The organism is Pseudoduganella rivuli (assembly GCF_009674485.1).
In the GTDB taxonomy this organism is placed as follows: domain Bacteria; phylum Pseudomonadota; class Gammaproteobacteria; order Burkholderiales; family Burkholderiaceae_D; genus Rugamonas; species Rugamonas rivuli_B.
The window spans coordinates 1-40,412 of record NZ_WKJJ01000038.1; the positions used below are offsets into that span (position 1 = coordinate 1).

The 40,412-nt window shown below is 64.3% G+C and carries 24 protein-coding genes and 1 riboswitch; of the genes, 16 read left to right on the plus strand and 8 right to left on the minus strand.

The window, feature by feature from the left end; translation table 11 throughout:
- Nucleotides 1–205: 205 nt before the first annotated feature.
- Genes GJ700_RS33630 through GJ700_RS33640 form a run of 3 tightly spaced genes read right to left on the minus strand, consistent with a single transcriptional unit; the run spans nucleotide 206 to nucleotide 3,737 of the window.
- A complete protein-coding gene (locus GJ700_RS33630) occupies nucleotides 206–2,020 on the minus strand; it encodes a DUF885 domain-containing protein (protein WP_154382393.1) in 1,815 nt (604 codons plus the stop codon).
- A 47-nt stretch (nucleotides 2,021–2,067) separates the two neighbouring features.
- The gene (locus GJ700_RS33635) at nucleotides 2,068–3,252 is read right to left on the minus strand and encodes an HPP family protein (RefSeq protein WP_154382395.1); all 1,185 of its coding nucleotides are present in this window, start codon (nucleotides 3,250–3,252) and stop codon (nucleotides 2,068–2,070) included.
- Nucleotides 3,252–3,737 (minus strand): Lrp/AsnC family transcriptional regulator, encoded by a 486-nt coding sequence (locus tag GJ700_RS33640; protein ID WP_154382397.1) that lies wholly within the window; start codon nucleotides 3,735–3,737, stop codon nucleotides 3,252–3,254. The genes GJ700_RS33635 and GJ700_RS33640 overlap by 1 nt, the downstream gene beginning before the upstream one ends.
- Before the next feature lie 128 nt (nucleotides 3,738–3,865).
- On the opposite strand from GJ700_RS33640, the gene GJ700_RS33645 reads away from it, so the two are divergent.
- Nucleotides 3,866–5,890, plus strand: coding sequence for an aminotransferase class V-fold PLP-dependent enzyme (locus tag GJ700_RS33645; protein ID WP_154382399.1), 2,025 nt, complete (start codon nucleotides 3,866–3,868; stop codon nucleotides 5,888–5,890).
- Nucleotides 5,891–6,033: 143 nt separating this feature from the next.
- On the plus strand, nucleotides 6,034–14,856 hold the full coding sequence (locus GJ700_RS33650; protein WP_371868246.1) for a GH36-type glycosyl hydrolase domain-containing protein: 8,823 nt from the start codon (nucleotides 6,034–6,036) through the stop codon (nucleotides 14,854–14,856).
- 39 nt (nucleotides 14,857–14,895) lie between these two features.
- On the opposite strand, the gene GJ700_RS33655 is transcribed toward GJ700_RS33650, so the two are convergent.
- The gene (locus tag GJ700_RS33655; protein ID WP_154382401.1) at nucleotides 14,896–15,471 is read right to left on the minus strand and encodes a TMEM165/GDT1 family protein; all 576 of its coding nucleotides are present in this window, start codon (nucleotides 15,469–15,471) and stop codon (nucleotides 14,896–14,898) included.
- Nucleotides 15,472–15,567: 96 nt separating this feature from the next.
- Nucleotides 15,568–15,673: riboswitch (yybP-ykoY riboswitch) on the minus strand.
- 103 nt (nucleotides 15,674–15,776) lie between these two features.
- On the opposite strand from GJ700_RS33655, the gene GJ700_RS33660 reads away from it, so the two are divergent.
- Nucleotides 15,777–17,630, plus strand: a complete 1,854-nt coding sequence (locus tag GJ700_RS33660) for a M1 family metallopeptidase (protein ID WP_154382403.1) — start codon at nucleotides 15,777–15,779, stop codon at nucleotides 17,628–17,630.
- Nucleotide 17,631: 1 nt separating this feature from the next.
- On the plus strand, nucleotides 17,632–19,230 hold the full coding sequence (locus GJ700_RS33665) for a serine hydrolase (RefSeq protein WP_154382405.1): 1,599 nt from the start codon (nucleotides 17,632–17,634) through the stop codon (nucleotides 19,228–19,230).
- 113 nt (nucleotides 19,231–19,343) lie between these two features.
- Here GJ700_RS33665 and GJ700_RS33670 read toward each other — a convergent pair whose 3' ends face one another.
- From GJ700_RS33670 to GJ700_RS33685, 4 genes are all read right to left on the minus strand, one after another.
- Nucleotides 19,344–20,072, minus strand: coding sequence for a transporter substrate-binding domain-containing protein (locus GJ700_RS33670; RefSeq protein ID WP_154382408.1), 729 nt, complete (start codon nucleotides 20,070–20,072; stop codon nucleotides 19,344–19,346).
- 206 nt (nucleotides 20,073–20,278) lie between these two features.
- On the minus strand, nucleotides 20,279–22,300 hold the full coding sequence (locus tag GJ700_RS33675; protein ID WP_229507394.1) for a S9 family peptidase: 2,022 nt from the start codon (nucleotides 22,298–22,300) through the stop codon (nucleotides 20,279–20,281).
- 130 nt (nucleotides 22,301–22,430) lie between these two features.
- Entirely contained in the window at nucleotides 22,431–24,026 is a 1,596-nt protein-coding gene (locus tag GJ700_RS33680) for a methyl-accepting chemotaxis protein (RefSeq protein WP_154382410.1), read from the minus strand.
- Between the two features lie 239 nt (nucleotides 24,027–24,265).
- The gene (locus tag GJ700_RS33685; protein ID WP_154382412.1) at nucleotides 24,266–25,069 is read right to left on the minus strand and encodes a class I SAM-dependent methyltransferase; all 804 of its coding nucleotides are present in this window, start codon (nucleotides 25,067–25,069) and stop codon (nucleotides 24,266–24,268) included.
- A 323-nt stretch (nucleotides 25,070–25,392) separates the two neighbouring features.
- Between GJ700_RS33685 and GJ700_RS33690 the strand changes: the two genes are divergently transcribed.
- The 12 genes from GJ700_RS33690 (at nucleotide 25,393) to GJ700_RS33745 (ending at nucleotide 40,213) form a co-directional block, all read left to right on the plus strand.
- A complete protein-coding gene (locus GJ700_RS33690; protein WP_154382414.1) occupies nucleotides 25,393–27,030 on the plus strand; it encodes a TldD/PmbA family protein in 1,638 nt (545 codons plus the stop codon).
- A gap of 11 nt (nucleotides 27,031–27,041) precedes the next feature.
- Entirely contained in the window at nucleotides 27,042–28,379 is a 1,338-nt protein-coding gene (locus tag GJ700_RS33695; protein ID WP_154382416.1) for a TldD/PmbA family protein, read from the plus strand.
- 78 nt (nucleotides 28,380–28,457) lie between these two features.
- Nucleotides 28,458–30,095 carry a TldD/PmbA family protein gene (locus GJ700_RS33700; RefSeq protein ID WP_371868247.1) on the plus strand — a complete coding sequence of 546 codons (1,638 nt, stop codon included), beginning with the start codon at nucleotides 28,458–28,460 and terminating at the stop codon, nucleotides 30,093–30,095.
- 8 nt (nucleotides 30,096–30,103) lie between these two features.
- A complete protein-coding gene (locus tag GJ700_RS33705) occupies nucleotides 30,104–31,441 on the plus strand; it encodes a TldD/PmbA family protein (RefSeq protein WP_154382420.1) in 1,338 nt (445 codons plus the stop codon).
- 9 nt (nucleotides 31,442–31,450) lie between these two features.
- Entirely contained in the window at nucleotides 31,451–32,071 is a 621-nt protein-coding gene (locus GJ700_RS33710; RefSeq protein WP_154382422.1) for a DUF4159 domain-containing protein, read from the plus strand.
- On the plus strand, nucleotides 32,068–33,060 hold the full coding sequence (locus tag GJ700_RS33715; RefSeq protein ID WP_154382424.1) for an AAA family ATPase: 993 nt from the start codon (nucleotides 32,068–32,070) through the stop codon (nucleotides 33,058–33,060). Before GJ700_RS33710 ends, GJ700_RS33715 begins: the two co-directional genes overlap by 4 nt.
- A gap of 22 nt (nucleotides 33,061–33,082) precedes the next feature.
- On the plus strand, nucleotides 33,083–33,973 hold the full coding sequence (locus GJ700_RS33720) for a DUF58 domain-containing protein (protein WP_154382426.1): 891 nt from the start codon (nucleotides 33,083–33,085) through the stop codon (nucleotides 33,971–33,973).
- A complete protein-coding gene (locus tag GJ700_RS33725) occupies nucleotides 33,970–35,031 on the plus strand; it encodes a BatA domain-containing protein (protein WP_154382428.1) in 1,062 nt (353 codons plus the stop codon). Before GJ700_RS33720 ends, GJ700_RS33725 begins: the two co-directional genes overlap by 4 nt.
- Nucleotides 35,015–37,063: a DUF4175 family protein gene (locus GJ700_RS33730; protein WP_154382429.1), complete on the plus strand. Its 2,049-nt coding sequence runs from the start codon at nucleotides 35,015–35,017 to the stop codon at nucleotides 37,061–37,063. Before GJ700_RS33725 ends, GJ700_RS33730 begins: the two co-directional genes overlap by 17 nt.
- Nucleotides 37,060–38,733 carry a hypothetical protein gene (locus GJ700_RS33735; protein WP_154382432.1) on the plus strand — a complete coding sequence of 558 codons (1,674 nt, stop codon included), beginning with the start codon at nucleotides 37,060–37,062 and terminating at the stop codon, nucleotides 38,731–38,733. The genes GJ700_RS33730 and GJ700_RS33735 overlap by 4 nt, the downstream gene beginning before the upstream one ends.
- A gap of 87 nt (nucleotides 38,734–38,820) precedes the next feature.
- The gene (locus GJ700_RS33740) at nucleotides 38,821–39,426 is read left to right on the plus strand and encodes a TetR/AcrR family transcriptional regulator (RefSeq protein ID WP_154382434.1); all 606 of its coding nucleotides are present in this window, start codon (nucleotides 38,821–38,823) and stop codon (nucleotides 39,424–39,426) included.
- Nucleotides 39,427–39,526: 100 nt separating this feature from the next.
- Complete coding sequence (locus tag GJ700_RS33745; RefSeq protein WP_154382436.1) at nucleotides 39,527–40,213, plus strand: type 1 glutamine amidotransferase domain-containing protein; 687 nt, start codon at nucleotides 39,527–39,529, stop codon at nucleotides 40,211–40,213.
- Nucleotides 40,214–40,412: the final 199 nt, after the last annotated feature.

Here is a 40,412-nt window from a genome sequence, read left to right on the forward strand (position 1 = left end):
CCCCGGCGTCAAGGAAGATACACCCTTGACCCCGGGCCAGTCGGCGAATAGGCGGAGCACAGTTTGGAAAGAATTTGCTGACGTACCTGGACAAACTTCATAGAAGGGCGGCTTTTACAAAGCCGCCTGCATGCGTCAACGCGCCGCATGCATGGCGGCTTCCGCTGCGCGGAAACCGCCCTACGCATTTCAGGTCACGTGTTTTTCACTTCGCCTCGGCGATCCACGCGTTGACTTTATCCTCCAGCAGCGACAGCGGCAACGTGCCATCGCCCAGCACCACCTCATGGAACTTCGGCAGGCTGAATTTGTCGCCCAGCGCCTGCTTCGCCTTTTCCCGCAACTGCATGATCTTCAGCGAACCGATCTTGTAGCCCAGCGCCTGGCCCGGCCACGCCATGTAGCGCTCGGTCTGGTTTTTCGCCACGTCCGCATCACCCAGCGTGTCGTACATGTAGGCGATGGTTTTTTCGCGGCTCCAGCCTTTCGCGTGCAGGCCCGTGTCCACCACCAGGCGCACGGCGCGCAGCAGTTCGTCGTTCAGGTGGCCGAAGTACTGTGCCGGATCGTCATACAGGCCCATGTCCTTGCCCAGCGTTTCCGCGTACAGCGCCCAGCCTTCCGTGAATGCATTGTTGCCGCCGAACTTGCGGAACTTCGGCTGATCCATCTCCTGCGTCAGCGCGATGTGGAAGTGGTGGCCAGGTTTGCCTTCGTGCAGGAACAGCGTGTTCATGCCGGTGCTGTTGTACTTGGCCGGGTCGTTGACGACGGACCAGAACACGCCGGGACGGGAACCGTCGGAAGCCGGCGCCGTGTAGTGGTCGGACGCCGTGGCGCGCGACAGTTCCGGTTCCAGGCGCAAGTCCAGCTTGGCCTTCGGCATCAAGGTGAACATTTGCGGCAGCTTGGTGTCCAGCACGGCGTTCAGCTGGCGGTACACGGCCTGCACTTCATCGTCCGTCTTGAACGGGTAAAACTTGGCCTGCTTGCCGACCCACACAGGCAGGCCGGCCGCCGGGCCGGTGTAGCCCAGCTTCGGTCCCAGCACGGCGAACTGGCGCTGGATGCGGGCCACTTCCTTCAGGCCGATTTCATGGATCTGTTCCGGCGTCAGGCTGGTCGTGGTCGATTCGGCCACGTTGGCCAGGTACCACGCGCGGCCATTGGGCAGCGCGCTCCAGCCGGACGAATCGCGGCAGGCCGGCAGGTATTCGGTTTCCAGGAACGTCGCCAGGCGCGCCAGCGCGGGATTGAGGCTGTTGGCGATGGTGTCGCGGTAGGCGGCGGTCAGGCGCGCCTTGTCGGCGTCGCTGAACGTGGCCGGCAGCTTGGTGATCGGGGTGTAGTAAATGCTGCTTTGCGCATCGGCCGCCACCAGTTTTTTGAATTGCGGCAGCGCCGACACCATCAGTGCTTTCGGCAGCACGATTTTCTTCGCCATGCCTTCGCGCATGTTGACGATGGCCTGGTCGATCCAGGCCGGCGTCTTGGCCAGGCGGGACAGGTACGCTTCGTATTCCTTGACGGTGCCGATCGGCTGCGATGCTTCGCCGCCGGCGAAATTGGCCAGGGTGACGGGGATGCTGTCCATCTGGTTCAGTGGCAGCAAGTGTTTCGGGAATGCCGCGGACGCCACCAGGGTTTTCAGTTCGAACGCCAGCACGTCGTAATTGATGCGGTCGCTGCGGCTCAGCTGCGCGCGGTCGATGGCTTTCAGGCGTTTCTGGTAGTCGCGGTACAGCGCGAACTGTTTGGCGCGTTCGGCGGGGACGATGTCCATCGTCAGCTGGTCGTCGAAGCGGTTGTCGCCGTTTTGCGTGGCGCCGACCGGGTCGAAGCGCGCGACCGCGTCATAGTATTCGTCGGCCAGCGTCAGTAATTGCTGCCGCACTTGCGGTGCGCTGGCGGCGGGCGCCGTGTCCACTTTGTGCGTGGTGGAAGGAGCGGCCTGGATGGCAGGCGTCCAGGCCAGCGCAACGGCGGTAGCCAGCGCGGCCAGGGTAATGCGATGTTTCATGAACGGTTCCTGGGTAAGGGTGAAGCTGCAAGCATACCCAGATGGGGTCAGGCGTGCAATCCTGCTCCCACCGGCGGCAAGCCGTCGGCCAGGCGGCTTTCGTACAGGGCGGCGACCACGTCGGACTGCGTGACGATGCCGGCGAAGCGCGCTTCGTGGTCGACCACGGGGATATGGTGGTGGCCGGAGTCGGCCATCAGCGCCACCAGTTCCACCACGGGCGTGTCGAGCTGCGCCACCACGGGTTTGGTGTGCATGATCTGTCCCACCACTTCGGCTTTTTCCGTGTGCGTGACACCGCTCTTGCGCAGGAAGCTGCGCAGCCGGTGGCGCACGCCCGCGTAATCATCGAGCCCGCTGCGGTCGAGGAAATCACCCTGCGTGACGATGCCGATCACGCGCCGCGCGCGGTTCAGCACCGGCAGCGCCGCCACGCGGTGGCCCCGCATTTCGTGCCACGCGGTTTCCAGCGCGGTGCCGAATTCCGCCGTCGCCACATCTTTCGACATGATGTCGGCGCAGCGGATCACGCCGAAACGGCGTTTATACGCCTGCAATTCCGTGCGCAGGAAGATGTCTTCCAGGTCGTCGCGCGACACGTCCAGCACCTGGTTGTATTGCTTCAGCACCGTGTCCAGGTCGGACGGCTGGAAGCCCAGGCGCATGGTCGGCACCGGGTCCTGCGTCGCATGGGGATTCGGATGGGGCGCCTGTTGCGTGTGCGGGTAGCGCCGCCCCGTCAGGTTGTTGTAGGCGATCGCGGCCAGCACCATCAGCACGGAATTGAGCAGCAGCGGTCCCAGTGCGAAGTCGATGCCCGTTGCATGCATCGCGGGACCGCCCATCGCCACCGACAGCGCCATGCCGCCGCCCGGTGGATGCAGGCAGCGCAGCGCGAACATGGCGGCAATCGCCAGCGCCACGGCCAGCGCCGCCACGGCCACGCCATCGCCCAGCCAGCGTATGCACAGCGCCGCGGTGAGCGCCGACACCACGTTGCCGCCGACCACGGACCACGGCTGCGCCAGCGGGCTGGCCGGCAGGCAAAACAGCAGGATCGCCGATGCGCCGATACCGCCCACCAGGAAGACATGGGACGGCCCGTGCGCCACCAGGAATTGCGAGATCAGCCCGGTCAGCAGCAGGGCAATAAAAGCGCCGGCGCCGGCCCGTGCGCGTTCACGGAAAGAGGTATGGCTTTGTGCGGGAAGGAGGGCTTGCAGAAAATTCATCAGATTGCAGTGCCATGCGCGACCAGATGCAGCGGCAGCGCCGTGGTGTACTTGATTTGTTCCATGGAGAACGCAGATGATACCCCGGACAGTTGCGCCACCTTGATCAGTTTTTTGTAAAACCGGTCATACCCTTCAATATCGGTGGTCACGACTTTTAACAGATAGTCGATATCGCCGCTCATGCGGTGAAATTCCTGCACTTCCGGCAGCGCTTCCACCGCCTGCGCAAAGCGTTCCAGCCACTTGTCGTCGTGCTGGCTGGTGCGCACGCTGACGAACACCGTCACCGGCAATCCCGCCTTGCGGCGGTTGATGATGGCGACGCGGCGCTCCAGGTAGCCCTCGTCTTCCAGCCGCTTCAGCCGCTTCCAGCATGGGGTGCTGGACAAGCCGACCTTTTGCGCCAGTTCCGCCACGGACAGCGTGCCGTCGACCTGCAACGCGCCCAGGATGGCGTAATCAAAATGGTCGAGAGTGTTCATTCTATAAAATGCGAAAAAATAGCATGTATATGCCAAGTTTAACGCATTTGGCAGTGAAACTTGGAACAAACCGTTTCGTTCCGCTGCGTAAACTGTTGAGTATCCAGAATTTGACCAATATCAATATCATGACGTCCGAAATCTACCTCGACGGTAACGCCACCAGCCCGGTCTTGCCGGCCGCCATTGATGCCGCCGTGCACGCAATGCAGGTTTGCTATGGCAATCCCAGCAGCACCCACACCACGGGGCTGCAGGCGCGTGCACTGCTCGACAGCGCCCGCGCCCGGGCCCGGCGCGTAATCGGCGCGGGCGGCGGACACGTGATGTTCAACAGCGGCGCCACCGAAGGTATCCAGACCGCCGTACTGTCGGCGCTGTGCGCCCTGCGTGCGCGGCGCGATTCGGGTGAACCCATCGGCACACTGCTGGTGTATGGCGCGACGGAACACAAGGCCGTGCCGCAAAGCCTGGCGCACTGGAATGCCGTGCTGGGACTGAACCTGCAACTGGTGGCGCTGCCGGTCGATGGCGACGGCTTGCACGACCTCGATGCGCTGCGCCGCCTGGCGCCGCAGGCGGCCATGGTGTGCACGATGGCGGCCAATAACGAAACCGGCGTGCTGTCCGATATCGCGGGCGTCGAAGCGGTGCTGGAAGAGACGGCGTGCAGCGCTTACTGGATGGTCGATTGCGTGCAGGCGCTGGGCAAATTCCGTTTGCAGCTGGCCAAGAGCCGCATCGATTACGCACCGTTTTCCGGTCACAAGCTGTATGCGCCGAAAGGCATCGGCATGCTGTACGTGCGCGACGGCGCGCCATACACGCCGCTGATCGTCGGTGGCGGACAGGAAGGCGCGCTGCGCTCGGGCACGGAAAACATGGCTGGCATCGCCGCGCTGGACGCCGTGCTGGCCGCGCTGGAGCAGGGCGGCGTGTTCCGCACCCATGACCAGCTGTACGACTTCCGCGACCGGCTGGCTGCCACGTTGCGCCGCGCCTGGCCCGGCATCGTGTTCAACGCACCGCTCGAACACGCGCTGCCGACCACGCTGAATTTCTCCGTGCCGGGACTGACCAGCCGCGAACTGATGGACGTGTTCGACGCTGCCGGCGTGCGCGTCAGCTCCGGCAGCGCCTGTTCGTCCAACAAGGCCGCGCCCAGCTACGTGCTGGAAGCGATGGGCATTCCCGCATGGCGCAGCGGCAGCGCGATCCGCATGTCGTTCGGTCCGCTGGTGGACGACGCCACGATCACCCGGGCGTGCGAGCGCATCGAACGTTGCGGCGCCATCCTCAATGCGGGGGGCAAGAGTCATGACGCCACCGCGCCCTATGTGCTGCAACTGGGCAGCGGCGCCGATTGCAGTTGGCTGGTGTTCGACGGCGCCAGCCACAGCTGCGTCGTCATCGATCCCCACCCGGAACATGAGGACCGCATTGCCGCGCACGTGGCGCAGCATGGCTGCCGCGTGCTGGCGTCGCTGACGACGGCGCCGCGCCCCGGCGCCGTGACCCTCGATACCGACAGCTATGGCTGGCCGCATGGCACCGACGTGCTGCTGTTTGGCGGCCAGCGCCTGCAGCGGGCCGATTGCGGCGGCGGCGCGCAAGCCTATCTGCTGGGAACGGACACGGGCGGCGAATTGTCCCGCGCCGCCGTGCACCACGCCTTCATCGGCAACGCCGCGCCGCAGCAACTGGCCGCCTTTGTGCACGACGACACGCTGCTGTGCGCCGCGCGCGACGAACACCTGCCGCTGTGCCATAGCCTGCGCGCCACGCGCCGGCAGCCGGGCGACATGGACAACGGCATGCACCTTGACCATGGTGCCCTGCGCGCGTTACTGGCGCTGCATCCAAACGCGCTGCTGGTCGACGTGCGCGAAGGCGGTGAACATGCGGCCAGCGGCATCGGCGCGCCCGCCGCGGGGCCGGATGGCCGCACGGTGGTGAACGTGCCGCTGGGCCGCCTGACCAGCCATATCGGCGCCTGGTTGCACAGCGGTGTGCCACTGGTGTTCTGTTGCCGCAGCGGCGCCCGCAGCGCCAGGGCGGCCGCCTGCCTGCGCCGCCTCGGCCATCCGCATGCATACGACCTGGCCGGCGGCATGGCGCTGACCATGTGGCCGGCGTTACCGCACGCCGCCTGATTTCCAAAGTTCAACACTGCCGGCAGGAAACCCGGTAGCCTCAACTATGTACGCCAGCGCACAGTGGCCTGTCGCGCGCCTCCGTACTATTGCTTGGACCATACTTTCACTTCCCATGGCAAGGGCAGACTGCGAGGTCCAAGTTGAACGAGCAACCGAATTTCTTGCGTCACTTCACGTTTGGTTTCCGCGAAGATGCGCCAAGCGCAGTACCAAGCAGCGCCGCCGATGATGACTCGCCGCTGCGTGCGGAATTGTTCAGTGCGCAGCAAATGGCGGCCCATGGCAAGGTGCTTGCCGCCAGCCATGAATTGAGCAAGCGGCAGGGACCGGACCGCCTGCTGGCGCGCCTGCGCGAAAATGCCGACGTCATCGCGGAAACGTGCGAAGACCTTACTGCCGCCGTGAAATCATCGCGCCAGATCACGCCCGCGTCGGAATGGCTGCTCGACAATTCGTACCTGATCGAAGACCAGATCCGTACCGCGCGGCGCCACTTGCCGAAAAATTACAGTAAGGAATTACCCCGCCTGGCCAAAGGCGCGCCGGACGGCACGCCGCGCGTCTACCAGATTGCGCTGGAAATCATCGCCCATGGCGACGGCCGCGTCGATCCGGAAAGCCTGTGCCGCTTCGTCGATGCTTACCAGGAAGTTGCGACCTTGAAACTGGGCGAGTTGTGGGCCATCCCCATCATGCTGCGCCTGGCCCTGATCGAGAATTTGCGCCGCGTGGCTGCGCGCGTGGCGGAGAACCGCGTCCAGCGCGATCTCGCCAACACGTGGGCCGACCAGATGATGGAGATCGCCGACAAGAACCCCAGCGGCCTGATCCTGCTGGTGGCGGACATGGCCCGTTCCAGTCCGCCGCTGACAAGCGGCTTCGTGGCGGAACTGGCGCGCCGCCTGCAGGGACAAAGCGCCGCGCTGACCCTGGCGCTGACGTGGCTGACGCACCGGCTGGCGGAATTGGGCATGACCATCGAACAGCTGATCCAGCAGGAAATCCAGACCCAGGCGGCGGAACAGGTATCGATCGCCAACAGTATCGGCAGCCTGCGCTTCCTCGGCACGATGGACTGGCAAGAGTTCGTGGAAACCATGAGCGTGGTGGAACAGACGTTGCGTCTCGACCCCGCCGACGTCTATGGCGACATGGATTTTTCCACCCGCGACCAGTACCGCCACGTGATTGAAAAACTGGCGCGCCGCTCGCCCCACAGTGAACGGGACATCGCCGCGATGGCGGTGGAACTGGCGCAAAGCAAGCATGGCAATGGCGGCGCGCAGTCCAGGGGAGATTCCCGGCTGGGCCACGTCGGCTATTACCTGATCGGTCCAGGCGTGGTGCTGCTGGAAAAACAGGCCGGCGTGCGCTGGCCGCTGGGCATCGCGCTGCAGCAGACGTCGCGCGCGTCGCCGCTGACGTCGTACCTGGGCGCCGCCGCCGCCATCACCGTGGTGCTGGCCGGCCTGGCTGTCGAGCGGGCGATGCGCGACGGCGTGGAAAACTGGGTGCTGGCGCTGGTGGGCATATTGGCCGTCGCGGCGGGTAGCCAGCTGGCGCTGGCGCTGACCAACTGGGCCGCCACGCTGCTGACGCAGCCCAATCCCTTGCCCCGCATGGATTACCGCAACGGCATTCCGAGCGATGCCCGCGCGCTGGTGGTAGTGCCGACGCTCATTTACAGCAAGGAAAACGTCGATGAACTGGTCGAGCAGATGGAAGTGCGCTTCCTGGCCAACCGCGACCGCAACCTGCGCTTTTGCCTGCTGACGGATTTCGCCGACGCGAAAGAAGAAACCCTGCCGGGAGATGCCGCGCTCTTGTCGCAGGCGCAGGAACACATCCGCCGCCTCAACGAGAAATACACGGCGGGCGAAGACGCCACGCCGCAAGGCGCCGCGTCCACCGTGCCGCCGATGGGCAATGCGCCGGCCGGCCCCTTCCTGCTGCTGCACCGTCCCCGCCTGTGGAATGCGTCCGAAGGTGTGTGGATGGGGCGCGAGCGCAAGCGCGGCAAGCTGGAAGACTTGAACCGTTATCTGCGGGGCGGCGCGCGCGACCGCTTTGCGCTGGTGGTGGGCGACGTCGATGACCTTGACACCATCCGCTACGTGATCACGCTCGATACCGACACGCGCCTGCCGCGCGACGCGGCGCGCCAGTTCGTGGCGTCCATGCAGCACCCGCTGAACCGCCCCCGCGTCGATCCGCAGCACAACCGCGTGGTCGAAGGCTATGGCATCCTGCAGCCCCGCGTGGCGGTCAGCCTGCCCAGCGAACACGCGTCGCGCTACGAGCGCCTGTGCGGCGGCGAACCCGGCATCGATCCCTACACCCGCACCGTGTCGGATGTGTACCAGGACGTGTTTTATGAAGGCTCGTTCATCGGCAAGGGCATCTACGACGTCGACGTGTTCGAACAGGTGATGGGCGGCCGCTTGCCGGATAACCGCATCCTCAGCCACGATTTGCTGGAAGGCTGCTACCTGCGCGCCGGCCTGTTGAGCGATGCGCAACTGTACGAGCAATACCCGGCCAGCTACAGCGACGATATCCTGCGCCGCCAGCGCTGGACGCGCGGCGACTGGCAATTGCTGTCCTGGCTGATGCCGCGCACGCCGCTGCCCGGCGTCGATGGCCGGCCGAAAGGACGCGAGCGCAATCCACTGTCATGGCTGTCGCGCTGGAAGCTGTTCGACAACCTGCGCCGCAGTCTGGTGCCGCCGGTGCTGGCGCTGGCGTTGCTGCTGGCGTGGGCTGTCTTGCCGAACCCATGGTACTGGACCGTGGCGGTGCTGGCCGTGGTGTTCGTCCCGCCGCTGGCGTCCGCCGTGTATGACTTGCTGAACCGGCCCCGCGACACATTGTGGAGCCAGCACGTCGCGCAATCGCTGTGGCGCAGCCGCCTGCATTTTGCCCACGCGCTGCTGACCATCGTGTTCCTGCCGTATGAAGCTTATGTCAGCCTTGATGCGATCGTGCGCACCGGCTGGCGCCTGCTGGTATCGAAACGCCGGCTGCTGCAATGGCGCGCATCGGCGCTGGCCCGCAGCGGCAACGCGCCGGCCGATTACTGGCGCACCATGTGGATTGCACCGGTATCGGCGCTGGCGATTGGCGCCGCGCTGGCGGTGCTGAAGACGCAGGGAGTGCAGGACAGTATCGGCGCCGCCGTGCCGCTGCTGGTGGCGTGGCTGGCCGCGCCGCTGGTGGCGTGGTGGATCAGCCGCCCGCAGCCGCGCGAGCTGGCGGAATTGTCGAACGAGCAGGGCGTCTTCCTGCACATGGTGGCGCGCCGCACGTGGGCGTATTTCGATACGTTTGTCGGCCCGGACGACAACTGGCTGCCGCCGGACAATGTGCAGGAACATCCAGCCCAGGTGATTGCCCACCGCACGTCGCCCACCAACATGGGCATGGCCTTGCTGGCGAACCTGAGCGCGCATGACTTCGGCTATATCAGCGGCGCGCAACTGATCGCCCGCACCACCAATACGCTGAACAGCATGGCCAAGCTGGAACGGCACCAGGGCCACTTCTACAACTGGTACGACACGGTGACCATGAAGCCGCTGCACCCGATTTACATTTCATCGGTGGACAGCGGCAACCTGGCCGGGCATTTGCTGACGTTGCAGCAAGGCTTGCTGCAACAGGCCGACCAGCCCATCGTGGGAACCCAGCTGTTGCAAGGCATCTCCACCACGATCCAGGTGTTGGCGGAAACCATCGCCGCCGCGGGCACACAGACCGGCGGCGCCACCGCCCCGGCCCCGACGTCCGTGCACCTGCCGGATGCATTGATGGCCCTGGGCCGGGAATTCGCCGCCGCGCAACCGCTGTTCCCTTCCACCTTGCTGGAAATGCATGCCTGCCTGGAACGGGCCGTGCGCACGGCCGATGCGTATCAGCCCGATGGCGCCGACCCGTCCGTGCAATATTGGGCGGCCGCGTTGCGCACGCAGTGCCGTGCGGCGCTGGACGACTTGCTGGCGCTGGCGCCATGGATCACGGCGGGCGAAGTGTTCGACGCCAACATGGTGCGCATGCCCACGTTGCGTCAGCTGGCCGACATGGACCATGCCGATGCGGCGGCGGCGCAATCGGACCTGGCCCCGGCCGAGCGGGAACGCCAGGATGTGCTGGCCCGCCTGGTGGCGCAGGGCAGCAAGCTGGCGCGCAGCCGCATCGCGCAGCTGGAAGAACTGGCGCGCGAGTGCGGCCAGTTCGCACAAATCGAATACGGCTTCCTGTTCAATCCCACGACGAAATTGCTGGCGATCGGCTACAACGTCACGGAACGCCGGCTGGACGCCAGCTACTACGATTTGCTGGCGTCCGAAGTGCGGCTGGCCAGCTTTGTCGCCATCGCGCAGGGCCAGCTGCCGCAGGAACACTGGTTCGCGCTGGGCCGCCAGCTGTGCATCCTGAATGGCGAACCGGTGCTGCTGTCGTGGTCCGGTTCCATGTTCGAATACCTGATGCCGTTGCTGGTGATGCCGACCTATCCGGAAACCCTGCTGGACCAGACCTACCGATCCGTCATCACGGCGCAGATCGAATACGGCAAGCAGCGCAGCGTGCCGTGGGGTGTGTCCGAATCCGGCTATAACACCACCGACGCCGCGCTCAATTACCAGTACCGCGCCTTCGGCGTGCCGGGCCTGGGCCTGAAGCGGGGCCTGGGCGACGATCTCGTGATCGCGCCTTACGCCTCCATGCTGGGCCTGATGGTGCATCCGGAAGCGTCCACCGCCAACCTGCAAAAGATGGCGGCGCAGGGCTTCATGGGCCGTTACGGCTTCTATGAAGCCATCGATTACACGCAGGCGCGCCTGCCGCGCGGCCAGTCCCACGCGGTGATCCGTTCCTTCATGGTGCACCACCAGGGCATGGGCTTGCTGGCGCTGTCCTACCTGCTGCATGACCGCCCGATGCAGCGCCGCTTCGAATCCGATCCGCAGTTGCAGGCCACGCTGCTGGTGCTGCAGGAGCGCAGCCCGCAAGCCGGCGCGTTCTATTCCGATACGGCCGAACAGGCCGCGATCCGCAGCACGGCGCAGGAACAGGCCATGCTGCCGATGCGTGTGCTCACGCAAGCCAACACGCCGGTGCCGGAAACCCAACTGCTGTCCAATGGCCGCTACCACGTGATGGTGACCAACGCGGGCGGCAGCTACAGCCGCTGGAACAACCTGGCCGTCACGCGCTGGCGCGAAGACAGCACGCGCGACAACTGGGGCCAGTTCTGCTACGTGCGCGACCTGGACGATGGCGCGTACTGGTCCACCACGTACCAGCCGACCATGGCCGAGCCGCGCAAATACGAAGTGATTTTCTCGGAAGGGCGGGCGGAATTCCGCCGCACCGACCGCGAGCTGGAGCTGTACACGGAAATCGTCGTGTCGCCGGAAGACGATATCGAAATGCGCCGCACGCGCATCACCAACAAGTCCGACCGCAAGCGCGAGATCGAAGTCACCAGCTTTGCCGAAGTGGTGATGGCGCCCGCGCCGGCCGATGCGGCGCACCCCGCGTTCAGCAAGCTGTTCGTGCAAACGGAAATCCTGCAACAGGAAACCGCCATCCTGTGCACACGCCGGCCGCGCGGCAAGGGCGAACACATGCCGTACATGCTGCATCTGATGACCTTGCACGATGCGGCGATTGCCAGCGTGTCGTATGAAACGGACCGCTCGCGCTTCATCGGCCGCGGCAACACGGCGATGGCGCCGCGCGCCATGCTGGACATGGAACCGCTGTCCGGCGCGGAAGGTTCGGTGCTGGACCCGATCGTGGCGATCCGCTACCGCATCACGCTGGAGCCGGACGAGTCGGCCGTGGTCGACATCGTCACCGGCATGACGGACACGCGCGACGCCGCGCTGCACCTGATCGACAAATACCAGGACCGCCACCTGGCCGACCGCGTGTTCGAACTGGCATGGACGCACAGCCAGGTCGTGCTGCGCCAGCTGAACGCCAGCGAAACCGATGCGCAACTGTACGGCCGCCTGGCCAACAGCGTCATCTATCCGCATGCGGCGCTGCGCGCCGACCCGTCCATCCTCGTACGTAACCAGCGCGGCCAGTCCGGCCTGTGGGCCTACGCGATTTCCGGCGACTTGCCGATCGTGCTGCTGCAAATCCGCGATCCCGCCAATATCGAACTGGCGCGGCAAATGGTGCAGGCGCACGCCTACTGGCGCCTGAAAGGGCTGGTGGTGGACCTGGTGATCTGGTACGAAGACAATTCAGGCTACCGCCAGGCGCTGCACGACCAGATCATGGGGCTGATCGCATCCGGCATCGATGCGCAGGCGATCGACCGCCCGGGCGGCATCTTCGTGCGCCAGGGCGACCAGATTTCGCCGGACGACCGCATCCTGCTGCAATCGGTGGCGCGCGTCATCATCAGCGATGAGCGCGGCACCCTGGCCGAGCAGATCAAGCGCCCAGGTCCCGCCGCGCTGCGCATGCCGCCGTTGCTGGCCGATGCGCGCGGCGAATACGCCGACGCGGGACAGCAGACGCGCCGTCCGCAGCACCTGCTGCTCGATAACGGCATCGGCGGCTTTACGCCCGATGGGCGCGAATACGTGATCATTACCAATGCGCAGCAGCGCACGCCGGCGCCATGGTCGAACGTGCTGGCCAATCCGCAGTTCGGCAGCGTGATTTCCGAGAGCGGCCAAGCCTATACGTGGCAGGAAAACGCCCATGAATTCCGCCTGACGCCATGGCACAACGACCCGGTGTCGGACGGCAGCGGCGAAGCGTTTTATATCCGCGACGAGCAAAGCGGCCAGGTCTGGTCGCCGTCCGCGTTGCCGGCGCGCGGCTCGGGCGATTACGTGACGCGGCATGGCTTTGGTTACAGCGTGTTCGAACATACGGAAGCGGGTATCACGACGGAATTGACGGTGTTCGTCGCGCTCGATGCGCCGGTGCGCTATTCGGTGGTCAAGGTGCGCAACGAATCGCTGGTCAACCGCCGCCTGTCCGTCACCGGTTACGTGGAATGGGTGCTGGGCGACATGCGCTCGAAATCCGGTATGCACATCATCACGGAAGTCGATGCGGCCAGCGGCGCGCTGCTGGCGAAAAACCCGTACAACACGGAATTTTCCGGCCGGGTGGCGTTCTTCAATGCCGACGCGGCGGTCCGCTCCGTGACGGCGGACCGCACGGAATTCCTCGGCCGTAATGGCACCTTGGCCAACCCGCAAGCGCTGAAACGCGCCCGCCTGTCGGGCCGCGTCGGCACGGGGCTCGACAGTTGCGGCGCGATCCAGGTGCCGCTGGACTTGCTGCCGGGCCAGGAGCGGGAAATCGTGTTCGTGCTGGGCCTGGGCGGCCGGCGCAACGCGGACGCCTCCAGCTTGGTGCAGAAACATGGCCGGCTGGCCGCCGCGCACGAAGCGCTGGGCGCGGTGCACGCGCACTGGAACCGCGTCTTGAATGCGGTGCAGGTGAAGACGCCGGAACCGGCGCTGGACGTAATTGCCAACGGCTGGCTGATGTACCAGACCATCGCGTGCCGGATGTGGGCGCGCAGCGGCTATTACCAGTCCGGTGGCGCGTTCGGCTTCCGCGACCAGTTGCAGGACGCGATGGCGATGGTGCACACGGAACCGAAGATCCTGCGCGACCATATCGTGCTGTGCTGCGCGCACCAGTTCCTGGAAGGCGACGTCCAGCACTGGTGGCATCCGCCGTCGGACCGGGGCGTGCGCACGCACTGCTCGGACGATTACCTGTGGCTGCCGCTGGCGGTGGCGCGCTACATCTCCACCACCGGCGACACCTCCATCCTCAATGAAACCGCGCACTTCCTGGAAGGGCGGCCCGTCAAGCCGGAAGAGGATTCGTATTACGACTTGCCGACACGGTCGCCGCAAACGGGCGACGTGTACGAACACTGCATGCGCGCGATCCGCAACGGCTTGCGCTTCGGCGTGCACGGCTTGCCGCTGATCGGTTCGTGCGACTGGAATGACGGCATGGACAAAGTCGGCGAAGAAGGCAAGGGCGAAAGCGTGTGGCTGGCGTGGTTCCTGATCGACGTGCTGCAAAAGTTTGCCGATGTGGCCGACGTGCGGCTCGATGGCGCGTTCGCGTCGGAGTGCCGCGAGGAGGCGCGCAAGCTGGCCGCCAATATCGAGCAGAATGCGTGGGATGGCCAGTGGTACCGGCGCGCGTATTTCGACGATGGCACGCCGCTGGGATCGCACGAAAATGAGGAATGCCAGATCGACTCGATTTCGCAGAGCTGGGGCATCCTGTCCGGCGCCGCCAACCGCGAACGCGTGACGGGCGCCATGCAGCAAGTCGATGGCCGCCTGGTGCGGCGCGACTTCGGCCTGATCCAGCTGCTCGATCCGCCGTTCGACAAGGCGGACCTGAATCCCGGCTACATCCGCGGTTACGTGCCCGGCGTGCGGGAAAACGGCGGCCAGTACACGCACGCAGCCATCTGGACCGTGATGGCGTTCGCAAAAATGGGCGACGTGAAGCGGGCGTGGGAACTGATGCGCATGATTAACCCCGTGCAGCACGGTTCCACGGCCGAGCGCAGCGCCATCTACAAGGTGGAACCGTATGTAGTGACGGCGGACGTGTACGCGGTCGCGCCGCACATCGGCCGGGGCGGCTGGAGCTGGTACACGGGGTCGTCGGGCTGGATGTACCGGCTGATCCTGGAGTCCCTGCTGGGCGTGACCCGCGCCGCCGACCGCCTGTTCCTGCAACCGCGCATCCCGGACGAGTGGGATGGCTTCTCCATTAACTACCGCTATGGCGGCAGCACGTATGAAATCGACGTGACGCGCGATGCATCGGCAACCGCAGCGTTGACGGTGGATGGCGTGGCGCAGCGGGGAATGGAGATTGCGCTGGTCGACGACGGGCAGGTGCACAAGGTGGGGCTGGTGGCGCCGAGGGGCGCTGCTGCCGGCTGAAAGCGGGTGGCGTGCGCGGCATGCACGCCACCGGCATCATCATCCCAGCCAGCGATCCCCCGCCCCCAGCAACGTCGCCACCCCCAGCACGGCAAAAATCAGCGCCGCCACGCCATGCACCAGTTTTAACGGAATCCGGTCGGCCACGCCCTTGCCCAGGTACACGGCCGGCACGTTCGCCAGCATCATGCCGAAGGTGGTGCCGCAAACGACGGCCACCAGGCTGTCGAAGCGGGCCGCCAGCGCGACCGTGGCGATCTGCGTCTTGTCGCCCATCTCGGCCAGGAAGAAGGCAATCACAGTGGCGGCAAACACGCCGTACTTCGCGGCGGGCTGGTCGTCTTCGTCGATTTCGTCAGGGATCAGCATCCAGCCCGCCATGGCGATGAACGACAGGCCCAGTACCCAGCGCAGCACGTCCGGTCCCAGCAAGCCGGTGATCAGTGAACCGACCGCGCCGGCAAACGCGTGGTTGAAGATGGTGGCGGTGAAGATGCCCAGCACGATGGGAACGGGGCGGCGGAATTGCGCGGCCAGGCAGAATGCCAGCAACTGCGTTTTGTCGCCGATTTCGGCCAGGGCGACGATGCCGGTGGAGATCAGGAATGCTTCCATGATGAGTGTGCAGGGGGCCGGAATGGACCGATTGATCAATGCGCGGCTCCGGCCCTGTCTGCGTTATCGTGGCCGCGCAAGATCAATGGTCTCGTCAAGCCGCGCAACGTTTGCATGGCCACTCGCGCCACGGCCTGCGGGCCGATTATGTTGACGCGGGTTCTTCCGGGGACCGGAAGCCGACTACTCCCCAAAGTTCAGGCCCGCATCTTACCATAAGGTGCGCACAGCCCGTGCGCGCCCTGTGCTATGCTGCACCGCGCCTGCCCGGCGGGCCGGCAACCCATCCACAGAATGAACAGAATATGCGAACGAATACCTTCTTGCGCATGACGCTGTGCGCGCTGCTTGCCCACACGGCCACCAGCCTGCACGCCGACCCACTCAGCTATGCGCGCTATGACCAGGTCCGCACCACCGACCTGCACCTCGACCTGAAAGCGGACTTTGCCCGCAAGACGCTGTCCGGCTATGCGGAACTGAGCCTGAACTGGCTCGATAAATCCGCCCGCTCGCTGGTGCTCGATACGCGCCAGCTGAACATCGCCAAGGTGCAGGTGCTGCAGCCGAATGGCCGCTGGACCGCCGCGTCGTACATGCTGGACAAGCCGGATGCCGAGAAGGGCCAGGCGCTGCGCATCGCGCTGTCGAACCAGCCGGAAAAAGTACGCATTTACTACCGGACCGCGCCCACCGCGCCGGCGCTGCAATGGATGACGCCGCAGCAAACCATGTCCGGCAAGCGTCCGTTCATGTTCAGCCAGTCGGAAACCATCGATGCCCGCTCGTGGGCGCCGGTGCAGGACACGCCGATGGTGCGCTTTACCTACAGCGCCCGCATCGATGCGCCGCAGGGTTTGCGCGTCGTGATGAGCGCGGAAAACGACCAGCAGGGCACGGGCGCCGGCGGATGGAAATTCAAGATGCCGCAACCGATTCCCGCCTATCTGCTGGCGATCGCCATCGGCGAACTGGAATTGCGCAACCTGGGCCCGCGCACGGCCGTGTATGCGGAACCGGCGCGCATCGAAGCGGCCGCCTATGAGCTGGCCGATACGGAAAAAATGGTGTCGGCCGCCGAATCGCTGTATGGCCCGTACCGGTGGGGACGCTACGACATGGTCGTGTTGCCGCCATCGTTCCCGATCGGCGGTATGGAAAACCCCCGCATGACGTTCCTGACCCCGACCATGATCGCGGGCGACCGCAGCCTGGTGGACTTGATTGCCCATGAACTGGCGCACTCGTGGTCCGGCAACCTCGTCACCAACGCCACGTGGAAGCACTGGTGGCTGAACGAAGGCTTTACCACGTACGTGACCACACGCATCGTGGAAAGCCTGTATGGCGCGGAAGTCGCGGAAATGGGCTTGCAGCTGGAGCAGGAAGAATTGTTCGCGTCGCTGAAGGATATTCCGGTGGCCAAACAGGCGCTGATCACGCGCGACCCGGATGGCAACCCATCGCAGACGTACACGGATGACCAGCTGGCCTACCCGAAAGGCGCGTGGCTGCTGCATACGCTGGAACAGCGCGCGGGCCGCGCCGTGTTTGATCCCTTCCTGCGGGGCTGGTTCGACCAGCATGCGTTCCAGTCGGCCACCACGGAACAATTCGTCGCGTACCTGCAAAAGAACTTGCTGGATGCGCATCCGGAAGTGATGGGCAAGGCCGAGCTGGAAGAATGGCTGTATGGCCCCGGCGTGCCGGCGACGGCGAAGCACACGGTATCGCCACGCCTGACGGCGCTCGATGCGCAGCGCGACGCGTGGCTGAAGGGCGACCAGCCGACCGCCAACCTGGATACGAAAAACTGGGTCGCCATCGAATGGATGCACTTCCTGAACACGATCGACGGCAAGGCCAATGCACAGCAAATGAAAGAACTGGATCAGGCGTTCGCGCTGGGCAAAAGCGGCAACAATGAAGTGGCATTCCGGTTTTACCTGGCCAGCGTGAAGGCCGGCTACAGCGTGCGTGAACCGCTGACGAAGTTCCTGATGGACGTGGGCCGCAAGAAGTTCGTGCTGCCGCTGTACACGGCGCTGCTGGCCAGTCCCGCCGAGCGCGAATGGGCGCTGGCGCTGTACCGCAAGGCCCGCCCGCGCTATCACCCGGACACGCAAACCAATGTCGATAAACTGGTGGGGAAGCACTGAGATGGCGGAGCTGAAACTGAAGCACATTGCATTGGCGCTGGCGCTGGCGGCAAGCAGCCATGCCGCGTGGGCCGATGTCGTCATTCCCGCGCCAGCCGCCGCGACGCAGGCGGCGGCCTACAACCTCGACGCGGACGTCAAGCGCGTCCTGAAAACCTTCGATGTGCCGGGCATCGCGATTGCCATCGTCAAGGATGGCAAAGTCGTGGCCGCGCAGGGTTACGGCGTGCGCAAGCTGGGCGACCCCGCGCCGGTGACGGGCAAGACGCTGTTTGAAATCGCGTCCAATTCCAAGGCGTTCACGGCCGCCGCGTTGGCCATGCTGGTCGACGAAGGCAAGCTGAAATGGGACGATCCCGTGACGAAGCACGTGCCGTGGTTCCAGATGAATGATCCATACGTGACGGGGGCCATGTCGGTGCGTGACTTGCTGACGCACCGCAGCGGCCTGGGGCTGGGCGCGGGCGACTTGATGTGGTGGCCCACCACGACGTTCACCAGCGATGAAATCATCCAGGGGCTGCGCCACATCAAGCTGGCCACCAGCTTCCGCGACCGCTATGCGTACGACAACCTGTTGTACATCGTGGCCGGCAAGATCATCGCGGACAAGGCCGGGAAACCGTGGGGCGACGCCACGCGCGAACGCATCCTGGCGCCGCTGGGCATGAATGCCACCACCACCAGCGTCAGCGCCATGCTGCAGGCGCCGGACCACTCGGCGCCGCACAGCAAGATCGGCGACAAGGTTGCCGTGGTCAAGCCCATGCCGGTGGAAAACGCGGCGGGCGCGGTGGGCATCAACACCAATGCGGAAGACATCGCGCGCTGGATGGCGTTGCTGCTGAACGGCGGCAAGACGCCGGACGGCAAGCAATTGATCAGCGCAAAGCAGGTCGCGGAAATGTGGACCCAGCAAACGCCGATGAAAATCCCGGAACCGAAGGGGCAACTGGCCGATACCAGGCCGAATTTCTATGGCTATGGGCTGGGCTTCCAGTTGCGCGATTACCGTGGCCGCAAGCTGGCCATGCACGGCGGCGCCTTGCAGGGCTTTTATTCGCGCGTGGTGATGGTGCCGGACGAAAACCTGGGCATCGCGATTTTCACCAATGCGGAAAACAGCGGTTCCATGAATGCGCTGCAATGGCGTTTGCTCGACCATTATTTCGGCGCGCCGCAGCGTGACTGGATCGGCATCATTGCCGATGACGAAGAGACGCGCCACAAGGAAGAGCTGGCGAAAGTGGCCAAGGCGTCGTCCGTGCGCGCGGCGAAGTCGTCGCCATCGCTGCCGGTGGCGTCGTATGAAGGCGATTACCGCGACGCGTGGTATGGGGTGGTGTCGATCAGGCGGGAAGGCCGGAAGCAGGTGATGCATTTTGCGAAAACGCCGGACCTGGTGGGTGACCTGGAACACTTCCAGCACGACACGTTCATCGTGCGCTGGCGCCAGCGCAACTTCAATGCGGATGCGTATGTGACGTTTGCACTGAACCCGGATGGCAGCATCGAGCGCATGAAAATGGCGCCGGTTTCCAGCGAAACGGATTTCAGCTATGACTTCCAGGATTTGAACTTTGTGCCAGTGAAACCGTAGGGCGGATTGGTTTCATCAAGCCGCCATGCGCGCATGGCCGCAAGCTCATACAGCATGGCAATGCATGCACGGCGGCTTTGACTCGGCCTCCCCGTAAAAGCCGCCCTACGGCCCTACGGAACTTTCAACTCAAACACCCGCCGCTTCTTCGCCGCAATCTCCGCCATCCCCCGCTGAAACGCGGGAATGGCATTGAACAGCGCATCGAAGCTGCCGTCTTTCTGCGCCAGCTTCAGCCCCCGCTCGATACGCGCCGCCAGTTCCGGGCGCGTGCGGCTGACGAAGAAGTAATACGGCACGCGGTAGTGCAGGAAGATGTTGGGTTCGATGTCGAAACCGTCATTCGCGTGCTGCTGCAATTCCGACCACGCCTCGTGCACGCCGCGCGGCATGTAATCGAAGCGGCCCACACGCAGCATGGGGAACAGGTATTCATAGCCGATCGATGTCACCACCGGCAAGCCATTGGCGCGCAGCACGTCCGTCGACGGCCAGTTGACGCCGGCGCCGGCCTTCAGCATGCGCAACTGTTCCAGGTTGCGGATGTTGGCGAACCGGGCGGCGTCGCTGCGCCGGATCAGGAGCACGCGGTAATCATTCAACTCCTGCAACAGCGAAATGCGGATCGGCAGCAATTCCGCTTCGCGCTGGCGGTTGGTGCCATCCCACATGACGTCGATGACGCCGCCATGCTTGATTTCCAGCGCCTGGCGGGGGCTGGTCAGTTCGCGGTCGTAGTGGACGATTTCATACGGGCCGTCGGTGGCCATGGTCTTGTCCAGCGCCAGTTGCAGCAGGCGGGGGAAATAGCTGGCATGTTCGCGCGCGCTGGGGTGCAGCATGGGTACCACCACGCGCAGGGCGGTGTCCTGCGGGCGTGCTTGTGCAGCGCCGGACAAGCCGGCACAGGCAAGCAGCAAAGCGGAGATGATAGCGCGGCGGACAGCGTGCATGGACGGCGGATGGGTTCTGATTGCGGCAACGTTAGCAGGGTTTGCCGCAGCCGTCCAATCGCTCCTGCGCGGGATACGTCAACTGTGTGGGCGAATCAGGGTTGCCCCTGGCTTGCCGGACCAATGTGATGGTCCAGGAATGCTTCCACGCGGGTCCAGAAGTCGATGCGCGTGTCCGGCAGGAACCAGCCGTGGCCTTCCTTCTCGTATTCCACCCATTCCAGGTTCTTGTTGACGGGCTTGAGTGCGTCGCGCATTTTCAAGCCGTGGACCAACGGCACCCGGACATCGGCGCCGCCATGGGCCAGCAGTAACGGCCGCGTGATGCGGGCCGCCTGCTGCAGCGGCGAGTTTGCGTTCAGGCGCTCGGCATCCTTGACCGGGTCGCCCACCATGAGTGGCATACCGTAAAGCTTGTATTCGGCAGAGAAGTCGGAGGCATAGCGCCAATGGCCGCTATACAGCAGGCTGATATCGGTGACGCCGGCCCAGGCGATGCCGCAGCGGTACAGGCCCGGATCTTTCACCAGCCCCATCAGCGTGGAATAGCCGCCATAGCTGGCGCCGGCGATGCAGACCCTTGCCGGGGCGGCATAGCCCTGCGCGATAGCCCACTTCGCGCCGTCGGCGATATCGTCTTGCATGGCCATGCCCCATTGCCGCCAACCGGCCTGGAAGTGTCGGCCGCCATAGCCGGTACTGCCGCGAAAATCCGGCGCCAGCACTGCGTAGCCGCGCGAGGCCAGGAATTGCGCTTGCGCTTCCCATCCCCACTGGTTGCCGCGCACCCACGGACCGCCATGCACCAGCATGACCAGCGGCAGGTTCTTGTCCTGCCCCGCAGGCAGCGTCAGCAGGGCAGGTATTTCCAAGCCGTCGCGCGCCTTGTAGCGTACGACTTCCTGGCGACCCATCTGGCTGGGCTTAATGCCCGCATGGCTCTCGGCGATGCGCTGCAGACTGCCTGTCTTGGTGTTATAGACCATGTACACCTGCGGCTGGCGGTCCGAATAGGCGGTGACCAGCATCCAGGGCGCGGAAGGGCGCGTCGCAGGCATGATTAGGTTGACGGTGTGCGGGAGCTTTTTGTCGATGGTTTGCTGGATTGCCTTCATGTTGTCATCGAACCACACCGTATCTTCGCCGTCGGCCACGAAGCGCACGCCCAGCAGCTTGCCATTGCCAAAAATCAGCCGGCCGCGGAAGTCGTAGCCCTGCAGCGACAGCAAGGGTTTGTCGCCCAGCTTGCCGGTAGCCGGATCGAAGCGGTATAGCGAGCTGACATCGTTGCCATCCTGGGCGGTGACGTACAAGACCCCATCCGGACCGAACGCCAGTGGCTTGAACTGCTTGCTGGCGCCGGTAAAACTGTTAAAGCTGGCGACTTCGCGCCAGGCGCCGCTGGCCTGGTCGCGCAAATGGACATGCATGAGGTCGCCATTGGCGGAGAAGGCCAGCCGGGGTTGCCCGTTGTAATCGAGCAGCCAGCCGCGCATCGGTGTTGGGGAAGTGAATCCGGCCGACTTGCCGTTCAGTGTGTTTAGCTGCAGCAATTCCACGTCGGCAGGCTGGTCCATGGCCCGGAATTGCAGATCGGCCACGTAAACCGTGCTGCTGTCCTGTGCGCCATATTCCAGCATGCGTATGCTGGGAGGGAGCAGATTGTTGGCTTCGCCGTTGATCGAGTAAGTCAGCGCCTGGCTACGGGCCAGTTGCCGGAAGTTGCTGCCGTCGCGGTTAACGGCAAACAAACCGGGGCCGTAACGTTGATCTCCTTGCGCCAGGTGCGAATCCTGGGTGTTGAACAGGAGGCGTTCATCGCTGATCCACTTGAAATCGTGGACATCCGTTTCGCGGAATTCCGCCACGACCTTGACGCTGAAGTCGCGTAAATCCACCACGCCCAGGCGCTGGCGCTGGTTGGCGCCGACGGCCAGCATGGCCACATGGCTGCCGTCGGGGGATAGTTGAGGAGAGCTGAACGCGGCGTTGTTAAAGAACATGCCGACCGGAATCGGTGTGGCCGCGCCAGCCGGCTGGGTCATGCAGGCGGCCAGCGCCAGGATGGCGGCGGCCAGCAGTTGAAGGGAAGTGCGGATTGGGTGGTAGCTGCGCATAAAGGAAAAAATCCCCATGCTACGCCAATTGTTATCGATAAAATCTAGCGGAATGTCACTTTTTGAAAATATTTGTTATCGATAACCCTAAATTTGCTGTCCCGGCTGTCTCTGCTGGTTCCGTTCCGGATTACGCCGCCAGGCGGTGCACGTTGTTGCTGGCGCCCGCCACGCGGAACACGGACACCGCATGCGCCAGTTGCGCAGCCTGCTCATCCAGGCTGGCAGCGGCGGCGGCGGCTTCTTCCACCAGTGCCGCATTTTGCTGCGTGCCCTGGTCCATGTCCGCCACGGCGCGGTTGACCTGGGCGATGCCGGACGTCTGGCCATCGCTGGCGTCGGCGATTTCTCCCATGATGCCGGCCACGCGCTGCACGGAACCGATGATTTCCGACATGGTTTGTCCGGCCTCGGCCACCAGCTTGTTGCCCAGTTCAACCTGTTGCACGGAATCGTCGATCAATCCCTTGATTTCCTTGGCGGCGCTGGCCGAGCGCTGCGCCAGCGAGCGCACTTCCGTCGCCACCACGGCAAACCCGCGGCCCTGTTCACCGGCGCGCGCCGCTTCCACGGCGGCGTTCAGCGCCAGGATATTGGTCTGGAAGGCAATGCCGTCGATCATGCCGATGATGTCCACGATCTTGCGGGCGGATGCGCTGATGTCGCCCATGGTGGCGCCCACCTTGGCCACCGACTCGCCGCCGCGCGTCGCCACTTCCGTGGTCGATGCGGCCAGCGTGCTGGCCTGCTTCGCGTGTTCCGCGTTGCGCTGCACCGCGGTGGCGAAGTCGCCCATGCTGGATGCTGTTTGCGCCAGGCTCGATGCCTGCGCTTCCGTGCGCGACGACAGGTTCAGGTTGCCGGCCGCGATGTCGCGCGACGCGGCCTGCATCAAGCCCACGTTGGCGCTGACGTCGCCCACCACGGCGCGCAGGGTGACATTCATTTGCTGCAGCGCGCGCAGCATCTGTCCCATGTCATCGGCGCGCGACGTGTCGATCGATGCGGTCAGGTCGCCGCCCGCCAGGGTGCGGGCCACGTCCAGCGCCCGTTGCAGCGGACCCGCCACGGCCATGTGGTAGGCATAGGCTTGCAACGCCGTAAACAGCAGGCCGACGAACGCCAGCCAGCCCATCGTGCTGGCGGCCGAACCTTCCAGGTGGGTGACGCCGATGGCGCCCATCGTGATGAACATGGCGCTGAACGCCACCAGGCCGATGATGATGCGCGCCCGTACCGTCAGGGTGCGTAAGCTTTGCAGCGCGCCGATGAAGCCCGTGCGGGCGGCGCGGCCCTGTTTGATCACGAGGCCGCCGGCGCCGGACGCCACGCTGCGATACAACTGTTCCGCTTCGGCGATTTGTTCGCGCGTGGCCCGGGTGCGCACCGACATGTAGCCAACCACGCGGCCATGGTCGATCACCGGCGTGATGTTGGCCAGCACCCAGTAATAGTCGCCGTTCTTGCGGCGGTTTTTCAGCACGCCGCTCCACGGCAATCCCTGGTGCAGCGTGGCCCACAGGTCGGCAAAGGCGGCCTGCGGCATGTCGGGATGGCGCTCGATATTGTGCGCGGCGCCCAGCAGTTCGTGTTCCGCATACCCGCTGGCTTCGACGAAGTACGGGTTGACGAAGGTGATGTTGCCTTTTAAATCCGTTTTGGAGACGATGGGACGGTCCTCGTCCAAGTGGTATTCAGTCGCAGAGACAGCCAGGTTGTTTCGCATCGATCACTCCGAACGGTCAAGGTAGACATCTACAAAGCGCACGATCGTGCGCAATTTTCCATTCTAGAAAGAATCGAGTCAGAAAAAAAAGTCTAATCATGACTTTTCGTGACGTGGTGTGCGAAAAAACTACAACGTGGAGCGCGTAGGGCGGGTTTTACAAACCCGCCATGCATGCAGCCCGTTGACGCTGGCAGGCGGCTTTGTAAAAGCCGCCCTACGGTTGCATCGGTCCCAGGTCAGGGTTTGACGAACTTCAGCGTCATGCGGTCGCTTTCACCGATCGCCTGGTATTTGGCGCGGTCCTTGTCCTGGTTGGTATAGGTCGGCGGCAGCGCCCAGACGCCGCCTTCGTGGTCGGCGTTGTCTTTCGGGTTGGCGTTGACTTCCGATTTGCCCGCCAGCTTGAAGCCGGCGCGTTCCGCCATCTTGATCACGTACGCTTCGTGCACGTAGCCGGTCGATGCCTTGGCATCCTGGGTTTTCGAGGCCGGCAGGCGGTGTTCTTCGACACCGAAAATGCCGCCCGGTTTCAGCGTGTCGTAAATGCTGGCGAACAGCGCCTTCATGCTGTCGTCGCCATTGCCTATCCAGTTGTGGATGTTGCGGAACGTGAGCACCATGTCCGCGCTGCCTTTCGGCGCGTACGTGAACACATTGTTGGCCGGCTCGAAGGCGCCCAGTTGCACCTTGGCGGTGCCGGGATTGGCATTGAGTTTTTCCTGGAAGCGCGCGGCGGATTTGCGCGCGTTTTCATTGGCCGAACCTGGCGTCGCACCCGCGGCAATCAGCTTGCCGTTGTCGCGCAGGTAAGGGCCCAGCACTTCCGTGTACCAGCCGCCGCCCGGCGACAATTCCACCACCGTCATGTTCGGCTTGATGCCGAAGAAGGTCAGCGTTTCATACGGATGGCGGTAAACGTCGCGCGCCACGTTGGCCGGCGAACGGGCCGGGCTGGCAATCGCGGCTTTCAGGGCGTCGTCCGCCAATGCCGGACCTGCCATGCCGCAGGCGAGCGCCGCGGCCAGGAACAGTTTCTTCATTCGTATCCTCTCCAGAAATGAGCGACCGCACCGGTCGCGTGCGCCGATAATGGTGTAACCGACAACACCGGTCAAGCGGATTCTGAAAGTGTCCGCAGGCGCCCGGCGCGGACAGTTTGCGGACACTGGGCGGACACTTTTTATATTGTGTCCATAGCGAATTGGCAGATTTAATCAAGCTGCCACGCGCGTGTGTAACGTTATGTTTCTCCTGCGGTGGCAATGCCCAAATGGCATGGAACTTGCCTTAAGCTGTGCGGCTATCTGCGGGCGATCCCCGACAGGCGCCACAATAATTCGAAGTGATCCTTGGAGACTATTGAATGGAACGACGTGCATTCCTCAACATCAGTGGCGTGGCGCTTGGCACCATGCTGCTGCCGGCGTTTGGCAGGGCCATCGCAGCGGAAGAATTACTGAAACCCGCTGATGTGAAGTACAAGAAGATGCTGGCCGATACCGCCATGACGGCCGCCACGCAGGCCGGCGCCAGCTACTGCGACGTACGCATTGGCCGCTACCTGAACCAGTTCCTCACCACGCGTGACTTGAACATTGAAAACATCACCAACACGGAATCGGCCGGCGTCGGCGTGCGTGTGATTGCCGGCGGCGCTTACGGCTTTGCCGCGACCAGCGACATGTCGCCCGATGGCGTGGCCGGCGCGGCGCGCCAGGCTGTCATGATTGCCAAGGCCAACGCCCGCCTGCAAACGGAACCCGTACGCCTGGCGCCGGTCAAGGGCGTCGGTGAAGTATCGTGGGCCACGCCGATCAAGAAAGACTGGCGCTCGGTGCCGATCAAGGAAAAGGCGGACTTGCTGATCGCCGGTAACAAGGCGGGCCTCGACGGCGGCGCAAGCTTCATGCAGTCGCTGCTGTTCCAGGTCAACCAGCAAAAATTCTTCGCGTCGACCGACGGTTCGTACATCGACCAGGACTTGCACCGTTTGTGGGTGCCATTCTTCGCCACCGCCGTGGACAAGAAAACCGGCAAGTTCCGCTCCCGTTCCGGCCTGTCGACGCCGGTCGGCATGGGGTACGAATACCTGGACGCGCGCAAGGAAGACAAGTTCAAGGCGGCCGGCGGCGTTACCACGCTGTACCGCAATTCGTATGACCTGGTGGAAGATGCGCGCGCGGCGGGTCAACAAGCGAAAGCCAAGCTGACGGCGAAGTCCGTGGAGCCGGGCAAATACGACCTGGTGCTGAGCCCGGAACACCTGTGGCTGACCATCCACGAATCCGTCGGCCACCCGACGGAACTGGACCGCGTGCTCGGCTATGAAGCCAACTTCGCCGGCACCAGCTTCGCCACCCTGGACAAGTGGGAAACCAAAAAATTCAAGTACGGCTCGGAACTGGTCAACATCGTGGCCGACAAGACCACGCCGGGTTCGCTGGGCGCAGTCGGCTTCGACGACGAAGGCGTGCCGTGCAAGAGCTGGGACATCATCAAGGACGGTATCTTGGTCAATTACCAGGCCACGCGCGACCAGGCCCACATCATCGGCGAAAAGGAATCGCATGGCTGCTCGTACGCGGACAACTGGAGCAGCGTGCAGTTCCAGCGCATGCCGAACGTGTCGCTGAAGGCCGGCGCCAAGCGCCTGACGCCGGACGAGATGATCAAGGACGTCAAGAAGGGTATTTATATCGTGGGCGATGGCTCGTTCTCCATCGACCAGCAGCGCTACAACTTCCAGTTCGGCGGCCAGCTGTTCTATGAAATCAAGGACGGCAAGATCACGCAGCCGCTGGAAGACGTGGCGTACCAGTCCAATACGCAGGAATTCTGGAGCGCCTGCTCCGCGCTGTGCGATGAGCGCGACTGGCGCATGGGCGGCTCCTTCTTCGATGGCAAGGGCCAGCCGCAGCAAGTGTCGATCGTGTCGCACGGTTCGTCGACCGCGCGCTTCAACGGCATCAACGTGATCAACACTGCCCGGAAAATCGGTTAAGGACTGGACCCATGAAAATTTTGACGCAAGAAGAAACCAAACGCATTTGCGACAAGGTGATGTCGCTGACCAAAGCCGACGAGTGCGAAGTGAAATTGACGGGCAACCGCACCGGCAATATCCGCTACGCGCGCAATGCCGTGTCGACCGCCGGCCTGGTGGAAGACACGCAGCTGGCGGTTTCCGTCGCCTATGGCAAGAAGCAGGGCACTGCCACCATCAATGAATTCGACGACAAGGCGCTGGAGCGCGTGGTGCGCCGCGCGGAAGACCTGGCGCGCCTGGCGCCGGACAATCCGGAATTCGTCTCCACGCCGGACAAGCAAGCCTATAAAGCCAGCAATACCTTCAGCAAGAGCACGGCCGATATCGATCCGGATTTCCGCGCGCAGGTGGCGGCCTACAGCATCGAAAACAGCCGCAAGAACAAACTGGTGGCGGCGGGCTTTTTCACCGACAGCACGGCGTTTGAAACCGTCGCCAATTCGAAAGGCATCTTTGGCCACCAGGAGCAGACCGGCCTGAGCTTCACGTGCACGGTACGCACGGAAGATGGCCGTGGCTCGGGCTGGGTGCGGCGCGATGCGGGCGACGCCAACAAATTCGATGCGCGCGAAGCGTCGGATGTGGCGATTGAAAAAGCGCTGCGTTCCGTGGAAGCGAAAGCGCTGGAACCGGGCCGCTACACGGTGATCCTGGAACCGGCCGCCACGTCGGACTTGCTGGCTTATATGTTCCAGGGCTTCGATGCGCGCCAGGCCGATGAAGGCCGCAGCTTCCTCGCGAAGAAGGGCGGCGGCAACCGCCTGGGCGAAAAACTGTTCGACGAACAGGTCAATATCTGGGCCGATCCGTGGGACCAGGATATCGCGGTCACCCCATGGGACAGCGGCAGCCTGCTGGCGCGCGAGCGCATGGACGTGATCAAGAACGGCAAGGTGGCGGCGCTCGATTACTCGCGTTTCTGGGCGAAAAAGCAGGGCAAGCGCGCCGTGGGCACGCCGGGCAACTTCATCATGGCCGGCACCAACAAGACCACGGCGGAACTGATCGCCAACACCAAGAAGGGCGTCCTGGTGACCCGCACCTGGTACATCCGCATGGTGGACCCGCAATCGGTACTGCTGACGGGCCTGACGCGCGACGGCACGTTCTATATCGAGAACGGCAAGATCAAGCATCCGATCAAGAACTTCCGCTTCAACGAAAGCCCGGTGACGATGCTGAACAATATCGAGGAAATCGGCAAGCCGCAAATCCTCGGCGGCGATGAGTCGCCATACAAGTTGCTGATTCCGGCCATGAAGGTACGGGACTTCAACTTTACCTCGCTGTCGGACGCTGTGTAAGACAGTGGTGTGCCTGGCGGCTTTTACAAAGCCGCCAGGCAGGCCACGAACGTATCAACAAATGAACTGGAGTAAATGGTGGAACGACGTACATTCCTGAAAGTAGGCGCCCTGTCCGGCGGCGCCCTGCTGGTGCCGGTGTTCGGCAATGCGATCGCGGCGGAAGAGCTGCTCAATCCGATGGCCGTGCAATTCAAGAAATCCCTGGCCGACGCGGCAATGAATGCCGCCACCAAGGCTGGCGCCAGCTATTGCGACGTGCGTATCGGCCGCTATCTGAACCAGTTCATTGTGACCCGCGACCGCAACGTTGAAAACATCACGAATACGGAATCGTCCGGAGTCGGCGTGCGCGTGATCGCCGCCGGCGCCTATGGTTTCGTTTCCACCAACGTGATGACCTTGGATGCGGTGGCGGAAGCCGCGCGCCAGGCCGTCGCGATTGCAAAAGCAAACGCCCGCCTGCAAACGGAACCGGTGCGCCTGGCGCCCGTCAAGGGCGTGGGCGAGGTGGCGTGGGCCACGCCATTCAAGAAAGACTGGCGCACGGTGCCGATCAAGGACAAGGCGGACATGCTGATTGCCGCCAACAGCGCCGGCATGGATGCGGGCGCCAGCTTCATGCGCTCGATGCTGTTCCAGGTGAACCAGCAAAAATACTTCGCGTCCACCGATGGTTCGTACATCGACCAGGACGTGCACCGCCTGTGGTCGCCGTTCACGGCGACTGCCGTCGACAAGGCGTCCGGCAAGTTCCGCACGCGCGACGGCCTGTCGTCGCCGGCCGGCATGGGCTTTGAATTCTTCGACGCGAAGCCGGAACACAAGGTGCGCGCGGCGGGCGGCATCACGACGCTGTACAACGGCGCGTACGATTTGATCGAGGATGCCCGCGCGGCAGGCCGCCAGGCCCGTGAAAAGCTGACGGCGAAATCCATCGAACCGGGCAAATACGACCTGGTGTTGAGCCCGGAACACTTGTTCCTGACCATTCACGAATCCGTTGGTCACGCGACGGAACTGGACCGCGTGCTGGGCTACGAAGCCAATTACGCCGGCACCAGCTTCGCCACGCTGGACAAGTGGGAAAGCAAAAAATTCAAATACGGCTCCGATATCGTCAACTTCTTTGCCGACAAGACCACGCCGGGTTCGCTGGGCGCCGTCGGCTACGACGATGAAGGCGTCAAGTGCAAGCGCTGGGACATCATCAAGGATGGCGTGCTGGTCAACTACCAGACCACGCGCGACCAGGCCCACATCATCGGTGAAAAAGAATCGCACGGCTGCTCGTACGCGGACAGCTGGAGCAGCGTGCAATTCCAGCGCATGCCCAACGTGTCGCTGGCGGCGGGCAAGAAGAAAATGACGCCGGACGACATGGTGAAGGACGTCAAGAAGGGGATTTATATCCTGGGCCGTGGTTCGTATTCGATCGACCAGCAGCGCTACAACTTCCAGTTCGGCGGCCAGCTGTATTACGAAATCAAGGATGGCAAGATCGTGGGCCAGGTGGAGGACGTGGCGTACCAGTCCAACACGCAGGAATTCTGGAATGCGTGTTCCGCGCTGTGCGATGAGCACGACTGGCGCATGGGCGGCTCGTTCTTCGACGGCAAGGGCCAGCCTTCGCAAGTGTCGGCCGTGTCGCACGGTTCGTCCACCACGCGCTTCAACGGCGTCAACGTCATCAACACCGCCCGCAAGATCGGCTGAGGAATACCATGAAATTTTTGACTGAACAGGAAGCCAAGCGCATTTGCGACAAGGTCATTGCGTTGTCCAAGGCCGACGAATGCGAAGTGAATTTGACGGGCCGCCGCACGGGCAATGTCCGCTACGCGAACAACGCGGTGTCCACGGCAGGATTGACGGAAGATACGACGCTGGCGGTCTCCGTCGCTTTCGGCAAGCGCGTGGGCACGGCGTCCATCAATGAATTCGACGACAAGGCGCTGGAACGCGCCGTGCGCCGGGCGGAAGATACCGCGCGCCTGGCGCCGGAAAATCCGGAATTCATGCCGGCGCCCAAGGCCCAGGCGTACAAGGCATCGCCGACGTGGAGCAAAAACACGGCCGCCATCGATCCGGAATACCGCGCGGAAGTCGCGTTCCAGAGTATTGCCGCCGCGAAGAAGGCTAAATTGCAGGCGGCAGGTTTCTTCAACGATGTCACCGGCTTCGATGCGGTGGCCAATTCCAACGGTTTGTTCGGCTACCAGGAATTGAGCAACCTGGGCTTCACCGTCACCACCCGCACGGAAGACGGCCGTGGTTCCGGCTGGGTTACCCGCTTTGCCAACGACGCGGGCCGCTTCGATGCGCGTGAAGCGTCCGAGGTGGCGATTGAAAAAGCCGTGCGCTCGGTCGACGCGAAAGCGCTGGAGCCGGGCCGTTATACGGTGATCCTGGAACCGGCCGCCACGTCGGACATGCTGAACTTCATGTTCGGCGCGATGGATGCCCGCAACGCGGACGAAGGCCGCAGCTACCTGTCGAAAAAGGGTGGTGGCAACCGCCTCGGTGAAAAGCTGTTCGATGAACAAGTCAACGTGTGGGCCGACCCGTGGAACGCGGAAGTGCCGGTGCTGCCGTGGGATCCGAATTCCATGCTGGCGCGCGAGCGCACCGACATCATCAAGAACGGTGTGGTGTCCGCGCTGGATTACACGCCATTCTGGGCGCACAAGCAGGGCAAGCGCGCCATCGGCAACCACGGCAACATCATCATGGCGGGCGGCAGCAAGTCGACCGAGGAATTGATCGCCAATACCAAGAAGGGCGTCCTGGTGACGCGCACATGGTACATCCGCATGGTCGATCCGCAATCGCAACTGTTGACGGGCCTGACGCGCGACGGCACGTTCTACATCGAGAACGGCAAGATCAAGCATCCGGTGAAGAACTTCCGCTTCAATGAAAGTCCCGTATCGATGCTGAACAATATCGAGGAACTGGGCAAGCCGGTGGTGGTGGGGGGCACGACGTCGCGCTTCCAGATGCTGCTGCCGGCCATGAAGATCCGCGATTTCAATTTCACGTCGTTGTCGGATGCGGTGTAAGCCAGTGGCATGGCGACATACGACTTTTACTTTACGCGCCTGACGTACGAATCCGGCGACTGGGATGTGGATATCCGCATGCCCAGCAACGTCCTCAATTCGCTGGTGGAATACACGACGTTGCGCGTCGACCCGGTCGAACGCATCGTCGCGCTGTCCGACCCGAAGATGCTGGAAGCGCCGTTCTGCTACCTGGCAGGGCACAAGCTGGTGCAATTCACGCCGGCTGAACGCAGGAATTTCGAGCGCTACGTGAAGGGCGGCGGCTTTGTCTTCATCGACGATTGCAACCACGATATCGATGGCTTGTTCGCCAAGTCGCTGGAAGCGGAGCTGGCGAAAATCTTCGGGCCGAAAGCGCTGCACAAGATCCCCAACAGCCATCCGCTGTACTCGTGCTTCTTCAAGTTCGACGGCCCGCCCAACACCAGCGTCGAGCTGAATGGCTGGGGCGATGATCTCGTGCACGACTATTTGAAAGCCATCGAGTTTGGCGGCCGGGTGCGGGTTTTGTACAGCAACAAGGATTACGGTTGCGAGTGGGATTACGACTTCCGCAACAAGCGCTGGCTGGCCATCGATAACACGCGCTTTGCGGTGAACATCATTCAGTATGCTTTAGGAGCATGATTTTGGGCTGGGACGAAAACGAAATCGGCGCGCTGTGCGCCAAGGTCGCTGCGCTGAAAGCCAGCATGGGCAAAGTCATCATCGGCCAGCGGGAAGTGGTCGACGCGCTGATCATTTGCCTGCTGGGCGGCGGCCACGCGCTGGTGGAAGGCGTGCCGGGGCTGGGCAAGACCTTGCTGGTGAAGTCGCTGTCGCAGGCGACGGCGATGCAATTCAACCGCGTGCAATTCACGCCGGACCTGATGCCGTCCGATATCGTCGGCACGGAAATCCTGGAAGAAGACCATGCAACCGGCAAGCGCGAATTCCGTTTCCAGAAAGGCCCGGTCTTCACGCAAGTGCTGCTGGCCGATGAAATCAACCGCGCACCGCCGAAAACGCAGTCGGCGCTGCTGGAAGCCATGCAGGAGCGTTCCGTCACGTTCGCGGGCCAGACGCACAAATTGCCCCGTCCCTTCTTCGTGCTGGCCACGCAAAACCCGATCGAGCAGGCCGGCACCTATCCGCTGCCGGAAGCGCAACTGGACCGTTTCCTGCTGCGCATCGACGTGGGTTACCCGACCGAGGCGGAAGAGGTGGCCATGGTGTCGGCCACCACGCACGCGGGACTGGCCGACGCCGAACCGGTCATGGATGTCGACACCTTGCTGCGCCTGCAGCAACTGGTGCGCGATATCGAGATCGGCGAACACTTGCTGGTCTATGCGACGCGCCTGGTGCGCGCCACCCGCCCCCGCGAAACCCACGTCGATGCCGTGCGCAAGCACGTGGGCTGGGGCGCGGGTCCACGCGCGGGGCAGGCGCTGGTGCTGGCCGCCAAAGCCCGGGCGCTGATGCACAGCCGCCTGGCTGTCACGCGCGACGATATTGCCGCCATGCTGTTGCCGGTGCTGGCGCACCGCGTGTTGCGCAACTTCGAAGCGGAAGCGGACGGTATCGCCATTGCCGACATCCTCGCCGCGCTGCGCGACGCGGTCCGTCCGGATTAATAAACCCAGGGATACCATTCGTATGCTGGAAACCCCTGCGCTGCTGGCCCATGCCGGCAAGCTGGACCTCGTCATCCGCCATGTGCTGGCCGGGCTGGGTCACGGCATCCATGCGGGCCGCGAACGGGGCGCCGGCGTGGAATTTTCCGAATACCGCGCCTATGCGCCCGGTGACGAGTGGCGCCGCGTCGACTGGAAATTGCTGGCCCGCGCCGACCGCTACTATGTGCGCGAAGCGGAGCGGGACAGCCACGTGGCCGTGTGGCTGTGGCTGGACGCCACGGCGTCGATGGCGGAACCCAGCCGCGAAGTCGCGGGCCTCGACAAGCTGTGGTTTGCCCGCACCATGCTGGCCTGCGTGGCCGCCATTGCGCAGCGCCAGGGTGATGCGTTCGGCCTCGTCGTCTGTACAGATGGACGCACGGAATTCACGCCCGCATTGCGCGGCCCGCGGCAATTGCAGCGGGTGCTGGCGGCGTTGAAAGCGGCTGTGCCGGCAGGCAGCCTGCCCGATGCGGACGCGCTGAAAAAATGCCTGCATTTCGCCCGCGCGCCCAGCCTGGTGTTTGCCGCCACCGATGCGCTGGACTGGCCGTCGCCGCTGTCCGAAGCACTGGTGCGCTTGCGGCACATGCGGCACGACGTGCGCTTGCTGTCGCTGCGGACACGGGCGGAAGTGAATGCGAGTTTCAAGGCCGGCGCCGCTTACCTGGACCCGGAAGGAGGCGACGGCCTGCACCGCTTGCAGGGTGCGGACCGCGATGCCTACCGCACCGCGCTGGCGGCGCACTTCGACAACGTGGCGGGCGGATGCCGCCGCCATGATATCCCTTACCTCGGCGCGGTGATTGAAGATCCGCTGCAGGACGCGTTGCGGGGCTGGCTCAACGTTGCGACGCGGAGGCCGGCATGATGGCGCATCCGCTCTGGTGGCTGGCGCTGCCCGTGCTGTTGCTGCCGCTCTGGTGGCACCGGCAAAAGCGACGCCGCACGAAGTCCGAACCGCTGGCCACGGCCCGCTTTCTGCCGGCTGCGCCGCCGCAGCACATGCGCGTCTGGCGCTGGGATGACGTGCCGTTGCTGGTACTGCGCTGCCTGTTGCTGGCCGCACTGATCGCGTGGCTGGTGGTGGTGACGCTGCCATGGCGCGGCGATACGATCTTGATCGCGTCGGACGCGCCGACCGCCTGGGCGGACCAGCAGGCGGCGCAGGCCGGCATGGGGAATGCGCAGCGCATGCCGCTGCCGGAGAATGTACTGCCGTGGCTTCAGGCGCATGAACACGAGTGGCGCAAGGACGCGAAACTGCTGGTGCTGGCAAAACAGGTGGCGTTGCCCGCGCAATTGCCGGCGCTGGCGCATGCGGTGGACTTCCGCATCGCGCCGCGGGAGAGGGCCACCGCGCGGCAAGCCGCACCGGCTGTATTCCCGGTGGCGCTGGTGGCGCCGCCGGAGCGCAAAGCCGGATGGCGCGCGCTGTTTGCCGCATTCGATGCGGCGGGCAGCGGCAACGTGCACCATACCGTCACGGAATTCGATGGCGGCGAAGCGCCGCCCGCCGCATCGCTGATCGTCTGGGACCGCGCGGCGCCGCCTCCCTCAGGCTGGCAAGCGCCCCTGTGGTGGCTGCCGCCTGCCGCCTTGCCCTTGATCCCCGGCATCGATCAGGCGGGGGGCCGGACATTGCGCGTCAACGATTTGCCATTGCAGGTGGCCGACAGCCCGCGCGGCAGGCTGTGGGCCTCCGCCGCGTGGCCGCCGGCGGAGGCGGACAGCGCGCGAACCTTGTATGAAACGTGGCGTGCGCTGCACTTCCAGCCCGAACCGTGGCCGCTGGCGGCACAGGTCTTGCCGGCGCAGCGCACGTCGCCGCTGGCCATGCCGGGAACCCGCCCCGATGCCTGGCTTGCGTACGTGCTGCTGGCATTATTCACTCTCGAACGACTGGTGACCCATGGCCTCCGGCGCTGATCATTCTTCGGCCATCCGCCGCCGGCTGTGGCGTGCATTGGTGCTGCGCCGCGCGCCGCTGTGGGCCGTGGCGGTCTTGCCGGTACTGGTGGCGCTGTATGGCGGCATGCGCGCCGCCGCGCCGCTGCCGGCGATGGGTTTGTTCGCCGCGTGGATGGCATGGCTGTTGTGGGATATCCGCGCGCTCAGCCTGCGCCTGCACGCGCAGTGGACGCACTGGCTGGACGCCGCGATTCCCGCGCTGGAAGACAGCAGCGCATTGCTGGCGCAAGCGCCGGCTTCCGCCATTGCGCAGTTGCAGCGCAAGCGGCTGGAAGCGCGTATTCATGGTGCATTGCAGCCTGACGACTATCGCGCCATTGCCGCTGCCCGCACCGGTTTCCGCTGGCTGCCGGTGCTGGCCAGTGTCGTCGCGGCGGGCGCTTGCTGGACGTGGCAGCAGCAGGGCGCGGCAACCGCGCCGCCGGTGCAAGCCCGCGCCGCCTTGCCGCCCGCGCAGCCGGGTGAATTGTTGTTGAAAGTCACGCCGCCCCCATACACGAAAGTCGCGCCATTCGAAACCCAGGCGCGCGATATCCAGGTGCCGCAATACAGCGACGTGCGCTGGTGCTTCCGCCGCGCCGGCGAACCCGCGTCGGCGGTGGAACTGGGCGATGGCAAGGTGCTGCCGGTCGGCGAACACTGCGCGCAGTGGCAAGCCGACGAATCGCTGTTCTGGCGCGCGCGCCATTTGCCGAAGAACCGCTACAACGTCCGCGTCACGCCGGACCAGGCGCCGGAAGTGGCGATCGTCGCACCCACGGAAACCGTGCACGTGCTGGCGCCGGGGACGCAGGCGGTGCAGATTGCCGTTTCCGCCAGGGACGATTACGGCATTGCCCGCGCCACCCTGCACCTGACGCTGGCGCGCGGCAGCGGTGAAAATATCCGCTTCTCCGACAAGGAAATGCCGCTGCCCGCGTCCAGCGATCCGCGCGTGCGTGCGTGGAAAAAGCAGTGGGCGCTGGCGGAACTGGGTATGGAACCGGGCGACGAACTGTATTACTTCATCCGCGCCACCGATAACGCGCCGGACCATCCGCACACGTCGCAGTCGCCCACCTACACGCTGCGCCTGCCGGGACCGCAAGCGGAAAGCCTGGATGCGACCGCGCTGCCATCGCTGGTGAAGCCGGAAACGTTGCGCAGCCAGCGCCAGATCATTATCGACACGGAGCAACTGGTGGCCGACATGCCGAAACTGAGCCCGCCGGCGCTGCGCAGCCGCAGCGAAGCCATAGCCATGGACCAGGCCAAACTGCGGCTGCGCTATGGCCAGTTCCTGGGCGAAGAGTCGTCGCTGTTCGGCGGCGACGAACATGGCGAGCATGGTGGCGAGGAGCACGCGGCGCCCGCGCCGGGCGGCTTCGGCAAGATGGATAACGTGCTGGCGCAATTCGGCCATACGCACGACGAATCGGAAGCGGCGACGATTTTCGATCCCGCCACCAAGGAAGTGCTGCGCCGGGCATTGAAGGCCATGTGGGATGCGGAAAAGGAATTGCGCGCCATTGCGCCGAAACCCGCGCTGCCGCCCGAATATAAGGCGCTGGCCGCCATCAAGGAATTGCAGCAGGCCGAGCGCGTGTATTTGCACCGCACGGCCTTCGTGCCGCCCGCCATCAAGGAAGAGAAACGCATGACGGGCGAGTTGGTGGGGGCGCAAAGCACGAAGCGCGCGCAGGGTGAAGCATCCGGCGGCGCGCCGAAGGAAGTGCGCGAACTGGTGCAGGCGCTGGCCGGCGACGGTCCGCTGCCCGCGTTATGGAGCAGGACGGCGCGCGACATCATTGCCGCGCGTATTGCCTCGGATGACGACAGGCTGGCCGCGCAGCGCGCGGTGCAGGACGTGCAGGATGGCTGTGCCGACTGCCGGGGCGCGTTGCGCGCATGGCTGCGCGGCACCCTGGCCGAACTGCCGGCAGTGCTGCAGGCGCGTCCGCAGGCGGACAGCCGGTTCCGCCAGGCGTGGCGTGGGAAGGAAGCCCAATGAATTGGCTGTGGACGTTCAACTGGCTGGGCGCCGCCGTGCTGGCGGCGGGCCTGTGCAGCGCGGCGCTGTATGTGCGCCGTGGCGGCGGCAAGCGGCGTTGGACCGATGCGGGGCTGGCGCTGGCCGCGGCCGTGGCGCTGGCGGCATTGCTGTCGGAACCGGTGCGCCCCGCACATGTAGCGGAAGCGCTGGCCATCGCGTCGGATGACCCGGGCGACGCGCTGTCGCGCGCCTTGCAGGCCGTGCCGGAAGCCGGTGCGCTGGCGCTGACGGGCCACGGCCTGACGCAGGCGCAATGGGAGGATTTGCCGGCGCGGCCGCTGCGCTGGGATGCGCCGAAAGGCGACGTGCTGGCGTTGGAATTTGCCCGCACGGTGCCGCTGGGCCGCGCGTTTGTGTTGACGGTGCGGCGTTCGCAGCCGGCGCCGGGATGGCGCTTGCAACTGCTGGCGGAAAATGGACAGGTGCTGGCGGAAACGGCGGCCGGGCCGGCGCAGGAGGGGGCGCAAGTGTCACGCGGTGCCGCGCAATTGTCCGTGACGTGGCTGCCGCCGCTGGCGGAACAGCTGGTGCTGCGCGCCCGACTGCTGGACAGCAAGGGCAATGCCTTTGCCGAGGGGCCTGTTCCGCTGCTGGTGACCGAGCCCGTGCCGCTGCAGGTGGCGGGCCGTTTCGGCGCGCCATCGTTCGATACGCGCGTGCTCAATGATGTATTGACGGCCAGCGGCGCCATCGTCGACTGGCAAACCACGCTGGGCAAAGGCTTGTCGCGCTCGGAATCGGCACGCGCCCCATTGGACAAACCGAATGCGCAATTCATCGACGCGGCGTGGTTTGAAGCCGCGCCGCCGCCCGCCCGCGCCGCACTGCTGGGACAGGTGGCGCAAGGCTTGCCGCTGGTGGTTTTAGGGGGCAATGCCGGCGAACCCGCTGTGTGGCAGCGGGAGCTGGCGTTGCCGTTGATTCCCCAGTCGCCCACCACGGAAAAGGAAGATGCCCGCGTCTTTGGCGCGGGCGCGCAGCAACTGGCATTGCCGCCGGCAGGGTTCAACCCGTCCGTCCAGGCGTCGGCCACGTGGCGCGTGCTGGCGTCCGACCGCAACGGCAAGCCGTGGTTGTGGCAGCGCCCCTGGAAACAGGGCAGCATTGTCTGGGTCGGCGTGGCCGACTGGCACCGCCACGCCATCGCATCCCCGGCCGCGCTGGGCGCATGGTGGCAGACGCTGTTCGATGCGGCCGTCAGCGGCGGCGCGCAAGGCGTGCTGTGGGAACAGCCGGACGCCATGCCGGTGGCGGGCTTGCGCACGCAGGTGTGCGCGCGGGGTGTGGCGCCGGGGACGCCATTGACGGTGCAGGGCATGCCCGAGCTGGCGTGGCAGGCGCGGTCTGGCAATGCGGAAGGGCTGTGCGCCGCCTTCCTGCCACGGCGCGCCGGGTGGCACAGCATGGCCAGCGGCGATGCGCGGCACGCCGTCTACGTCTACGGTGAGCGCGACTGGCCGCAGTGGCGGCAAGGTTTGCGGCAACAGGCGACCCGCGCCTATGCGGCCCGCACCCCGGCGGCGGCATCCATCCGCGACCGCTACACACCTGTGCCGGCCTGGCCGTTCGCGCTGGCGTTTGCCGCCGCGATGCTGGCGCTGTGGTACCGCGAGCGCAGCTCGAGGTAAAGACAAGGCAAAAGTTGGTACGGGGATCCGCCCATCGATGCAAAATCGTTTCTAGACGACCGGTCTAATCGATGCTATATTAGCGTCATGAACATGTCGACTTCCACTGAAACCAGCGATGTCCGCGCGGGTATCCTTGCCAATGGCCAGCGTATCATGGCCGCCAAGGGGTTTTCCGCGGTCGGCCTCAACGAGATCCTGGCCGCATCCGGCGTTCCCAAGGGGTCGTTCTACCACTACTTCGGTTCGAAGGACGCCTTCGGCGAAGCGCTGCTCGACACCTATTTCGACGATTACCTGGCCGACATGGATGCCACGCTGAACGCTCCAGGTTTGTCCATGGCGCAGCGCCTGATGAATTACTGGAAGAATTGGCAGGACAGCCAGTCGTTCGGTGAATGTCAGGGCAAGTGCCTGGCGGTTAAGATGGGCGCGGAGGTGGCCGACCTGTCCGAAGCCATGCGCCGGGCGCTCAGGCGCGGAACCGCCGGCATCACCGACCGCCTGACGCAGGCTATCGAAGCCGGGGTGGCGGAAGGCTCGCTTTCCGTCAATGGGACGCCCCGTGGCGTGGCCGAAAGCCTGTACCAGTTGTGGCTGGGCGCGAGCGTGATGGTGAAGATTGCCCGCGATATCACGCCTTTCGAGACGGCCATGACGACCACTCGCCAGATCCTCAACCTTTCCCCCTGACCGGAGGGAAATGGCGCGCACTTCCGCTGAAGTGCATTTTTTTGCGCCGTCTAATAGACGACCGGTCTAATATTAATTTAACCCAACCTGGAGAAGCAACATGAAAGTTCTGATGGTACTGACCTCGCACGATCAGCTCGGCAACACCGGCCGCAATACTGGATTCTGGCTCGAAGAATTGGCCAGCCCCTACTACGCGTTCAAGGACGCCGGCGCCGAGATCGTGCTGGCCTCGCCCAAGGGCGGCCAGCCGCCGCTTGATCCCAAGAGCAATGAGCCGGCGTTCCAGACCGACGAAACCCGCCGCTTTGAGGCTGATACGCAGGCCACCGCGCAGTTGGCTAAAACTGTACGTCTGGACAGCGTGAATCAAGCTGGCTTCGATGCGGCGTTCTACCCGGGCGGCCACGGACCACTCTGGGATTTAGCCGAAGACAAGGACTCGGCCGCACTGATCGAGTCCTTCCTTGCCGCTGGCAAGCCCGTCGCGCTGGTGTGCCACGCGCCGGGAGTATTGCGTCACGTCAAGACCGCGGAGGGACGTCCGCTGGTCGAAGGCAAGAACGTCACCGGTTTCAGCAATTCCGAAGAGGCAGCTGTTGAATTGACCGACGTGGTGCCGTTTCTGGTCGAAGACGACCTCAAGGCCAAGGGCGGTCTCTACTCCAGGGGGGCGGACTGGGCGCCTTACGTTGTCAGCGATGGCCTGCTGATCACCGGCCAGAACCCGGCCTCCTCGGCTCCGGCGGCGGAACAGTTGCTCAAGCAATTGGCCGCAGGCGACTAATATCATGGCGCTGTCTGCAAACTTCGTGGAACTCTGCTTTTCGTTCCCGGTCCAAGCAATATCATCCCGGGACTGGAGGCAGATCATGGAAACGCAGGCATTCGCATCGCTGTTGGCGCAACTGGCGTTACTGACTTCACGGCAATGCACCCAGCTGCAGGTCCGGCTGGGGCAGGCCGACGCCAGGCAGCACGTGGGC

Excerpts from the sequence above, each read along its gene's own strand:
- GJ700_RS33705 (WP_154382420.1), top strand. The coding sequence starts at position 30,104 with ATGAAATTTTTGACTGAACAGGAAGCCAAGCGCATTTGCGACAAGGTC.
- GJ700_RS33665 (WP_154382405.1), top strand. The coding sequence starts at position 17,632 with ATGGCGGAGCTGAAACTGAAGCACATTGCATTGGCGCTGGCGCTGGCG.
- GJ700_RS33630 (WP_154382393.1), bottom strand. The coding sequence starts at position 2,020 with ATGAAACATCGCATTACCCTGGCCGCGCTGGCTACCGCCGTTGCGCTG.
- GJ700_RS33680 (WP_154382410.1), bottom strand. The coding sequence starts at position 24,026 with ATGCGAAACAACCTGGCTGTCTCTGCGACTGAATACCACTTGGACGAG.
- GJ700_RS33685 (WP_154382412.1), bottom strand. The coding sequence starts at position 25,069 with ATGAAGAAACTGTTCCTGGCCGCGGCGCTCGCCTGCGGCATGGCAGGT.
- GJ700_RS33695 (WP_154382416.1), top strand. The coding sequence starts at position 27,042 with ATGAAAATTTTGACGCAAGAAGAAACCAAACGCATTTGCGACAAGGTG.
- GJ700_RS33710 (WP_154382422.1), top strand. The coding sequence starts at position 31,451 with ATGGCGACATACGACTTTTACTTTACGCGCCTGACGTACGAATCCGGC.
- GJ700_RS33720 (WP_154382426.1), top strand. The coding sequence starts at position 33,083 with ATGCTGGAAACCCCTGCGCTGCTGGCCCATGCCGGCAAGCTGGACCTC.
- GJ700_RS33735 (WP_154382432.1), top strand. The coding sequence starts at position 37,060 with ATGAATTGGCTGTGGACGTTCAACTGGCTGGGCGCCGCCGTGCTGGCG.
- GJ700_RS33690 (WP_154382414.1), top strand. The coding sequence starts at position 25,393 with ATGGAACGACGTGCATTCCTCAACATCAGTGGCGTGGCGCTTGGCACC.
- GJ700_RS33640 (WP_154382397.1), bottom strand. The coding sequence starts at position 3,737 with ATGAACACTCTCGACCATTTTGATTACGCCATCCTGGGCGCGTTGCAG.
- GJ700_RS33655 (WP_154382401.1), bottom strand. The coding sequence starts at position 15,471 with ATGGAAGCATTCCTGATCTCCACCGGCATCGTCGCCCTGGCCGAAATC.
- GJ700_RS33725 (WP_154382428.1), top strand. The coding sequence starts at position 33,970 with ATGATGGCGCATCCGCTCTGGTGGCTGGCGCTGCCCGTGCTGTTGCTG.
- GJ700_RS33635 (WP_154382395.1), bottom strand. The coding sequence starts at position 3,252 with ATGAATTTTCTGCAAGCCCTCCTTCCCGCACAAAGCCATACCTCTTTC.
- GJ700_RS33670 (WP_154382408.1), bottom strand. The coding sequence starts at position 20,072 with ATGCTGCACCCCAGCGCGCGCGAACATGCCAGCTATTTCCCCCGCCTG.
- GJ700_RS33715 (WP_154382424.1), top strand. The coding sequence starts at position 32,068 with ATGATTTTGGGCTGGGACGAAAACGAAATCGGCGCGCTGTGCGCCAAG.
- GJ700_RS33730 (WP_154382429.1), top strand. The coding sequence starts at position 35,015 with ATGGCCTCCGGCGCTGATCATTCTTCGGCCATCCGCCGCCGGCTGTGG.
- GJ700_RS33660 (WP_154382403.1), top strand. The coding sequence starts at position 15,777 with ATGCGAACGAATACCTTCTTGCGCATGACGCTGTGCGCGCTGCTTGCC.
- GJ700_RS33675 (WP_229507394.1), bottom strand. The coding sequence starts at position 22,300 with ATGCGCAGCTACCACCCAATCCGCACTTCCCTTCAACTGCTGGCCGCC.
- GJ700_RS33740 (WP_154382434.1), top strand. The coding sequence starts at position 38,821 with ATGAACATGTCGACTTCCACTGAAACCAGCGATGTCCGCGCGGGTATC.
- GJ700_RS33645 (WP_154382399.1), top strand. The coding sequence starts at position 3,866 with ATGACGTCCGAAATCTACCTCGACGGTAACGCCACCAGCCCGGTCTTG.
- GJ700_RS33745 (WP_154382436.1), top strand. The coding sequence starts at position 39,527 with ATGAAAGTTCTGATGGTACTGACCTCGCACGATCAGCTCGGCAACACC.